This window comes from Dolichospermum circinale AWQC310F (assembly GCF_000426925.1).
GTDB lineage: Bacteria > Cyanobacteriota > Cyanobacteriia > Cyanobacteriales > Nostocaceae > Dolichospermum > Dolichospermum circinale.
In genome coordinates, this window is record NZ_KE384713.1 from 1 (window position 1) to 57,671 (window position 57,671).

Below are 57,671 nucleotides of genomic sequence, written 5' to 3' on the forward strand. Positions count from 1 at the left end.
AAGATATCAAGGACAATTTGGGGAGTTTACAATTACTCACGGCGATCTCCAAAGTGTGATAATCTATCGTACAGGATTAATGATCGCAGCATTGTGTTTTTCCCTGGGTAGTAGTTTAGTTTTAATTTCTCCCCAACCCGCTGTAATTCAAGCTATTACACCTATTTACACCTGTTTTAGTCTCGCACTTGGTATTAGTTTATTAACTATTCATATTTATATGAAATTTTTGCACCAAATTTTGCAAATTTTCTGGATAATTGGTAGCATTTCTGCTTTAATTTTCGCCCATAGTGATAGTCAAGCTTTTGCAATTACGATTTATAATCAACCATTGACTATATTAGGTATTGGTTTCACTTTTGCAGCTTTAACAGGAATTTATTTTAAAGAAGGTTTTTGCTTTAATCGTTTAGAAACTAAGATCTTAACTCCCATAGTTCCTATATTGTTATTGGGACATTTAACAGGAATTTTATCTACCCAAACCGAACAGATTTTATTAGCAATTTGGACAATTTGCTTTTTAATTTTTGCGGTGCGGAAAATCATTCAACCTATTCCTCCCGACATTGGAGATAAATCAGTATTTGATTATTTAAAAAAGCAACATTTAAAGACTTCCCAATAAAAAAACAGTCAACCACCCACAAAAATATCTTAGAGGATGTTTGAAAACTTTTTAGCGAATATAATACACTACTACACAAACCAAGTCACCCCGCGCGGACTCACAGAAAATCAAGCTTTTCCAACCCACGCAGGTAGGTTTTATCTGTGTAACCGCGATTTAGAATCACCCTAATTAGTATGAATTTAGACCTTTGTTTCTCCGTTTTCTCTGTGCCTCTGTGGTTCGTTTTCCGCTGCTTCAGATAATTTGTAGGAAAGTAGGTGAACGGAAAAAAACCGACATAAGTAACGAAAAGTAAAGTTGCCCAAAACTTCTTCCCTGTTCCCAGTTAAGAGTTCCCTGTTCCCTTGTCATAACGACAATTTTTAACGCCAACCTAATTAGAAAAGGTTAAATATGCAAAAATGTCAAATATAGAAGAACGTAAATACTGGTTAGCTTGGTCACAAATTTCTGGTGTTGGTCCAATACTAATACAAAGATTACAACAGCACTTTAGTAATTTAGAAACAGCTTGGAAAGCCAGTCCCGGAGAATTGCGAAAAGTCGAAGGTTTTGGAATTCAGACCTTAGAAAAAGTTATTCAACAAAAATCCCGTTTAAACCCCGAACAACTACTTACCCAACACCAACAAATAAACCCCCATTTTTGGACACCCGCAGACCCAGAATATCCCCAACTATTGCGAGAAATTCCTACTCCACCCCCGCTGTTGTATTATCGAGGTGTAATTGATTTACAGGAAAATTCAGGACAAAAACCTCTGGTAGGAATTGTGGGAACTCGTCAACCCACAGAATACGGAATTAAATGGACTCGTCAAATTAGTACCGCATTAGCCAAAAATGGTTTTACTGTTGTTTCTGGTATGGCCGAGGGAATAGACACCGAAAGTCATTCAGCAACATTGAAAGCGGGAGGAAGAACAATAGCAGTTATGGGAACTGGTGTAGATGTTATTTATCCCCATAAAAATCGAGATTTATATCAACAGATTTTGAAATCTGGGATAGTAATTAGTGAATATCCTGCGAAAACACCACCGAACCGCACCCATTTTCCCCGTCGAAATCGAATTATTGCTGGTTTGAGTCGTGCGGTATTAGTTATGGAAGCACCTCTAAAATCTGGTGCTTTAATTACAGCTACCTATGCTAATGAATTTAATCGAGATGTTTATGCTTTACCGGGAAAAATTGATGATCAACCATCACAGGGTTGTTTAAAATTAATTAGTCAAGGTGCTGGTTTAATTAATCATCAACTTAATGAATTATTAATCATGTTGGGAGCAATTCCCCAAATAGATATAGAAACAGAAACACCTTTAGTTAAATCTCCTCCTATACCTAACTTAGCACCAGAATTACAACAGATAATAAATATTTTAGCCATTGATGCTTTATCTTTTGATTTTATCATTCAAAAAACAGGAATGAATGCTGCAATAGTATCCAGTTCTTTATTGCAGTTAGAACTTATGGGTTTAGTTACCCAACTTCCGGGAATGCGATATCAAAAACTGTAAGGGAACAGGGAACAGGGAACAGGGAATAAATTACTGTGTACTTCATTAGACAGGGATTCGCTATCGCTATATCTTCTTCCTTTTGTCTATTGTTGTGGATAATATTGGGGGGTGATCATCGGGGCTTGATAAGTACCCATGGGTACATTATTAACCATTCCATTCGGTGCGTTTGGATTGATCATCGGGGCTTGAATAAAAGGCTGAACAGGTTGAACAGGTTGAATCGGTACTTGATAATTAGGAACAGGTTGATTGGGTTGATTATTAGTAAAATTACTAGGTTGTACTGTAGCTTGGCTGAAGTATTGATAAGCAGAACTGGAAATAGAACTAATTAATTTTGCAGCACGAGGATCATTATTTGGACGTTGTACCATAATAGCCGCAATATAACGCTTACCCGTCGGGACATCAATCAAACCCGCATCTGCTAACATTGTACCAATATCACCAGTTTTGTGATACGCATTTGCGCCTTTTCCTAAACCAGCAGGTAAAAGATTATCTCTTTCCGTCCGGCTCATAATATTAAGCATTGAATCACGCGATCGCATAGTCACCACATTACCTTGATTGACCATAGAGATTAAATTCCCCAATTCTCGCGGACTGGTGGTATTAGTCCCTTGTAAATCTGGGAGAGGACTACGAATCATCGTTGTTGTTAGTCCCCAACTGCGAAAACGCCCATTTAAAGCCTCTTGTCCTCCCAATTTAGCAATTAGCATATTTGTCGCGGTGTTATCGCTAATTGTAATCATTTTTGTCGCCAGATCAAGAGCCGTGTACTTGCTGCCTGGAGCTTGATATTGTATATTTCCTGAACCACCGACAATCATTTCCTTTTCCAGAGTTAATATTTCATCTAAACGGATTTTACCCGCATCTACATCCTGGAAAAAAGCCATCAAAATCGGGATTTTAATTGTACTAGCGGCCGGAAAACTCCTATTACCATTAATATCTACATAAGCACCATTATCTAAGTCTAATAAAAATACCCCCGGCGTTAAGTCAGAATTAGTAGCAGGGAGGCTTTGCAGCGTATCTTTTAAAGATGTAATTTCCTGGGATAGATATAAACCCGTTCTAGCAGAATCAGGGTCTTTTTGAGGTGATGAAGCTTGAGATAATACCGCTACTGAATTAATGCGACTAGCAGGGTCTAGAACTGACAACAAAGTACCGACAATCGCACCAATGCCTACCCCAACGATCAAAAAGCGTAAGGCATATAACATGACTTTGGCCATGGGTTTTAACCTAGTCTTGCGTGATCCTTTTCTTTCTATTTTTGACTTTTCTATGGGTACAGTCCTTAACCTCACAGTCCCACTTTGGGAAAATTGAGTATTTTTCTTGACCGGAGGTACGGGTTTAACTCCTGGATACACCATCACCTGTGATGCTGGTTTTCGCCCCCCATCCGAGATCATAGCCGGACTGATATGATTATCTAGACGTGTTACTTTTCCCGCTTCTCTTGGGCTAGAAACTGGCTGCTGACTGCTTTTTTTTTGTCCTGTCTTTGAAACCGCACGTTTACGCCGGCGACGCTGTACTGGCTGTCCCCGTGATATAAGTATCAGTTTCTCACTTGATTCTGACATAGGTACTCCTTGTCACCTTCGACCCAGATTGTTAATTGATGCACCATGATACTTAGTTTACCGTCTAAAACTAAGTATTAGTTTTGTATCTACTTTACACTATATTGATCTTTTTGGGCAATTGATAATCACCCAGGTTACAGATAAAGGTTTTTACTATCTAAAACATGACTCTATTTTGTCCTATTAATTGCCCATTGTACCTGTCGTAAAATCCCCCGCAACATTCCCACTTCCGCAGTTTGTAAGTAAGCGCGGTTATATAAATGGCGAAATTTTTCCATGCGACTAGCTGCGGTATGGGGATAAAGATAACCTATGGCCAGCAGTAATGATTCCAATTCTTGATAATATGCCTCCACTGCATCTAAGGGAGCAATTTCTACAGTGCTTTTATTATCTTCTATGAAGATACTACTACATTGTGACAATTCGTAACAACAAATGGCAACCGCAGCCGCTAAATTCAAAGATGGATATTCTGGACTAGTGGGAATGAACACTAATTTATGGGCATAATTTAATTCTTCATTGGTTAACCCCCTGTCTTCCCTCCCGAAAATCAAAGCTACGGGCTTTTCTAGTGTTTCTAATAACCAAGGTAAAGCCGTGCGCGGGTTTTCTAAAGGTATTTCTCCACTGTAGTCCCGACCAATGGTAGCAATGGCACGAACACAGCCCTGCAATGCTTGTGGTAATGTGTCTACTATGACCGCAGATCCTAAAATATCCTTACCATGAACTGCCATTTTTATAGCATCAAAACATGAGCGATCGCATTGAGGATTGACTAATATTAATTTAGATAAGCCAAAGTTTTTCATCACTCTGGCCACTGAACCTACATTCAACGGACCTGCTGGTTCTACTAATACTATAATCACATGACTGCAACTATTTTTTATACTAATATTTTCTGTGATCATTATTTATTATTTCCTGATTTAAACCATCTTTTGCGCCATTGTGAAGTTGATTCTAGAGAAGAAGCTTGTACTTCTTGTTGTCGTCTTTTTAGTATATCCTCCGCAGAATCCCTTAAAGTAGGATCTCGGTAAGGAATAGCAGCACGAGTTAGTAAATATTCTTTTTCTGCTGGGGAAAGAGCCAAAAAAGATGATTTACTTGATTTTTCTTCATGTTCATGATATCCTGCTATTGTCCCCGGCGTGCGTCTTCCTACTGGTGAGGTCGAACCTACAACCAACCCAGCAGTTAAGAACGCAGTCCGTACAGCCCCCGCACAGGAATAAGTAGCAATTAATCCATTTTTATCTAAACACTCTGATACTTTTTTGATAAATTCCACAGTCCATAATTGCGGACATTGGGGGGGTGAAAAAGGGTCAAGAAAAATTGCGTCCGCTTGAAAACCGGATTCATATACTTGTGAAATCAAGCTCCTAGCATCACCAATGAGTAAGGTAGCTTGAAGATGATCTATTTTGACTTCATGCTCAAAAGCTATTTGACTGAAAACTTTGATATGTTTTATATATTTTTCGTCCCAACCATCAAATAACTGATTGGTAATTGCTGCTATGGGGACTGCGGAATTTATTTCTAAGCCTATCACTTCTACATGACAATGAGGATTTATTTCCCAAATTGTCTGTAAAGCCGCTGCTGTGTTATATCCTAAACCATAACAAATATCTAACAATCGCACAAATCCCGTCTTTGCTAATATTGGTAATTGAGTGGGAATCACAAACTTGAGCAAACTCTCCTGTTTTGCTCCATAGTGACTGTGAAAGGCTTCGTTAAATTCTTTAGAAAAGAAAGTAAAAGAACCATCTTGTGTTTGTTGTGGTGTAAAATCTTCTAAATTTGACATTTTATCAAGAAAAAAGTCAGTTGTCAATTACTTATTAACCATTATCTATGATCATGATAAATCAATTTACTGTTTCTTCACAATGGCTATTTGATCATCTTGACAATTCTGATGTTGTAATTATTGATTGTCGGTTTTCTTTAAATGATTCACAATTAGGAAAACAGCAGTATCATACTGATCATATTCCCAATGCTCACTATTTAGATTTAAATCAAGATTTATCTAGTCCTGTAAAGGAACATGGAGGAAGACATCCTTTACCTAATATTACAGAATTAGCCGAAAAACTAGCAGCAATTGGTATAAATTCTCAAAAAACTTTAGTAATAGCTTATGATGATTCTCGTTTAGCTTTTGCTTCTCGTTTATGGTGGTTATTAAAGTATTTAGGACATGAACAAGTAGCTGTTTTAGATAGTGGTTTTTCAGGTTGGAAAAATGCAGGTTATGAAGTTACAAATGTCATTCCTATTTCTAAAAAAGGAATATTTATTCCCAAAGTACAAAAAGATCAAGTCGTAGATTTTGCTTATGTAAAAAATTGTCAAAATAATCCAGATGTAATTTTAATAGATTCTAGAGAAAAAGAACGTTATCTTGGAGAAAAAGAACCAATTGATAAAATCGCTGGACATATTCCTGGCGCTATTAATTATCCTTGGCAAGAAGTAACTGATTCTTCTGGTAAAATACTTTCTCAATTACAACAATCTCAACGTTGGGAAAATATAGATACAACTAAAGAAATTTTAGTTTATTGTGGTTCTGGTATTACAGCTTGTGTAAATCTACTTTCTTTAGCAATAGCTGGAATTTCTACCGCTAAACTGTACGCTGGTAGTTGGAGTGATTGGATTAGTTATTAGTCAATAGTCAGTAGTTCATGATCATTAATCAGTAATTATTAATAGTATTCAATTGTCAACTGTTTGCAATACAATGTCAAGTGCTAACAATACATTGTCAATAAGATATGATACATTATTAATAATTTACGATACATTGTTAATTGTTTGGCTAAAAGAGGTAGAGAATTATGAGCTTTAATTATGATCTGTTTGTCATTGGTGCTGGTTCAGGTGGTTTAGCTGCTTCTAAACGCGCAGCTAGTTATGGTGCAAAAGTAGCAATTGCTGAATATGATCTAGTTGGTGGTACTTGTGTAATTCGCGGTTGTGTACCTAAAAAACTTATGGTGTATGGTTCTCATTTTCCTGCTCAATTTCAAGAAGCAGCAGGTTATGGTTGGACAGTAGGAGATGTAAAATTTGATTGGGAACATTTTATTACATCTATAGATAATGAAGTTAACAGACTTTCAAAACTACATATCAGTTTTTTAGAAAAAGCTGGTGTAAAATTAATTTCTGGTCGTGCTACCTTTATAGACCCTCATACAGTTGAAGTTAATGGTAACAAATATACAGCAGATAAAATTTTAATTGCTGTCGGTGGTCGTCCTATAAAACCAGAAATACCAGGTATAGAACACGCTATTACCTCTAATGAGATTTTTCACTTGAAAACTCAACCGAAACATATCGCTATTATTGGCGCCGGTTACATTGGGAGTGAATTTGCTTGTATTATGCGCGGTTTAGGTTCAGAAGTTACACAAATTATTCGTAAGGAACAAATTTTAAATGGTTTTGACCAAGATATCCGCACTAGTATTCAAGAAGGAATGACAAATCATGGTATTCGCATTATTCAAAATACCGAAGTTACAGCCATAGAAAAAGTAACAGAAGGGTTAAAATTAACCTTATCTAGAGAAAATCAAGAACCAATTATTGCTGATGTATTTTTAGTAGCAACCGGTCGTAGTCCCAATATTGAAGGACTAGGTTTAGAAAATGCTCAACTCGACTGTGTTCCCAGTTCAGAAGCAGAACCAGGATACAGTATTTCCAATGCTATATCCGTAAATGAGTATAGTCAAACTTGTCAACCTCATATCTTTGCTGTTGGTGATGTTACGGACAGACTAAATTTAACTCCGGTTGCTATTGGTGAAGGACGCGCTTTTGCTGATAGTGAATTTGGTGATAACCGTCGGGAATTTAGTCATGAAACCGTGGCCACAGCGGTATTTACCACTCCAGAAGCCGCTACTGTGGGTTTAACAGAGTCTCAAGCTAGGGAAAAGTATGGTGATGATATTAAAATCTATCGTACCAATTTCCGCCCAATGTATTACACTTTAGCGGGTAAGCAAGAAAAAACCATGATGAAATTGATTGTAGATAATCAAACTGATAAGATTTTAGGCGCTCACATGGTGGGAGACAATGCAGCAGAGATTATTCAAGGTGTAGCTATAGCTGTTAAAATGGGTGCAACTAAGGCTGATTTTGATGCTACTGTGGGTATTCACCCCTCCGCAGCAGAGGAATTTGTCACTATGAGATAGTATTTGTTGTCTATTTTGTAGGGTGCGTTAGCGACAGCGTAACGCACCGTTTAATTAAGTACATACTTTATATGATGTGTTAGCAACAGCCTAACGCACCGTTTAATTAAGTACCCAAAGCTTCAACCTAAATCTTCTGTAGCGTTGACAATATAGGACTAAAGTCCTGACTACAATCGCTTAATACAGCACTTCCCGATGTTATGAGGTACAATAACCCCACCCCCAACCCCCTCCAATATCAAAAGTTTATCCTTTTCTTCCCCCCGCTGCGGGGGGATTGAGGGGGGTGCGAGGAGGGGGCTTAAGATGTACCTCATAAGAGCGGAAACCCCTGTATTATTTTAATTGGGTAAGTCTTGTTTCTTTGAGTTAGTTTCATAAATATAGTAATTCTCGGTGGGTTGTGAACGGATTTTTTTTGAACGAACCACAGAGAACACAGAGGAAGCAGAGGTAGAGAAAAAGAGGTATTCACACGCTAGATCATGATAAAATTTATAGCCTTATTTAGTGGTACGGGTGCGTTTAGATTAGCACTTGACAGGATTTGTCCTAATTATAATCTTCCCTGGGAATGTGTTTTTGGTAGTGATATTGATTTAGATACTCAAAAAATCTATTTAGAAAACTTTGGAGAAATACCTACGGGAGATATTACAAAAGTTGATGAAAATGATATTCCTGACTATGATATATTATTAGCTGGTTTTCCTTAATTAACTGGTAATGCGATCGCTATTTCCTGTGTTTATACTGTGATAGATTCTGTAATTAATCCCATAAAAACTCCCTAATTATGAATTATCTCTATCTTCACGGTTTCGCTTCTGGTCCTAAGTCAAAAAAAGCCCAAGATATTCAACAAAGATTATCACAACTCCAAATATCAATGTCTATTCCTGACTTAAATAGAGGTGGATTTTCTGATTTAACTATAACTCGACAAATTCAACAAGTTACTACTAATTTTCCTCCAGATTCTCAACCTGTCACCCTGATTGGTTCTAGTTTAGGAGGTTTGATATCTGCTCACATAGCACAAGAATATTTACAAGTAAAACGACTAATTTTATTAGCACCAGCTTTCGGTTTTTTATCCCATTGGTTACCAAAATTAGGAACAGGATTAAAATTATGGGAATTAACAAAATATATGATGATTTACCATTATGGCTATCAACAATTACTCCCTCTACATTATAACTTTGTTAAGGATGCTCACCAATATTCAGAAGATTTATTACAACGTCCCCTCCCGACCTTGATTTTACATGGTAAATATGATAAAGTAATCCCTGTCCAGGCTAGTCGCTCTTTTTCTAATTCCCGTTCTTGGGTAGAATTAAAAGAGTTCAATAGTGATCACGCTTTAGGGAATGTTAGTCAAGAAATTTGGCAAGAAATTTCTCTATTTTGTCAGCTATTATGAACAATAAAAGTTAATTAAGACCTTTTTACTATTACCAATGCAAAATCTCAAATTTATTCGCTCTGATTTATCCCAACTTAACGCTTACAAACCTCACCCCGGAAGTGATAGCACTGAACCAGTTAATATCCAATTTGACAGATTAGATACTAATGAAAGTCCTTTAGATCTACCACCAGAAATCAAAGAAAAATTAGCTTTTATTTATCAACAAATTATCGAAACTAATCGTTATCCAGATGGTGGTCATGAATCTCTGAAAAATGCTATAGCTGAATATGTTAATGAATCAGCAAATCTGTCAAATTCAACTTTCACTGCTGCTAATATCTCCATTGGTAATGGTTCTGATGAATTAATTAGATCCCTATTAATTGCGACTTGTTTAGGAGGAGAAGGTTCTATTTTAGTCGCTAATCCTACTTTCTCAATGTATGCAATTTTAGCCCAAACTTTGGGAATTTCTGTGGTGACAATTGGGAGAAATGAACACAATTTTGAAACTGATTTAGAAGCCGCAAAATCTGCAATTATACAAACCCAAAATCCCCCCATTCGCGTCGTTTTTGTCGTCCACCCCAATTCCCCTACAGCTAATTGCTTAACAGCAGCGGAAATAACATGGTTGAAAAGTTTACCAGAAGAGATTTTAGTAGTCATTGACGAAGCTTACTTTGAATTTAGCCAAACTACCCTAGCAGCGGAATTATTACAACATTCTAACTGGATAATATTACGTACTTTTTCCAAAGCGTTCCGTCTTGCAGCCATGCGTGTAGGGTATTGTATCGCACATCAACAAGCGATCGCTATTTTAGAAAAAGTCCGTCTTCCTTACAATCTTCCTAGTTTTTCCATTGCTTCCGCTCTCATGGCTTTGGAAAATCGGCAACTTTTATTACAGTTAATTCCCCAAACCCTGAATGAAAGAACCAAACTAATTACAGCCTTATCAGCACACTCAATCCTAGAAATTACACTCAGCAGAGCTAACTTTATTTACTTGCGTGTTAAACCTGGCTATCAGGACGCAGAAGATCACATTTTAACGAATCTCAACCAAAAGCTTAGAAGTCAAGGTACATTAATCAGACTTCTACCCAACGGGTTAAGAATCACCATTGGTACAACCGCAGAGAACAATCGCACAATAGAACGTATACAAGCAGCTTTATCGTAGATGTAGATGTTTATGTAGCAATATCTCCCGTGAGCGATTAAGTAAAAGCGCGTTCCAAAGAGATTCGACTTTATACACCCGATATGCTAACTTACAATAAAGCTGACGAGCTTGATGATTATTTTCCAAAACATGGAGATATAAGTCTTGAAATCCCCATTCTTGGGAAATTTGCTCACAGTGAATTAGCAAGCTAGAAGCCACACCCAATCTCCGGTAATTAGGGTGAACTGCTAAATTAGACAAGTAAGGAAAACATTTGCTGATACCATACCAAGAATTACTGGTTCTCACACCCATTTCTATAGTTCCCATGATTTCATGATCTTTAGTGGTAGTATCAACAGCAACCAAACAAACATGATGATGCGTGGGAAACTGGAGACGATACCTTAAATCCTCGTAAACGCCCAAACGAAATAAAGGAAAAGCCCAACCCCATAAACCCTTTTGGGAGTGAAAACTTTCAGCGACAATTTGGGCGATACTCATCACATCATCAGGTGTAGCTACACGAATTTGAAGTAGTCCAACAGATAGATTACCAGTTTTTGAGCTTAATTGGTGGTGGGGAGGGTGAAAAAACCAGGATTTCAAAGCTAGTTAGGGATTAATTTGATTTATACTCTAAACTGTTGTCAGCTATACTCAAATGCTATTTTAATTATATCTAACTTTTAAATTAAAATGATACCAACGGTTATAGATAACTATTCAAATAAATCTGAAAATTTTAGACGACATACTGATCCAGCTTGGTTGTGGATTGTTGTATCTATTGCTTCTGTGTCTATTCATCTGTTAGTATTTTGGTTAATACGTTCTACTGATGAGTTTCCAGCTTGGTTTCCCCAGTCTCATCAAAGTTCTGTCCCTATTGACTTCCTGGAGATTTCTTCTGAACAAAAATCTATAATTAAACCAAAATCAACTACTCCAAAGGTTAAACAACAGTCTTCTTTTTCACTTTCACCAAAATCATCAGCCATTACAGACAGCAATCAGGATCATAGTGAGATAAATCCTAGTGATAATTTACCACAACAGCATAAAAATCAAAAACCGGAAGTGATAAAACCCGAAGTGATAAAACCGGAAGTGCTAAAACCGGAAGTGATAAAACCGGAAGTGCTAAAACCGGAAGTGCTAAAACTGGAAGTGCTAAAACCGGAAGTGATAAAACCCGAAGTGATAAAACCCGAAGTGATAAAACCACTAATTAGACAACAATCATATCCTACCAATGCAACACCAGAAACAACACCAATAATTCCAGAACGGGAACTGCCTTGGCATCGTCGTCAAGAAGTTATACTAGGTAAGGAAACTGTTCTACCCTCAGACATTCCCGCTGATTCCCCAACTCCCGCAGTAGAACCTCCTTTAAATTCTAACTCAGAACCCTCCCCAACAGTAAATCAAGGAGGAGCGATCGCTACTATTACTCCTATACTGAGAGAAGAAATAAATGAATTAATACAAAAAGGACAAATCAGAGCAGATGGTTTACCGGACGTTATTGCTGAATACAAAGGAAGTACAGACAAGGAAATAGAGCTTATTTCACTTCCTGGGGACGAAATCATTCAATCAGCAAATATATTGACTAGTCTAATAATTGATAGTAATGGATACTTTAAACAAGCAGAAATTATCACCATTGAACCGGAGGTACTTTCTGGGGAAAGAAGCATTTACGAGCAAGCAATTAATCAGATATTTGCACAAGAGAGGTTTATTGCTGGTTATAATCAAGATGGATCAAAACCAGACCTGAGCAATTTATATATTCGTCTCCAACTGAAAATTGAGCCAATAAATTCCCAATAAATGCTTGCGCTTTTAAAAAATCCATGTTATAGTGATAGAGTTAGAAATTTGCGGGTGTAGTTTAGTGGTAAAACTTTAGCCTTCCAAGCTAATAATGCGGGTTCGATTCCCGCCACCCGCTTTATTTATTTACAGTTTAGATTTTTTGAGTTCTTCCTTGAAAATCTTTGCGCGAAGTCAAAAATATTCATTTACAACCACTAAATTCTGCATCTGGTAAATTAGCAAATGCTTCTTTTACCGTTAAATACGGTAATAATCCAAATAATTCAAATTTAGGACTATGAGTAGGTAAGGGTAAATCAATAATACCAATATCTTTTCGACAACCAATAAAAAACAATCTCTTTCTTAATTGAGGAGTCCCAAAATCAGCCGCTAAAAGAACACCAGACGAAACATTATAACCTAAATTAATCATATTTATCCAAATTTCTTGGTATAGCTTTCCACCTCCTAAACCCTTCAAATTAGAAACATTTTCCATTACGAAAAAAGCAGGGTGTAAACATTCAATAAACCTGAAAAACTCATAAATCATCCCACCCCTTTTATCTTGCAAACCTCTTTGTTTACCAGCTTGACTAAACGTCTGACAAGGTGGTCCACCAAATATAATATCAGGTTTATTAATTTCACCAGAAACATTTTGCCAGAAGCTTAACGGGTCTTGAATAGTAGAAATATCTTTTTCTATCACTTGAATGTGTTCGCCAAAATAACCCTTTAAAGTTGCACAAGCATCACCCCAATTATCAACGGCTACTTTAGTTTCTATACCCTGTGTTAAATCAGCACCAATATCCATACCTCCAGCACCACTAAATAAACTCAGTGCTTTCAGAGAACGATTTTCAAATCCTAATAAATTAGCTTGTTTAACTAATTGTTGAAATACAGCTTTAGCAAGTGGAACTGGAACAGCATTACCAACCTGAAGCTGACTACTTGTTAAAGTTCCCTGCAACTGTAAATCATCAGGTAATCCTTGTAAACGAGCCGCTTCACGTACAGTAATAAATCTATCTTCATAGGGATGAACAAACTTATTAAAAATATAACCTGTAACCGTTAATGAAGGGTTTTCAGGATCAAGACGAATCATCCTTAAATTTGGTCCACCTTGTCGGTTAGGATCATGTTTTACATAGAATTTAAAACTTTCGTGCCAAAGTTCTTCAGGTAAATCTTGCATTTTTTGCCCTATTTTCAGAGCATTAATTCTTTTTTGGACATCCTCCCCTACTCGCCTAGCAATATGATTTGAAATCACTTGTAAGGAAATATTAAAATCTAAATTTTTGCTTAATACATTCATCTCTTATATGACTTTCTGTAAAGGTTATTATACCATCAAAGAGATTAAAAATTTCTTTTTCTGGTGGTAAATCAGCGACTATTTTTGCTTGTCTTGTTTCATCTATTGTCCATACAATATCTTGAAGTTCAAGCAAATAATCATTATAGTGACGTACAGCATGAATATTAGAGAGCAGAGTAGTTTTCACTGTTATTTTACTATGCTTTGGCTTTTCCGAAGCAGCAATTTTTAAAACTTGATAAATTCCTTTTTTAATATCATCAGTTCTATCCATCCCCACACTAGATTTAGTATCAGAAATAGATTCGTACCCTTCACCACTTTTTCTTTGAGGCCAATTTACAGGTCTAGGAATAGGTTGTCCGCAAGCATTAGTTAACCAATAGACAGATTCGGGTAAATTTCCCTTACCCCTAGCAGCTTTATTATATGCAGAATAAGCAATACTCCAAAACTGGAAATAACGAGAGAACAGTTGATTATCTTTATTAAAAGCTGCTCCCATTTGCTCATAGATCCATACTGAGGAATTATTATTTCCTCTAATTCCTAAATTTATAAGTTCATATTTATATACCTGATCTTCCAAATTAGGAAGAATAATATGTAAATTGGACGAAGTAAGAAAAGAATTATCTGTAGATGAATGTGAACGATATAATAATTCACCGTCCTCTCCCAATTCAGTTTGTATTTCAACGGGTACTGCTAACGGTAAAGTAGTAAGTGGAGCAGCCTTAACTTCAGAAAGTAAAACTATATTCTCCTTTTCATCATAAATGATGACATCAATAGGTTCAATACCATGATAAATTTGTAAATCTTGAGAATTGATTTTAAATAAGTGCTTTAAAAATACACACAATAACCGACTTGTTGTTTTGCCAATTGTTCCAGATGGAGGCTTATTTGCATGATGAAAAGAAAACCTGCCCTGTAAAATACATCTTGGACAAGCATTAGTGTATGGATAAATCAAAAGAGAAGAATTATCATTTGGACAGTAAAGCCATCCTTTATTAGCGAGTTTTCCATAGTATTCAGCAGCGACAATTAAATCAAATGCAGCCGCTAGTGATAGTCCAGGTGCAGTAGAAGTTAGTTTTGCATTATCGAAAGCTTGCTGAATAAGAATTGTTGCTAATACTTCTTCGTGGGGATAGACTTCTAGGGGTTTAACTCTTGCTAAAAGTTTGGCTATTTCATCAACCTTAACAGAGTCATCCTGATTATGTTCCATTGGTCTTCAAATAAATAATTTACTAATTATATAATGAATATTCATGTTTTTTTACCTATTCTTTTCTGACTTCATCAGTCAACTTAAACTTCCTTCGCTTCTTCGTGGTTCATTAACTCCGTGTCCTTCGTGCGTAGAGTGGTTCGTAAAAAAATAATCCAGAGGACGACAAACCGCCCCCATTTATTAGTCCACGTAGGTGGACTTTACTTGTGTAGTAGTGTTCGCTTTTGGCCTTGCGAAACCATATTATATTCGCCCAAAACCTTTAAAACATCCTCTAATATCTAATTCTCGGATCTACATAAGCATTGAGAATATCAATTAAAATACTCGCAGTGACAACAATTGCACCAAAAAATACTAACACACCTTGAACTGTGGGATAATCCCGATCAGAAATAGCTTGATATAAACGATTGGCTAAACCAGGCCAGGAAAAGGTTACTTCTGTTAAAATTGCCCCACCCAATAAGGAAGCAAATGTTAATCCTAAAACGGTAATTACAGGAATTAAGGCATTCTTTAAGGCGTGGGAGACTAAAATCTTATTTTCAGAGATTCCCCGCGCTCTAGCCGCTTCTACATAATCAGCTTTTAATGTTTGTTTTAAATTAACTCTGACAATGCGCTCAAAAATTCCACTGAGTAAAATTCCCAAAGTTAAACTTGGTAAAGCTAAATGATGTAAAGATATGAAAAATTGACTTAAATTCCCACTTAATAAACTATCAATTGTATATAAACCAGTGATATTTGTGGGTGCGGGAAGATTAGGGGGAAAGCGATTAGAATTGGGAAACCAACCGAGTTGAACTGAGAAAATTAATTGTAATAACATACCTGCCCAAAACATCGGTAATGCGTAGGTAATAATCCCAAATAAACGCCCACCAATATCAAAACCAGTTCCCGGACGAGAAGCGGAAATAGTTCCCACTAAAACGCCGACAATCAGCGCCACAGCCATACTTGCAAATGCTAATTCTACTGTGGCTGGAAAATATTGACCAATTATTTCTCTAACATTTTGTCCCCGACTGATTCCAGAAGTTCCTAAATCAAAGTGAAGTAAACCACCTAGATATTTGAGATATTGTAACCAAATTGGTGAGTCTAAACCCTGCTCTCTTCTATATTCTTCTTTCGCGCTTTCTGGCGCTCTTCCTCCCAGAACTGAATCTGCGATATCTCCTGGCAAAACTCTGATTAAAAGAAAAACAATGGTGATGACAGTTAATAGTTGCAGTGGCGCAAAAAGTAACCGGGAAACAATGTAATACTGTAATGCTTTAGAACGGGACATATTTTTTATAGGAGTTAGGAGTCAGGAGTCAGGAGTTCAGGAGTCAGGAGTCAGGAGTCAGGAGTCAGGAGTCAGGAGTTCAGGAGTTCAGGAGTTCAGGAGTCAGGATGAATAATGAAGAATGAAAGAAATAAGAAGGAAGAAAACTTCTCTCTATCTCCTATTAACTGTCACCTGTCACCTGTCACCTGTCACCTGTCACCTGTCACCTGTCACCTGTCACCTATTTCCTACTTTTTAATTGTTTTGTAAATTAGGTTTTGGGTGGGATCAAGATTGACATTGACTACGCCTTTTTGAGCAAATACAAAATCTTTGCTTTGCCATAAAGGAATGTAGGGAACATCAGTTAATACTTGGGTTTGAATGTCGGCAAATATTTTCTTCCGAGTTTCAGGATTTTGTTCTTTACGTTGTTGATCTATGAGTTTGTTCATAGCTTCACTATAATAGAATGACCCCTGAGTTTGACTACCGCCGGTTTCACAACCTTTAGCAACTGAACCTTTTTCACAGGCTAAAAATGGCTGTACGTAGTTATCTGGATCTAAAAAGTCTGGATACCAATTAGTTAAGGTACTGGGATATAAACCTTTGGAAATTTCTTTATAGAAAGTTGCACCTTCGACGGTTTTAACTTCAAATTGCAAAATACCATCCATTTTAGTATCAGCGAGGGATTTTAAGGTTTGGGCGACTAAACTGCGAGTCATTGAACTTGCAGGATACCAAATTTGCACTTTTGCCGGATTTTCTTTGGAAAAACCAGCAGCAACTAAGGATTTTTTGGCTTCTTCAAATTTACCATCACCATATTTATCTTGAAACAATGGTTGGGAAACGTTGAAGGTGGTGGGAATCATGCTGTAAAGAGGATCAGCCTGTGATAATAATACCCGATCATTTAATAATTTACGATCAATTAATGATGCGATCGCTTGTCTCACCTCTGCTTTATCTAAAGGTTTTTGATTGCGATTTAAGGTCATATAAGTAACTACACTACCTTGAGCAGATATAGCTTGCCAATCTCCCTTTTTGGCACTGGCTTCTAAACTCTGAATTTGATCCGATTGTAAGGATAGATAAGCTACATCTAGCGTACCAGTTTTAAAGGCATTAAATAAGTTGACTGCACTGGTTTGAATTTGGACATTTACACCTTTGTTTTCGGGTTTTGTTCCCCAATATTTATCAAATACATCAAACTTTAAGGAATCAGTTCCATATTTGGCTAATTTGTAAGCACCAGTTCCTACAAAAATATTCGGTTTAAATTTTCCCGCCCCAATTTGATATGATTTTGGTGAAACCGCACAGACTCCAGAAAATGCTAACAAGGAAGGAAAAGCTGCAAAGGGTTTTTTCAGTTTAATTGTTAATTCATACTCTCCTGTGGCTTTAACTGAAGCTACGGTATCGGAAAGTAGGAAAGATGGTTTACCTTTGTTTTCGATAAAGCGTTGCAGGCTAAACTCCATTGCTTTGGCATTGAAGGGAGTATCATCATGAAATAGGACTCCTTGGCGAATAGGAATAGTATAGGTTAAACCATCTGCACTCACTTTTGGTAATGCTGTTGCCAATTGTGGTTTAATTTCTGTACTACCTGGTTCATAAGTGTACAGGCGATCGCTCATATTAAATACTAAACTCAAAGACCCCAATTCATACGCATCAGCAGGATCAAGAGTTCTTGGTTTTGCCGTTGTTCCTATGGTGATTCGACCATCACCTCCAGGAGTATTAACAATACTAGATGATGGTGTATTTGTTTGTTGTCTAGGAGTACAACTAATCACCAATAGTAGACATAAACAGAATAAGGATAGAAACTTTGTCATCCTACCCCACCGTTGTATTAATAGAGAACACCAAGTTATCATGGTCAAAATCTTTTCAATTAGCAGTCAGCTATTGTACCATATAAAGGAATTTTGCTTTCTGCAATTGGAGAGAAAAATTCAAGGGAAACATAATTCCCATAATTCAATTATGCAACGCCGACAATAGTTACCAAAAGACGGTAAGATCCTAAATTGAAAGCCTATAGTGACAATTAATCAAGTTACTGTTTAGCTTTTATATCTATTTTAAAGCCATTATATACTGATGTCGGCTGTTGTGATTACTTTAGAAACTCAAGCAAACTCTTCTGATCACTTAATTATTCAGCCACCCTTAGCTGGCCTATCTCTCCAGGGAAGTATCCGTGTTCCCGGAGATAAATCTATTTCCCATCGAGCTTTAATGTTAGGTGCGATCGCTGAGGGTGAAACTCAAATTCAAGGGCTACTTTTAGGGGAAGATCCCCGCAGCACAGCCGCCTGTTTTCGGGCTTTGGGTGCGGAAATTTCGGAATTAAATACAGAATTAGTCACAGTTAAAGGCATCGGTTTGGGCAATTTCCAAGAACCTATAGATGTCTTAGATGCTGGTAACTCTGGAACAACCATGAGGTTGATGTTAGGGTTATTAGCATCCCATCCAGGACGATTTTTTACAGTCACAGGCGACAGTTCTTTGCGATCGCGTCCCATGTCCCGTGTCGTCAAACCGCTACAGCAAATGGGAGCGCAAATCTGGGGACGTAAAGGAAATACTCTAGCACCCCTAGCCATTCAAGGACAAGCCCTAAAACCGATTCATTATCATTCTCCCATTGCTTCGGCTCAAGTGAAATCCTGTATCCTCCTGGCTGGTTTAAATACTGAGGGAAAAACCACTGTCACAGAGCCGGCTTTATCAAGAGATCACAGTGAACGGATGTTAAGAGCTTATGGAGCGGAATTGAGTATAGATACAGACAGCAATAGCGTTACTATCACTGGTGGGGCGAAACTCTACGGACAAACGGTAATTGTACCCGGTGATATAAGTTCAGCGGCTTTTTGGTTAGTTGCTGGTGCGATAGTTCCTGGTTCAAATCTGGTAGTGGAAAATGTGGGTGTGAATCCCACCCGCACTGGTATTTTAGAAGCTTTGGAACTCATGGGAGCAGATATTCAACTAGAAAATCAGCGGGAAGTCGCGGGAGAACCGGTAGCTGATATCCGCGTCCGTTCCAGTGGTTTAAAAAGCTGTACCATCGCTGGTGATATTATTCCCAAATTAATTGATGAAATTCCGATTTTAGCAGTGGCAGCGGTTTTTGCCCAAGGAACAACAATTATTAGAGATGCGGAGGAGTTACGAGTTAAAGAGAGCGATCGCATTACTGTGATGGCACAACAACTCAATAAAATGGGTGCAAAAGTTACTGAGTTACCTGATGGTATGGAAATTACTGGTGGTACTCCCTTAATAGGTGCTGAATTAGATAGCCATACAGATCATCGTATTGCCATGAGTTTGAGTATAGCTGCTCTCAATGCTACTGGTACAACTACTATTCACCGTGCTGAAGCAGCGGCTATATCTTATCCCAACTTTACCAACACACTTAGGGAAATTTGTCAATAACTTTTTAGAGACAGGGTAAAGGGAAAAGGATGTTGACAAAGCAAAATATTCAATGTTTCGTGAAAATTATGATTAATGTATAATTTCTTTCAGTTTTGGTTGAAACTAATTAGGTGGGAGTTTAGCAAATAAATGCTCTCCAAAAAATAATCCAGAAAATAATCCAAAAGATCAAATACTGTCAAATTTACGATAGTATCAAATAAGAAGACGCTGGAGAATAGTCTAGTGTTTAAATTATTTGTGTTGTGACATTGAGAGTGAATTTATCAGTAAGATTGGTGACGGTTAAAGGGAATAAATAAGCTTTTTACTGTTCAATTAAGCATCAAAATCTTTAATAGAAATTACAGGTAAGGTATTCTATCTAATTATAGTGTAAATAATATGACATTTTGGTTTTTCGTTGTTCTGGGGTTATTAACTTATTTACTAATGCAGTACAGTGTCGCACGGGCTACAAGAACCCCTGTGTGGTTATTGTGGCTAGTTTTAATGACACCGGCATTTATATCTACTGCTTGGACTCTGATATATGGTGTCAAACAAGTACCCCCCTCAGCACTAATTATTTCGGTTTCAGTGATTTGTTTATTATTGTATTGGGTATTGTTTAATTCTGGCAGACAATTACCTGTAAATCGAGAAAATCAATCTCAAGAAAATCAATCTCAACCAAATAATAATTCTCCTAATAATTCCCGTAATTCTACAGTAGAAACACCACCAGTTCGTCCTATTGACTTAGCAGAAGAAGCACAACTGCGAACTTGTTTTCCCTGGTCTGTATATTTTATCCAAAAAATCGAATATCGTCCCCAAGCGATTATTTGTCGAGGACATTTGCGAACTATGGCTAGTGCAGCTTACGAAGAAATTAAAGCTAATATTGAAAAGGAATTTGGCGATCGCTTTTTAGTTATATTTCAAGAAGGAGTAAATGATAAACCATTTTTTGTTTTAGTTCCTAATTCTCAAGCAGCTAAACAAAATAACCAACAAGATGCAGAAAAAATTACTCAACCGGGGTTAGCATTGGTATTGTTAATAGCAACCTTAGTTAGTACCACCTTTGTCGGGCTGAAAATTGCGGGTTTTCAAGTCGCACAACTAGAATCTGATTTCACATTATTTTTTCAAGGTTTACCTTATGCTTTAGGTTTAATGACTATTTTAGCTACTCATGAATTAGGACATTATTTAACAGCGAGATTCTATAAAATTCGCGCTACATTACCTTATTTTATTCCTGTACCTTTTTTCTTGGGAACATTCGGCGCTTTTATCACAATGCGAAGTCCCATACCTCACCGTAAGGCTTTATTTGATGTGAGTATTGCTGGACCTTTGGCAGGATTTATTGTAACTATACCTTTATTAATCTGGGGTTTAGCTAATTCAGAAATAGTAGCTTTACCGGAAAAAACCGGAATGTTAAACCCCAATGCACTTGATCCTAAATATTCGATTTTATTAGCTTTACTCTCTAAATTAGCTTTAGGAAGTGAATTAACTGTAAAATCAGCTATTGATTTACATCCAGTTGCAGTAGCAGGTTTTTTAGGATTAATTGTCACGGCTTTAAATTTAATGCCGGTCGGACAATTAGATGGGGGTCACATTGTTCATGCTATGTTTGGACAACGTACTGCTGTTATTATTGGTCAAGTTGCCAGATTATCATTACTAATACTTTCGCTGCTTAGAGAGGAATTTTTATTGTGGGCTATTATTTTAATATTCATTCCTTTAAGTGATGAACCTGCGTTAAATGATGTTACTGAATTAGATAATAAACGGGATTTTATGGGATTAATGTCAATGGTTTTATTGTTGTTGATTGTGTTACCATTACCCCAATTTCTCGCTAATTTATTGCAGATTTAACAAAAATCAAACTTAAAGTATCAAAAGGCAAAAAGCAAAAGGCAAAAGGCAATTACCAATTACCAATTACCCATTACCCATTACCCATTACCCATTACCAATTACCCGCCTCAATCCTCAATATTGTATTTTAGGATTTTGGCGAATTAGCGGCTTCTGTAGCCTTTTTAGAAGCATCCGTACTACCCATACGGATTTCAGATGTAAAGGAAGCCATACTAAAACCACCAAACCGCTTTAATACACTTACTCGCATCCGCAAATTAGGACTAGCAAACCATAGTCTCTCTTCAGACCACATAGTTTCATACTCAGTAATCAGTGTCAAAGCACCATCATCACCGATTTTATAGCTACCAGCAACGGGGGCTTTTTCCGCATAACCCATTTCTCGCAGTAATTTACCTTCATTTGGGTTATCTGCATTGGGAACTGTAGCTAAAACCGTCGAACCCTCATGTTTTTCCTCGTCCCATTCCATTGTCCCATTCCAGGTGACACGGGCCCCACAAGTGGCTGTATGCGGCTCAATTTCATACTGTTGACAGAGTTTAATCACTTCAGGATGATCAGGGGCTAACATCTCAATCACGATGTCTGATTTACCATCTTCTGACTGCTTAAACGCTAAATGGTGACTGGTGCGGTGAGAAAACCATTTTCCAGCACTTAATTCAAAAAATTCTTCAACCTTCATAAATAAAACTACCCTGCATCATAATTTTAACAATCTCTTTTATTATTAAAAACTAGGAAGAGACTTTAATTTCAACTCAGGTTGTTGGTTTTCTCAAGTTGTTGCAGAGAAATTCTGGCCGCTTGAGCAACGTTGTGATGACTATCTTTTGCTAGATATTTTAAAGCAGAGACACTTTGGGGTGTGGGTAAATTACCTAAAGCTTCAGCGAGACGTTGACGCACTAACCAATCTTCTGATTGAGCAAAACGGAGAATATGTGTTACCGAATCTATATCCCGGATTTCTCCCAAAGCAGAAATAGCAGCTTGTTGAATTACTATTTCTTGACTGTTTAAGGCTTGAATGAGAATATCATGGGCGCGGGGGTCTTTAATATTACCTAAAGCTACAGCCGCACTAAACCTCACCAACCAATCTGTATCTTCATAAAATGCCCGTGATAAGGCTTCTACTGCTCTATTATCTTCAAGATATCCTAAAGCTCCAGCCGCATCAGCACGGATACCATAATCGGGATCTGTTTCTAGAATTTTTACTAGGATAGAATAACACTCTGGTGTTTTTTTGATACCTAGAGCAAAAATGGCCATGGAACGCATTTGCAAGGAATCATCATCTAAAACCTTTTTAATTAAAGGTACAGCATCATCAGCGGATACATGACGTAAACTAGCAAGAGCTATCATGCGATCGCGCAAATTGGGACTTTCTAACTGAGTCGAAATTAATTCTAAACTGAGAGCAGCCATTTTTTTGACAGCATTTTCTTAATTTATCTTTACTTTAACGCAATTGGGGAAGTCTAAACCGTGATTTTCGTGATTTTTGTGATTACACTGAGTTTTGGCACTCTATTTCGTATTTTATAATACGGTAATATGGGCAAAACTTGATTAATAATAGTGAAATTAATCACAGAAATTATAGTCCTATTCCCCAAGTCTGATCTGATCATTTAAATAACAAATGATATTTCAGACCTAATACTGTGTCTTTAGTCAGAAGAGAATAAATGAAAGTAGAAGTAAAGTTAATCAAACGGCTACTAAATGCAGTTTCATCTCATTAGGAGAATAATCATGGTTCAACTTAGCGAGCGTCCAATTACAAATAAAATTACCAATTTGCAACAGAAGTTTATCTATGAGATAAACACCATGTTTGATGCAGAAAATCGCTTTTTAGAAGCCCAGCAAATGATGTGGCAATGTTGTCAAAATAATAAGTTGAAAACGGTAATTGAGCCACATATTCAAGAAACTGAACAGCACATTAAAAACTTAGAACAGGTGTTAAATATTTTAGGAGAAAAACCACAACGAATTACCTGTGATGTTGCGTCTGGTTTAATTAGTGAATGTCAGAAATTTACACTTTTATCAGCTGATAATCCCAAAATTGTAGACTTAGGACTGGCAGAATGGCATAGTAAGATCGAACAAATGGAAATGTCTTGTTATCGTTGTTTGATTAAAGTGGCAGAACAAATGGGACAAAACCAAGTTGTTGAATTGTTAGAGCAAAACCTACACCAAGAGGAACAGGTAGCGCAAAAGCTTGATCAATTGATCATGCAGTTACTTCAAGAAGTAAAAACACCGGAAGTCAAGTCTACCGCTAAAGCTCGTTAGTCTGATCACTAGGTTTTAAAAAACTCAGTTTAAATATTAAATCTTTATATATTTAAACTGGGTTTTGCTGTTAAGTAACATCTTCTTTTTTGAAAATCAATGGGCAATTTTAACCTTGATATTTTCACAAATTAAATACTAAAAATCTGGCGTTGCTAAAACCAAGTATGAATTTAAGTGTAGAGATGTTCCAGGGAACGTCTCTGTAATGGTTTAGATGTGATCAGAAATTATTTTCATACACCAAATCAGCAACGCCAAAAATCCAAAAATCTAGATACTGGGAGGGAGAATCAAATTATCAATTTGATGAATAACGCCGTTGCTACCTTGAATATCTGCTTTAGTTATCTTTGCGTCATTTACTTCTACTCCATTACTATTAACTTTAATAGAAATAGGATCTCCTTGTAAGCTCTTCAATTCTCCAGATTTCAAATCACTGGAGAGTACCTTACCGGATACTACGTGATAGGTTAAAACCTGTCGCAATATTTGTTTATTTTCTGGCTTTAACAAATCTCGTACTGCATCTTGTGGTAGTTTCGCAAATGCTGCATCTGTAGGAGCAAAAATAGTAAAAGGACCATCTCCTTGTAAAGTGTCAATGAGTCCCGCTGCTGTTAAGGCTTTAATAAGGGTTTTAAATGAGCCATTGGCGTTCGCTAATACTATTAAGTTCCTGGTTTCTTTGATTTCTGTTATGGGTGTTGTTGGGGTGGGTTTAACAGGGGGAATTTCCGTTGCTGGCTGGGTGGGTTTAACAGGGGGAATTTCCGTTGCTGGCTGGGTGGGTTTTGTGATAGGTGTGGTAACATTTGGTTTTTTACCACGATTATAAAGCGGTTCGTTGAAAATACTTGGTTTGGTATTACGCACTTCTTTTGCTTGAGATTCTATAGTCATCAAAAGACTAGCGCCAGTTAATCCCATGATACCGATGATTTTCGCTAATGCTAATAATTTGAATTTACCGGATTTACCGAATTTGCCGTAATTACTCTTCATAAATTTTTTTTGTCTTGACTGCTTACAAGTTATATCAAGACTTATAATATTTTGCCAACTAGAAAATATAAAATCATATTGTTTAGGACTTACGCAGGTGTCACAAAAAATTATAATATTTTGTTTGTAGTCAGGGCTTTAGCCCTGGTCTATATTCCCCATAGCATGAGAAAGAGAGGACTAAAGTTCTCACTAATATCTGATGTATTATGCCAGTTGCGTAATTCCTGTATTTGTAATTGAAGGATTTGCAATTGCAGGGTATTTTCCAGAAAAGTATCTCATTAATCAAGAAGATATGCTATAATCAGCAGTAGTTATTAACAGAAGAATATGATCACAGAAAAATATGAATATTTTTCAACTTTAGTGACAGCAGATTAAGCAAAAAAAGATTAATTAATAGGAAAAATTCTCAAAACTCCAGATATAATTATCAAGTTGATAACCAAACGAGTTGGAAAATATACGCTATGCTAGAACTATATCAGTGGGAACTATCTCAATTTTCCGAAAAAGTCCGTCTCATCCTTGATTATAAGGGCTTAGAGTACCGCAAAATCGAAGTTGCACCGGGAATTGGACAACTGGAATTATTTAGACTGACTGGACAAAAACAAGTACCAGTGTTAAAAGATGGCAATAGATATATTTTCGATTCTACGGAAATCGCTAAGTATTTAGACTCAACATACCCAGATAGTCCGCTCATACCAACAGAACCCAAAAAACGGGCTTTGACTTTATTATTGGAGGATTGGGCAGATGAGTCAATGGGTGTGAAGGGCAGAAAGGCACTTTTTGCAGCTATTAGTCAAGACCAAAATTTCCGTAAGGCCTTGTTACCAGTTTCAACCCCAGATATTCTCAGAAATTTTGTGGAAGGTGTTCCTGGAGATTTTCTGTCTGTACTAGGTTTTGGGGTGGGTTTGACAACGGATGCGGTAAATGCGGCTATTATTAGCTTAAAACAAGATTTGGAAATTATTACCCAATTATTGGCAGATAGTCCCTATTTAACAGGTGATGAGCCAACTTTAGCAGATTTAGCAGTAGCTAGTTTGTCAATGCTTTTAAAGTTTCCTGAAGGTGCTTACTTAGATCTACCAGTCTCTCTCAGGGGGAAAGGATTGTCTAGTATAGCTGATAATCCCGATTATGAAGCATTTTTCGCCTGGCGCGATCGCATTTACTCACAATTTAGAAAACCATTACCAGGAATTACACCACCGGTGGGAAATGCACCTACAAACATTAACATTGATTAAGGAATTGGTAATTGGTAATCATCTTTTCCCCTATTCCCTGTTCCCTGACAACAAACAAGTCACAACTAACAACGGATAAGTAATAAAATTAACATGAATTGGGGACAGCCATTAGGTTCAGTTATTCAAGGTTCTCTGACCGGAGGGTTAGAAGTCAGATTACACCCAGATATCTCCGTAGAAGATATGCGGGTAGGTAAATTTCTCGTGGTAGAAGGGGTACGCTCTCGTTTTTTCTGTCTGCTCACAGATGTATCTTTAGGAACTGCAAATGACCGCATTGTTGCTAGTCCTCCCAATTGGGAAGATAGTTTTTTGCGCGAGGTATTAGCCGGTAGTGGTACTTATGGAATGATTAACCTCGCGCCAATGTTGATGTTTACCCCGGAATCTCAAGAACCTTTTTTTTCCACCAATGGTAAATCCCCTAATTCTTTTATACCATCTTCTACGAGTTTAGCATCCTTTCAACCTCAAACCAGTACGACGATGGAATTATTACCTGTTAAAACTATTCCTAGTCACTTTAGCCAAGTTTACGAAGCAACCGAAGACGACTTTCGTAAGGTGTTTGGTTGGGAAGATGATCCTCAACGTAAAAACTTTTCTATCGGTAAACCATTAGATATGGATGTGCCGATTTGTATTGATTTGAATCGCTTTGTGGAACGGAGTAATGGTATTTTTGGTAAATCTGGTACTGGTAAATCTTTTCTCACCCGTTTAATTTTAGCTGGAGTGATTCGGAAAAATGCGGCTGTTAATTTGATTTTTGATATGCACTCGGAATATGGTTGGGAAGCAGTCGCAGAAGGGAAAACCGTTAACACTGTGAAGGGTTTAAAACAGCTATTTCCTGGAAAAGTGGAAGTTTACACCCTTGATCCAGACTCGACTAAACGCCGAGGTGTTAGGGACGCTCAGGAACTCTACCTTAGTTATGAACAGGTAGAAGTTGAAGACATTAAATTATGTAATCGTGAGTTAGGACTTTCAGAAGCGGCATTGGATAATGCTAATATTCTATTTAGCGAGTTGGGTAAATCTTGGATTATTCAATTGCTGAATATGAGTAATGAAGATATTGAGATGTTTTGTGCAGAAAAAAGAGGACACAAAGGCTCAATTATGGCATTACAGCGTAAACTATTACGTTTAGATAGCTTAAAGTATATGCGTAGTGCTTGTCCACAAAATTATGTTAAAAATATAGTTCAATCTTTAGAAGCGGGAAAAAACGTAGTTATTGAATTTGGTTCCCAGTCAAATATGCTTTCATATATGTTAGTGACAAATATGATCACTAGACGGATACATGAGCATTATGTCAGAAAAGCTGATAAATTTCTCCAAAGTAAAAATCCTTTAGATCGGCCGACACCATTAATGATTACAATAGAGGAAGCACACCGCTTTCTTGACCCAGGAGTTGTCCAAAGCACGATTTTTGGAACTATTGCTAGAGAACTGCGGAAGTATTTTGTCACACTTTTGGTAGTTGATCAACGTCCATCAGGGATAGATAATGAAGTTATGTCCCAGATAGGTACTCGCATTACGGCTTTGCTCAATGATGAGAAAGATATTGATGCTATTTTTACGGGTGTATCCGGTGGGGGGGGTTTACGTTCAGTCTTAGCTAAGTTAGACTCTAAACAACAGGCTTTGATTTTAGGTCACGCTGTTCCTATGCCAGTGGTTGTGCGTACCCGTCCTTATGATACCACATTTTACGCTGAAATTGGGGATGTGGCTTGGGAAGAAAAGTCAGATGAAGAAGTATTCACCGCTGCTGAATTAGCTAAAGCGGACTTAGGCTTTTAGTTTTAAATTAACAACAGACCACGGACAACGCATAATTTCATAAAATTCCTCCATAATCTAAATAAATCAAGTTCGGTTATCCGGCCACTTGAAAGCAACTTGAGGGGAAGTTTTTGCGTCACCATGGATAGACCACACAATTTTGGAAAGTTAAGGTAAAGTTATCATCAACATTTTGACTGAAAATAAGTGCAAAATTGACTATTTGGGAACTTTATCATTGACGCTCTTGGTAGAAATATGATACAAAAGTAGACACATACTGATTCTGTTTTTTCAGACAAATACTAGATAAAAAAAGAAGAATTTTTGAAACCGGTCAAATGTGTTGTTAAGAGTCCAAAATTCAAGGGAGGTGGGTTAATCAACAGTAAACTAAAAGCTAAAAATTATTAACGATTACTCAGATTGTAGTGAATAATGGTAACTTGCCATAAGCAGTCACATATATTGTCAAATTGTCTGCTTAGAAATTAATTGATTATGTTTAAAAAGTAGAGGATAAAAGCAACAATGTCCACCGTTAAAAATAGTACAGAAAATATCAATGCTAAATTTACGGCTGATATGGTGCGGACCTATCTGCGGGAAATTGGCCGTGTACCTTTGTTAAGTCGTGAACAGGAAATTGTTTATGGTAAGCAAGTACAGCAAATGATGGTAATACTAGAGGCTAAGGAAGCTTTACGCAAAGAAATTGATCATGAACCCAGTTTAGCAGAATGGGCTGCCCATGTTAACCATTCAGAAACAGAATTAAATCATCTCATGGTACAAGGTAGACGAGCCAAGCAAAAAATGATTGAAGCCAATTTGCGCTTGGTTGTAGCTATTGCGAAAAAATATCAAAAGCGAAATATGGAATTTCTGGATTTAATTCAGGAAGGAACTTTGGGGTTAGAAAGAGGTGTAGAAAAATTTGATCCTACCCGAGGTTATAAGTTCTCAACCTATGCTTATTGGTGGATTCGTCAAGCAATTACCAGGGCGATCGCCCAACAAGGTCGGACTATCCGCTTACCAATCCATATTACTGAGAAATTGAACAAAATTAAAAAAGTTCAGCGGGAATTGGCGCAAAAGCTAGGAAGGTCGCCCACACCAGTCGAAATTGCTCAAGAATTGGAGTTAGAACCTGCTCAAATTCGTGAATATCTGAACATGGCGCGTCAACCAGTCTCTTTAGACGTGCGTGTTGGTGATAACCAAGATACTGAGTTACAAGAAATGTTAGAAGATGATAGTCCTTCCCCTGAGCATTATACCACCCAGGAATTTCTCCGTCAGGACTTGAATAACCTGCTGGCTGAACTCACACCCCAACAGCGTCAAGTTGTAGCCTTACGCTTTGGTTTAGAAGACGGAAATGAAATGTCCTTAGCGAAAGTTGGAGAACGATTAAACCTGAGTCGGGAACGAGTGCGTCAATTGGAGCATCAAGCCCTCGCACATTTACGTCGTCGCCGCGCTAATGTTAAAGAGTACGTTGCTAGTTAGAAATATAAACGCGCACGAGGGTGTTTTAAATGATCTCAAGTGGATATACGCCTCCTGAACCCAGGGGGTAATTTTTTTGTATTGAGTTTTTATTGTGGGAAATTTGGGAATTAGTCCTTGTCTGTATCGAGAAGTTCAGGAATGAAGAAGGTTTGATAACAAGATGTTTGGATAATTTGTTCTCAAATGCTCATAAAAAAATAAAGTGTATTATTGATCACTGAAAAACAAACAATAACAATGACAAAGTAAAAAAGTCTCAAATCTCAATTTTACATCCCCCCAGTGGATGAATTAATGAAGATAAGCGTAAATTCATTAAATAATGATTATCTTTTGATTATTCCCGAAAATTCTATAAATAGGGATTTTTTGATGATTTAAAGTCAAAATATATAGATGAAACTTTCGAGGGAATCTTTAATCATTAGTATTTAGTTATTATTTCAAGAAGCGAAAAAACAACGGTTAAGTTTGTTACAGGAGAAATTGTATGCTTAATTATATTTCCAAACTCATTACTTCCAGCCAATTAAAATTTCCCCTGACTGGCTTGATCATTTCCGTTGGTGTTTTAGGTATTGTTTATTCTAGTCAACAACATCAAAAACTACTATCACCAGCAACTTTGTCTAGCAATAATTATATATCACATAATCATAAAAATGAAAGTAATTCTGGATATTCGGTTAGATCACAACTTGGAGAAATAAAACGGGAGAAAGTCGAACAACCTCAAATTTCTAATTCTGCTAATTCCTATCAACTATCTCCTGATAAACTGACGAAAAATACGACAAAATCATCCACAAATACAATAAAATCAGGAACAAAACAAAAACTCCAATTTCCAGAACAAGATGGTATTTATCTGTATGGAAAATCAGAAGAGGGTTACATTGTTTTTCAAAAACGCCAAAATCAAATCATTGGTGCTTTGTATTTTCCCCAATCTGAATTTACTTGTTTTCAGGGTAGTTTGGCTAAGTCAGGAAAATTAGCTATGATGGTAAGAACTTTACCTGGGGAAGTCGGGACAATAGAGGTAGCGACAACAAGTACAATCCCTAAAATTAATGAAAATGAGTTCACAACTTATCCTTATTCAGTAAATTTAGAAGACTATCATCGCTTGAGTTCTGTAAGTTCTAATGATAGAAAAATTTTACAGATATGTCAACAAGGAAGCGATGGTTTTAGGTAATTAATAACTTGGTAATATAGATAGGTGATAGATAGGATTTATCGTCATCAAATATCTATCACCAATACAAATTACCGTATTAATTCTTAATACTCAATTCCTGCTTGCGCCTTCACACCTTGATCACGGAAAGGATGTTTAATTAAGGTCATTTCAGTGACTAAATCAGCCTTTTCAATTAATGCTGGTGGTGCGCCTCTTCCGGTGAGAATTACGTGCTTTTCTGGTGGTTTTTCAGCTAAACCTGCTAATACTTGTTCAACTTGTAAATAACCCATTTTCAAAGCAATATTAATTTCATCTAAAAGCACTAATTTAAAATCGGGATTTTTGATAAATTCTAGGGATTTTTCCCAAGCAGCAGCGGCTTTATCCAAATCTCGATCACGATCTTGAGTTTCCCATGTAAAGCCTTCTCCCATAGCATGAAATTCCAATTGGTTTTCCCAATGACTAAAAGCGCGTTTTTCTGCTGGTTCCCACGAGCCTTTAATGAATTGAACTATGGCTACTTTATGTCCATGACCAAGGGATCTTAAAACCATTCCCAAAGCCGCAGTAGTTTTACCTTTTCCATGACCAGTATTGACGATAATTAAGCCTTTTTCGGGTATGGCTTTAGCTATTCTTTGGTCTTGAATTTCTTTCCGTCGCTGCATTTTTTGACGGTATTTTTCATCAGTTTGCGATGATGATATTACCTCATCAATTAAACGGGAAATTTCTTGATCTGGATTTAATTCTTCTGGTGTGTCGCTTTTCATAAACCCTGTTGATAAATAACTGTTAAGACTAAGAGCATGAAGTATAATTTTCGTGTTTTGACAAATTCATTAGTTATGATAGACCAGAAATTACATAAATTCTGTTACCTGCGATCTGAATAATTTGTTTTATATTCTGCTTCGAGTCGTTGACATTCTTCTTGATATCGAGCAAATTCAATATCTAGTGATTTCTTATTAGCATAATAATAAGCCAACGCAGTGTAAATACCTGCAATTGTCAAATAAGGCTTATCTTCAATAATTTCTTCTGGGGTCATACCAGATTTAATTTCATTGACAATATACTGAACAGTAATACGAGTATCAGCAATTCGCGGACGACCACCACAAGTATCTGGTGTGCTAACAATTAAAGTAGAAATATCAATATTTGGGTTACGTCGCAACAATCCCCTGACAATAGTATTATCAAAATTCTCATCAGCCAGCAGTTTCAACATACTTCCCGTTCTGCTTTCCGCGCCAGCAGTCTATCACGCAACCCTTGGGGGTCAAATCTGGCCTCATTTATTTTACGAATTTCCTGTGCTTGTTGCTGTCTTTGCTGTAAATACACTTCCACTTCTTGTTGATGATTGAGATAGAAGGCAATGGTAGCATAAATATCAGCAAGTTTAAGGGATGGATAACGATAAGCAATTTCTTCTGCTGTTGTTCCTTGTTTAAAAACAGCAATTACCGTATCGAGTGTTACACGAGTTTTACCTATCCTAATGACACCATCAGTGGTAAATTCCAATGGCGCTGGTTCAGATACAATTCCTTCAGAGAGACTCACTAAAGCTTGTGCCATAATTAATAACAAGTTAGTTGTCTTTAATCATAGCAAATAATAGAAATAAAACTCAATACAAAACTGCATTAATCCTTCAGTATACCATTAAGGATTGTCCCTAACTCATATCGCTAAATAACATTTTAGGAACTTCCGTACAAATACGATAACATTATATTCGGCATATTTAGTATTCAGGATTCCCCAAAAATGTCACAAAAACAAGGTAAGAAAATTGCACCTACTCCCATATCTAACAATGTTAGCGTGGTTGATTTGATTGATACCTATTTTACCGCCTACAACTCAGCCCGGTTGCGGGAAGCCTGTCAACTGCTGACTAAGGAAGTGTTTCAAGAGGGTGTCACCGTAGGCGTTAGCCTGTCTGGGGCTATGACACCCGCAGGTTTTGGGGTTTCCGCCCTTGCGCCCCTAATTCGCAATGGTTTTATTGACTGGATGATTTGCACAGGTGCGAATCTTTACCATGATATGCATTATGGTTTGGGCTTTGAACTATTTGCTGGTAGTCCGTTTTTAGATGATGTCAAATTGCGGGAAGAAGGAACAATCAGAATTTATGACATTATTTTCGGTTACGATGTACTGCTAGAAACCGACGCTTTTATCCGTAAAGTTCTTCAAGCTGAACCTTTTCAAAAGCGTATGGGAACGGCGGAATTTCATTATTTACTCGGTAAGTGTGTGTGGGAAATAGAACAGCAATTGGGGGTGAAAAATTCCTGTTTGTTGGCGACGGCTTATGAATATGGCATACCTATTTATACTTCTTCTCCCGGTGATAGTTCTATCGGTATGAATGTCGCCGCTTTGGCTTTAGAAGGTTCAAAATTGGTATTAGATCCGGCTATTGATGTCAATGAAACCGCAGCAATTGTTTATGGGGCGCGAGAAAATGAAGGCACAAGTGCGGCGGTAATTATTGGTGGTGGTAGTCCTAAAAACTTTTTACTACAAACACAACCGCAAATACACGAGGTTTTAGGATTGGAAGAACGGGGACATGATTTCTTTGTTCAGTTTACTGATGCACGTCCTGATACTGGTGGTTTATCTGGGGCGACTCCCGCTGAAGCTGTGAGTTGGGGTAAAATTGATCCCGATGAATTACCTAGTGCTATTGTTTGTTATACTGATAGTACAATTGCTTTACCTTTAGTGACGGCTTATGTACTGAATCAATGTCCACCTCGTTCCCTGAAGCGGTTGTATGATCAACGTCTAACTTTATTAGATACATTGCAAAAAGATTATTTAGCGGCTAAGGATCAGCCTGTGAGTGAGATTAGTCAGGAAAAAACGGCTACTTATCCCTGCGGTAAACTAATTAAAGGTTAAAGTGGCATTGCTGATTTTTGGGATCAAAAACAATTTCGCATATATTTAAAACCCTTGTAGAGACGTTCCATGGAACGTCTCTACACCCAAAAAACATCCCGCATTTATGCAGCGCCGTTCAAGTATATTAGACATCTGGTGAAAATTAAATGTCCAAAACATCAAAATCTGTCCGAGGAAATATTCCCAGATGTCTATGTGGTGGGTTCAATATGCTGATTTTAATTATTTAACTACTTTTATGAGAGTAATGTCAAATTTGTGTAACATTAATTAAAAGATGATAACAAGGAATAACTTTATGCCCTATACAACGGAAGAAGGCGGCCGTCTGAATAACTTCCCCAAAGAACCCAAGGTTTATCAAGCCGAACCGCCAACAAACGCTCAAAAGCGTAATTATATTATTTTAGGGATTGCAGCGGCGCTTTTGGTTGGGGGAGTAATCTTTGTGGCCTTCACTGTTTCTAATGTCGGTTGATTGTAGAATTTTATAAAATTTAACTTTTCCTGATCTCAGGTTCTTGCTTTCACAAAGAGCCTGATTTTTTGTTAGCATGGGGCAAAGCATAGTAACTATAATGATTATATTTTTTTAACTTCGATCTAGCCGGAAAACCTTAATTAATCCTGAAAGAGAAAACATCTCAGTTATGAACTCTAGACCTGAAGATGGATTCATATTACCCGTATCTGATTAGTTGACTACATTTAAGACGAGAGTTAAAGACTGAGATCGTTATATGTGACATCAATATTAAATAAATTTATTCAGTCGGAATGTATACAGAAAACAGGGCTAAAAGCCAAATACATAGAAGTGTGAATGAAACTCTACACACAAAAAACGTTAAGAATCAGCAAGTCTATCAACGCTTAAAACTGTCCCTGAGTTTGGGTTTGCGTAGACAAATTCTATTTGCTATATGTGACGATTTAAAGTTAAGAAATCGCATAGCAGCGCGTTTACATTCACTCCTAGCTTATCCAGTGGGAAATATCCTCTATCAGCAAGAGAATAGAGAAGAGTTGAGCACTCAAGCTTATCCAAGATTAGTCACTTGGCGATTAAATGTCAGTGATCCCAATCCCATAGCCCAAATCAATCAATGGTTAGTTAATTATCCACCCCCCATTGTCGGAGGTTCAAAAAATAATCCTGGCCGTCCCTTACCAATCCCAGGATTTCAGATTGTGGGGGTAGAAATGCTGACTAAAGAACCAGTAGCAGTACAACGGTTATTCTTGAATTATCTCAAACTCAGTGAAGCATATCTATCGGGTGAGGAATCGAGTAGTTTTTTAGAATCCAGTTTATTATTTTGGGTTTCTCGTCCTTGGTTATTAGCAATTCAGCAATCAGCACCCAAATTTTGGCATTGTCGAACTGGTGTATTTGTATTTGCAGGAGAACCGACACCAACTGTAGATAATAGAGTTTATGCAGAGGATTTTGCAGATTCTTTACCTTTAGATCAGGAAAATTCGCAGGATTTATTTGTGGATGAAGAGGAAATTTCTAGAGATATCAGACAAACAAATCAACTAGATTTATCTGGAAATAAAAACGACGATTTACTAATACAAATACCTGAAAAATATCCTGTTCAAGCTTCTGAAATAACCATTGCTCAAAGTTTCCCTTCTTTATCTGATATTAACCAGGAATTACATGAATTAATTAAAGGCACACTAAATACTGATGATAGCGGACAAACACAAGAAATATTATGGCAAATTGAGCAGTTACATATTGAAAACGCCAAGGGAAATGAGTTAGCAATTCCTAGGGAGCGCTTTGCTATCGCTTATCAAAATCTGGGTAATTTATATCGCTTGCGTATTGAACAAGGACAAGCAACTCTCCAAAACTTAATGATAGCAATTCTCGCTTATCAGGAAGCGGTTACCTATGATGAAAGTTCTCCACAAATTCTAGATATTTTGAATGATTTGGGGACACTTTATTGGATGTTACACCGCATCCGTGATAATTCAGAAGAAGCGAAAATTTATATTCAGCAAGGTATAGATTTTTATAAATTAGCACTCAGGCTAATTACGAGTGATACTCAACCAGAAACTTATGCTCGTATCCAAAATAACTTGGGAGCGGCTTATGGTGATTTAGCCAGGTTTTCTGAACCGCTGGAAAACTGGAATTTGGCAGTTATGGCTTATCATGAAGCACTTCGTTACCCAGGTTGGGAAATAGAACCTTTAAGATATGCTGCTTGTCAGAATAACTTAGGTACAGCCTACTGGCATTTAGGGCAGTATAATCGACCTGTAGAACATATCAAAAAAGCGATCGCTGCTTATAAGTTAGCACTTGTTCACTATCAACCGACAGATGAACCCCTAAAATATGGGATGATTCAAAATAACATTGGTACGGCTTATTGGAATCTTTCTCAATATGAACAACCCACGGAAAATCTTCAATTAGCAATTCAGATCTACACTGAAGTGCTAAAATATCGAACATTAACCAATTCACCCCAGGGCTATGCTGCTACTCAAAATAATCTCGGTATCGCTTACTGGCATCTAGCAAATCAGCAGACAACAACAAAGGAAGATCAACAAAAATTTATTAAGTTATGTATTAATTCTTATCAAGAAGCTGTGAATACTGCTCACTCATTAACTAATATAAACTTAAGTTTTGATTTGTGGTTGACACATAATACTTTGGGAATAGCTAATTATTATTTAGTTACCAATGTGGGTTTTAATGGAGATAAAAAAATGCTTTCTCGACATTTAGAAGCTGCTTTAGAAAATCATTTACAAGCCCTAAATGGATTTAGTAAACAAACAGAAAACTATCAAATAACCATCAACCACATTATTAAAATAATTCGCACTTTCCATAATGAGTTAGGCATTCAAGGACAAAATTTAGCTTTGTCTAAACTTCCGGGATATTTATTATCCGATATTTTAACGAAATTGTAAATTGTTTGGTAATTGATAATATGAAAGAAATAGTGCTAGAGGTTCGTAATCTACAAGTTGAATTTATTAGTGATAGCAGGAAAGTGAAAGCCGTAGATGGTATTAGCTTTCAATTACATCAGGGTGAGACTCTAGGTATAGTGGGAGAGTCGGGAAGTGGAAAGTCAGTGACAGCTTTAGCAATTATGGGTTTATTGTCACATCCTGGTAAAGTCAGTGGGGGGGAAATTTGGTTTTGTCCCACCCATGGCCAACCGCTGGATTTATTAGCTTTACCACCTCAAGAAATGCAGCTTTATCGAGGTGGTGATATTGCTATGATTTTTCAAGAACCAATGAGTTCTTTAAATCCAGTTTATACGATTGGGTTTCAATTGCAAGAAGCAATTAGGCGTCATCAAAATGTGAATGCAGTTCAAGCCAAAGCAATTGCGATCGCTGGTTTACAAGAGGTTAAACTCTTACCTAGTGATGAACAAATTCAACAACAGTATCTTAATTATGATTTATCAGCACTGGACAGTTTTAAATTAGCACAATTAATAAAGAGAGATAAAGAAGCGATGCTAGATCGCTACCCTCATCAATTATCAGGGGGTCAGCTACAACGGGTTATGATTGCTATGGCAATTTCTTGTAACCCTTCTGTGTTAGTTGCGGATGAACCAACTACAGCTTTAGATGTGACTGTACAAGCAACAATTTTAGAATTGTTGTCTGAATTACAAAAAAGTCGCAATATGGCTATGATTTTTATTAGTCATGACTTGGGATTAATTTCGGAAATTACTGACCAAGTAGCGGTAATGTATCAAGGTAAAATAGTCGAATATGAACCTGCTGCACAAATTTTTAATCACCCCCAACATCCTTATACTAAAGGACTTGTAGCCTGTCGTCCCACCCTTAACCATCGTCCCCGCAAACTCTTAACTGTTTCTGACTACATGAGTGTAGTCAAAAATGAATTAGGAGATATTGTAATTAAGGCTGAAGAACCAGTTAAACCAGCGGAAATTACTGAGAAAGAATTTCAAGAAAGACTGGCAACTATTAGTGCCAAACAACCGCTATTAACAGTGCGAAACTTAGAGGTAGGTTTCCCTGTGCGGGGAGTATTTGGAGAAACAAAACGCTACCATAAGGCTGTAAATGGGGTTTCCTTTGATGTTTTTCCTGGAGAAACCTTGGGATTGGTGGGAGAATCGGGTTGTGGTAAAACTACCTTGGGTAGAACCTTGCTGCGACTAATCGAACCCATGAGTGGTAAAATATTCTTTAATGGACAAGATATTACCCAGTCAACGGGGAAAACTTTGCAGCACTTACGACGGGAAATGCAAATTATTTTCCAAAATCCCTTTAGTTCCCTCAACCCCCGGATCAAAATTGGGGAAACGATTATAGAACCCCTGTTAATTCATGGTGTGGGTAAGTCAAAACGACAGCAACAAGCTAGGGTAGTGGAACTATTAGAAAGGGTGGGTTTAAGTGCGGATGATATGAAAAAATATCCTCATCAATTTTCCGGTGGTCAACGTCAACGGGTTTGTATTGCCCGCGCTTTAGCTTTGAATCCTAAGTTTATTATTTGTGATGAGTCAGTTTCAGCTTTAGACGTTTCTGTACAAGCGCAGGTTTTAAACTTATTGAAAGAATTGCAAGCAGATTTTCAACTCACTTATATCTTTATTTCCCATGATTTAAGTGTAGTGAAATTTTTGAGCGATCGCATTTTAGTCATGAATCAAGGGAAAATTGTAGAATCAGGTACATCTGAAAGTATTTATCTTGAACCAAAAGAAGAATACACGCAAAAATTAATTGCTGCAATTCCTACAGGTAGTCCCGCACGGGTAAGAAATCGGCATAATTAAATAGGCCTTGCTGAAAAAGTTGTCTGTGAGGGGAGGGAACTCTTAACTGGGAACAGGGAATAGTTTTAACTGTCTGGATATCCTCAATTTTCCAAATCCAACAAAGAAAAATGCACTTATTTTGAGACACCATTAGCCAAAACCTTGCACTTTTTTGTGGTAAAAATCCACGAAACCCTTTGTTAATAAATGGTTTTAGGTTTATATGGCTAAGGCCACGCTACGCTATCAGCAAGCCCTAAATAGAAATTATAAAAATAATATAAATTTCTAGAAAATAGCTTTTTATTACCAGATCTATCTATAATACGGTTACTGTATCGGAGAAAAGTAATATAGATACTGATGTCATTATACACAAATATAGCGCAAACATCTACTCACAATACCCAACAACATTTTACCAGGCGATCTTTATTGCCAAGTAAAAAGAATACTTTATGGCAAATAGAAGCAGGATTTGTCATGACTTCTACTTATTTAGAAGATGGAACGACAGTAGCTTTAGGATTATGGGGTCCGGGGGATCTAGTTGGGGAACTGCTATCAACAATGAAACCTTATCAGATAGAGTGTTTAAGCAAAGTAGAAGCGAAAATTGTACCTGTAGATGATTGGAATCAACTGACAAATACTTTGCTTGATCACATTCAAAAAGCGGAAGAATTAATGGTAATTCGCAGTCACAAAAAAGTAGAAACCATGTTGATACGATTATTAGCATGGTTATCAAAAAAATTTGGTTCAGAAGTACAAACAGGAAGATTAATTGATATGCGTTTAACTCATGAAGACTTAGCAATACTGATCAATTCTACTCGTGTAACCATCACTCGTATATTGGGACAGTTAGAACAGGAAGGACTAATTAATAGACTTTCTCAGCACCGGATTATCTTAAAACAAGAAGATATTTGGTATTATGAAATATAAAATGATCAATCTACCCAAATCCTAAAGATTATAATTTAATTTTATGCTAAAATGGCACAATTATAGGTCCTGTTACAACTTACAAGTCTCAACGCGAGAGAAGATCAACATATATACCAATATATACATATACTTTTTATTATACATACGAGGAAAGTTTCCGAACTGCACCTTTTGTGTCTTGTTATCAAAAGTAATATCTTGGTAGTAGAACCATTGTCCTCCCCTTCTCCAACCTACCTTGTCCCCAAAAGCTTCCCAAATTTTCTTGTCGTAGTTTCTCGTTCCACCCAAACCTTGATAAATCTTTCTTTGAACAGAAAACCCAAATTTACCATTACTGTATTTTACCCATAACTGGTCAATAATGCGAAGGTCTTCACAGGAAAAATTATCAATACTACTAGTGTTCAGCCAACCTTGCTGTTCCCGCTGCGCAACTGCTAATATTACTCGTAAAGTTTCCTTGTCTGCTTCCTTCCACTTCCTGGCCGCGAGTAAGTCACGCAGTTTTCTGTAGTCCATTCCAGAGGATGATTTTAATTTTAGCTCTTTATTTACAGATTGAGGAGTAGAATTTTGACGAGTGAAAATTTGTCTCACCTTAGATAGGAAAGAAGAATAACTTTTCCCTTTAGGTCTGGAGATACTTTGCTGCTGTCTTTGCTGTACCGGAACGGGAGGATAATAAACCGGTGGTGGTGTGGGAATATCCGCAACAGGTTCAACCCAACGTGGTGTGGGAATATCCGCAACAGGTTCAACCAAAACTGGTGTGGGAATATTCGCAACAGGTTCAACCGACAAACCTAACAACTCCCGAAACTCCCGCACAGTTTGAGGACGGTTTATGGATTCTAACTCCATTCCCTTAATAATAGCAGCATTTACCCGATCGCTAATCTGTTGATTATATTTTTTCGGCGGTGGTAAAAGTACATCATATTCAGCGCGATAATTAGAAGGAATAGGAACTCTGGTAGTTAGCAAGGTATACAAAGTTGCAGCTAGAGCATAAACATCTGTATAATAACCAAAATGTCCGTGACGTTGATATTGTTCTATAGGTGCATAACCTTCCGTTTTCACCTCTGTCATGCTTCTGATCTTACCAGGTTTAAATTCCCGCGCTAACCCAAAATCAATTAAAACTGCTTCATTGCTTTTGGGTCGCAACAAAATATTACTCGGTTTAATATCCCTGTGTAAAAGTCCCCGTTCATGAATACATTCTAAAGCTTGTCCAATTTGGTCAATATAGCGCAAAGCTTCCGTTTCTGACAACCACCCATTTTCACTGAGATAAGCTCGTAAATTGTACCCATTAATATGTTCCATGACAATAGCCCAAAGTCCATCTTCGACAAAATTGTCGTAAACTCTGACAACATGGGGATGATAGCATTTTGATAGGTCTAATGCTTCCTTGCGGAACTTCTTTTGTCTTTTTGCAAAATCTGGTTTTTCCTGTTGTTGACGGTTGAGAGTTTTAATTACAACCAACCTGTTTTCCTCCGTGTCTAGTGCTAAATAGGTTTCACCAAAGCCACCAGCGCCGATGACCTTTTTAATGATATACTGTCCATTCTGTAGTGGTGTGTTAGGTATCCAAGCTTGCATAATATCAGAATCAGGATGTCTAGGACTAAAGTATCTGTAAGATTTAAGAGAGTGTTTGCAAAGTCTAAATTTATACTTTTAAAGCAGATAAGAAAGATGCTTTCAATAGGCTAGGTTATGCAAAGGAATACACAGACTCAACTTATCTATTTAGATTAGAAAGCCTTGATTTTACCTTATCCCACGTAGGTAGATGGAGTTAGTTTATACAGTAGCTTTCACCCACGGACATAGACAAGTATGATGATATTCACCAATAGCCTGCATGGCCTAGCCATCAATTTTTAAAACATCCTCATCAGGTGTATATAATGAATTTGTATCATCCTCATCTTAACTTCTCTCTGTGTTCCTTAAACACCCCTGGGTGAGAAAAACCTATTCCTCCTTGAGAAACTCCAAATATCCCTGACTCAGTTCCTCCACAGATAAATCATAAAATAGTTTACCATGTTCAGTCGTTGCTAAATCTGGATTTGAACCCATACGACCATCTGAATAACGAGAACGAAAATCAATAGCACCATAAATGTTATGTCCACCAGCAACTTCTGGAGAAAGAAATGCTTTTTTAATTACTTCTGGATAAACATATTTAGTAACAGCTACTTCACTAGGAGTAGCATGAGAACCTTCTTGATCACCATACAATTCTTTGGCGAGTTTGTAAACCGAACCAGCCATAAACCAATTAGCAATTTGACATTTAACTTTGGCAAAATTGGGAATTTGTAGGTCTTCTAAATGAGCATAAGTTTCAGAAAAAGCAGCTTTGAGAGTCGCAATATTTCCCCCATGTCCATTAATAAAATAAAACTTGGTAAAACCAGCTTTGACTAAACAGGTTAAATAATCTTTAACTACTAAGATTAAAGTGCTGGAACGTAAACTAATTGTTCCCGGAAAAGCTGTATGATGTAAAGCCATTCCCACATTAATTGTCGGCCCAACCATTGCTTGAGTTGCTTCCCCTACACCCTTTGATATAGATTCTGCACAAATTGCGTCTGTACCAATTAGTCCTGTTGGTCCATGTTGTTCTGTTGAACCAATGGGTAAAATAATCCCTGAAGACTTTTGTAAATAAGTTTCAACTTCCGGCCAAGTGCTTAAATGTAAGAGCATTTTTTATTAAAAATTAAGCAGTTTACAACTAAATCATTGAAATCATTATCATTCCCAGAATCCCCACTTCTGAAATATATTCATATTATAATTATCTTTACTAATTAATTATAATATCAAACATAATCTAAAAAAAGAAGTCGGGGATCTCATTTGTAAATTAACCAACAATTTCCCACCAGCCAAAACCAGGTCCAATAAATCTGATTGTGATCCAGACAACAACCATAGTACCAATACCTATCCATGCACCACGAGTAGTGATAGCTACAAATTGTGAAGCTTGAGTTTTAGTAATGGGAACCCAAGGTAATATTCTTGCAGTATTTTGTCCGTATTCTTCCCCTAGTGAATTTTTACGGCGTTTTGCTTCACCCATAATTTTATCCTTGACTTTCTTGACAAGTTCAATTTAGATTTTAATAGAAATCAGTTATTAGTTGATGATTGTCGCCATTAATTAACTAGAATCATCTTCATTATTGGTGGAAAATAAACTAGGATCAAGGTAGTTTAAACGTGCTAGGGGACTCAGAGAAGAGAGAATTTGCGCTCCATAACTGCGGTTAACAACACGAGTATCTAATAAAGCCACAATACCTTGATTTTCGCGTACAGGTGCGATCGCTCTTTGTAATTCATTCATGGCTTTTGGTAACAGATATAAACGAAACCAGTCTTGATGCGATCGCTTGTAATGAGCTACCCTACCGGCTACCAAGGGATTTTCTAAAGATGGTAAGGGTAAAGTGGCAATAATTAATAATCTGGGCGCTGGTAAAACACTTTGATTTTCACGCCAAAATTCCCAACCGCTAATCAAAATCCCATTTTCATCTAAACAAGTCTTTTCCACCAGCACCCGTGAACCAAATTCCGAGGCCAAAATTGCTCCTACCCTAGCCTTTAGTGGCACGTCCCCTATCAATATTACCGTCATTCCTGGCGCTGTGGCACTCAAACATACTAAAGTACGAACTTGATGAATTAAAGCTCCTTGAAATTCTGGTGTATTTGGTAAAGGCAACTTATAAGGAACATAAAGTTGAATTGCTTCTCCTTGACTATCAGCAGCAAACTTTAGACAGGTAACATCTTTTAAACCCAAACGTTGACGAAAAAGAGGTGCTTCCGTTTCTGGTTCTAAAGCACTACCAATTAATACTACAGGTTGACGCTGCCAAATTGGTGCGATGATTTTACTTAATTCTATAGGAGCATAATATAAAGAAAATAACCCTTGACGACGAGCAATAGTCGCCCAGAACAGGGGAAAGTCAGAGGTATAACCGAGGCAAGAACCTTGTAAATTAGGGATTTTTTGCCAAAAATTCCGCCAAGGTTCGGGAAGATGATTTGGCTCTAAAGACAAGTATAAACGTTGTAAAATTTCTATTTCTGACTGAGAAATCAGATAACAGTGATAGGGATTTTCCGGGTGCTGAAATAATTGATGTGTCAGTTGTACCTTAGCTTCCCGAATTAACTCAACTTGATATGGATAAGCAAGCATCAACTGATCCCAATCCTGGGGTTGAATAGCTTCAGTTAACTGAAAACGCACCCAATCTTCTAAATCGTCAACACCATCAATAATTGTGGGAATATGAGCAGGAAAGGGATTGTCATGAGCCAATTGTCCCTTCAACCAAGCAGCGGGGGAAATCAATAGCAAACCCTGAAAATCAGGACTTGGCCAAATATCACCAGTTCTAATGGATTTATTCGCCGGTAGCCACTGCTGGAGTCGAGGAATTTCTACCTTTAACAACCGTTGCTGTACGGTTTCCGAGGTGACAATAATTACAGAACCATGCCACATTAAAGCAGAGGCGATAAAACTGGTGCGATATCGGCCTTGGTGTCCACAACCCGCCCCAACTTGAATTAAAGCGCTGCGTCCCAAACGCAAAGCGCGTGCTACCAACCTAGCCATGGTTAAATGATGAGGCCAAGAAGGGAAACCCGCCTGCGATCGCAGGAAGTTATGTAATGATAAATGAACTTCTGCTTCAATCACGCGCTTTATATTCCATAACAAGTGTTTTTTTGAAACTACCTCATGAACATGATCAAGAGTCAAGAGGGAATAGAAATTCCGAACCACGGACAACGGACAACCGACAACTCACAACCAACTTATTATCTAAATTATGCCAACTTATACGGGAATTTCCAGTGCAGCCTTCAGACATCCATTAGATACCCAAGCAGAACAAGCTTTACGCAGTTTACCGGGCTTTGACTTAATCGCTCGTAAATTTGTAGAATTTGTCTATGAACGCCCTCAACTTGTTTATTTAATGGGTAACTCCATACAAGTCGGACCCCGGCAATATTCTACTATTTACCAAATTTTCCGGGAATGTGTCCGGGATTTGGATATTAGCAGTGAACCGACATTATTTATTGCCCAAGATGCTCAAGTCAATAGTTACGCACTAGGACAAGACAACCCATACATAGTCGTTAACACTGGGTTATTAGAGTTACTCAATGAGTCGGAACTGCGGACGGTGTTGGCTCATGAACTAGGCCATATTAAATGCGGTCATACTATTTTAATCCAAATGGCGATGTGGGCGATGAATGCCGCTTCTGTCCTGGGTGAATTAACCTTGGGTTTAGGTAATTTTGTCAGTCAAGCCTTGATTTATGCTTTTTTTGAGTGGCGACGCAAAGCTGAGTTATCGGCTGATAGAGCGGCTTTATTGGTCATGGATGATTTAAATCCAGTCATGTCATCTATGATGAAACTTTCTGGAGGTAGTAATAAATATGCCCATGAATGTAGTTTACAGGAATTTATTCAGCAGTCAGAAAAATATCAAGCACTAGATGATGACGGGCTGAATCAAGTATATAAGTTTTTAATATACAATGGCGCACAGGGAATGATGTTAAGTCATCCTTTTCCTGTGGAACGGTTGCAGTATTTACGCAGTTGGGCGGTATCAGAAGAATACCAGGAAATCAGAAAAGGTAACTATGAATATTCTGCTGCTGGCTCAGTCAATGTTACACCAAAAACACCTGAGAATGAAGCGGAAAGATTACGCAAGCAAATTGAAGAACTACAACAAGAAATCAACAAAATGAGAAAATAAACCACAAGATCCAAAGTCTCATATCCCGGACTTCTTGAATAAGTCCGGGATCGGAATTAAATTAACTTTCAGTTTCGCAATCAGGAACACCTTCTCTAAACACTCGACTAGCGAGAATATCTGCTGCTTCGATGGTAATTAAATCCTGTTTTTCTAACAGTTTACCACTACTTAATAAACGATTTGCTTGCCGTAAACGCGCTCTATCTATAGCATTACGGACACTTCTAGCATTAGCAAAATGGGGCATGGTCTTCCGTTTAATTAAATATTCGCGGAAGGCTTTTTCAGCATCAGGACTAAAGCAATAGTTTTGTGCTTTGACTATGGATTGGGCAATTACCATTAAATTATCCACGCCATAATCGTTAAATTCAATGTGTAGTCCAATGCGAGAATTCATCCCCGGATTACTATGAAAAAACCTTTCCATGTGGTCTTTATAACCGGCAAGAATGACGACCAAATCATCACGTTGGTTTTCCATTACTTGCATGAGAATTTCTATGGCTTCTAAACCAAAATCTCCCGGATAATCTGGACGGTATAAAGTATAGGCTTCATCAACTAACAAAACGCCACCCATGGCATTATTTAATACTTCTCTAGTTTTCGGTGCAGTTTGCCCCATACCTTGTCCAACTAGATCATCTCGCGTCACTAACATGACATTTTCCTTGCGGATATATTCCAGACGGTAGAGAATTTCTGCCATACGCATTGCTACAGTAGTCTTACCCATACCCGGATTGCCTAGAAATGTCATGTGTAGACTGGGCGCACCTGCATTTAATCCTAAGCCTTTACGAATACGGTCAACCAATAACAAGGCCGCCATCTCTCTAATCTTATTTTTGACGGACTTTAACCCGACTAACTCCTGGTCTAACTTATCGAGAATCTCCTGAATATGAGATTCTTGAAAAGCTGCTTCTAAATCTATTCCCTCATTTTGACCTATTTGTTTTTCTAATAGCTGTTCTGTCATGACTATCACCTTTGCTAATGAATTTTATGATAGCCTGGGGTCGGGAAATATAAAAGAACATAATATTTATATGTCTGATATGTTTTTCTTTATTATCAATTTCTGAATTTAGTCATAGAGAAAACATTATCCATTTTAGCCCACCCCCAATATAGAAATAGCCTAATTTTCTTGTCTGTGTCTTGAAATTAGGATTTATGCTGTTCTCTATTAGTAAATATGTTCTGTAAAAAATCAATACTTTTCCATCTCTAGCACGTAGTCACCAAAAATAGAAAAATTATCTAATGCTATTCCTGTAGCTAGAATTGGATTTAAGCTGTTATTAACATTAAAATCAACATGATTAGTAAATTGACACAACGGTTATTGACTTTGGTACTTGTCTTTATTTCCGCATTTTTCCTATGGGAAATTCCTTTGGCTTCAGCAAATCACTATTTTACTAACTCTGGGGAAATTAAGGATAATATCGAATTATCTGAAAATGATTTTACTCCCCAAGAAAATCAAGCATTACAAGCTATCCGTCAGCGACGAAATAAAGAAATTGCCAGAATTTTAAATTTATCTCAACGTCAGTTACTTGTCTATAAATTACACAATGGCAATAATATTGATCAAGCTTTGGATTCATTAAATCTAAGTTCTGAACAACGAGAATTAGTAAATTCTATAAATGTATTCACTAATTTGAAATTGAAAGGAATTTTTTCCCGTCACGCTTTACTTGACAGTCACAAATAAAGTTAGAATTGGAAAATTGTAAATTATGCCAGTTGTGAGAAATTTCATATTTCTGCAACTGGTAATTAAGTAAATATAAATCTTTGATAATATTGGATCAAATTTCAGGATCTCAAGTCTTAGTTAAATAATTAATCCTTAATTTAGAGTTAATTCTCCTCGCATAACTGTTACAGCTTGTCCAGAGATAAAAACGCGGTTTTTTCCTGGATAATATACTTTTACCACTCCACCTCGACGAGAAGCTTGATAGGCTAAAAACCGATCTTTTCCCAATTTATTCCGCCAAAATGGTGCTAAACAACAATGTGCTGCACCTGTTACCGGGTCTTCATTAATCCCTAAACCGGGAGCAAAAAAGCGGGAGACAAAATCATATTCTGAGTCGGAATTAGCGATGCTAGTGACGATAATATCAGCTTTAGGTAAAGTTCTCATCTGTTGGAAATTCGGCTGCATTTCTCTAACTAATTGTTCAGATTCCACTTCAACTAAATAACCGAGATAATTTTCAAAAACAGATTTATAAGTCACTCCTAAAACTTGACTTAATTCTGGAGGTGCTGTTACAGTTTGAGAGAGATTTACCGGAAAATCCAACTGAATCCAATCATGTTCAAGTTGAGCTATTAATATACCACTTTTTGTATAGAAATGAGCCTCTTGATTTAATAATAAATGTCCTTGAGACCATAATACATGAGCGCTGGCTAAAGTGGCGTGTCCACAGAGAGGAACTTCTACCGTTGGTGTAAACCAGCGCAAATTAAAACCGTCATTTTGTTTCACCAAAAAAGCGGTTTCTGATAAGTTCATTTCTTGAGCGATATTCTGCATCCATAACTCAGATTTGGGACTATCTAAAACACAGACAGCCGCAGGATTTCCCGTGAATGGAATATTAGTAAAAGCGTCAACTTGAGTAATAATTTGGGTCATTTTGGGCTAGGAGTTATAAATCTCTAACAGGATGTTGTAAAAGTAGCATCCCGCAATTTTTACCCGCTGCTATAAGCAGCAGAGAGTTTTCAAAGTCAAAGATAAAAAAGAACAGCTTATGGACTAGCCGTAGGAGATGATGATGATGTAGAATTAGGCTCAGAAACTGCTGCTACCTGATTAATTTCGTCCTTATACTCAGACGGAGCTAAGGCTCTAGCTTTATCAAATAAAGGTTTCGCTTCAGCAAGCTTCCCTTGTTGTTTAAATAGCATCGCCTTTGCTAAAACGGGACGAAAATCTTGAGGATCTTGATTAATTGCTTGATCATACACAGAAATAGCCTGAAGCTCATTCTTCTGAAAAGCGTAGACATTACCTAAAAGGATTTGAATAGCAATTACATCCCCACTGCCAGGCTGAATAGTATTAGCACTCTTCGCAGCCGTTAAGCTTTGTTCTAATAAGCCAATAGCTGCTTCTGGACGCTTTTGATTTAATTGCAAACTGACCATACCCTGTAAAGCCTTCAAATCTGTCGGTTTTGCAGTTAAAATAGTACGATAAGTTTGGGCTGCTCCTTCCTGATCACCAATTTGTTGTTTAGCTTGAGCCAGTAAAACCCCATACTCTGACTTTTGGGGATTAAGTCTAGCAAGTTTTTCCAAAGGTTCAATCACAACTTGAATATCCGTCGGTTTAACTTCCCCTGGGCTTTTTTGACTCAACAACTGTAACCGGGCTTGCAAAAGCCCCTTGAGTGCAGTTTGATTTTCTGGCTCTTTCTGTAAAACTAATTCATAGCCCCGGGCTTGATCTTCTAATTTTGAATTTTGCTGTAATGAAGATCCTTGGTTGTGAGTATTGGCCTGATTCTGTGGTAATAATTGGGGTTTGTTAAATGTTGTAATTATGGGTATAACAGAAACCCCCACAAAAGCAACAACAGCGAAAGCCAAGACTACTCGAACCATCCAGCGATTACGCGATTCAGACACAATATTATTCTACTCCTAAATGTTAACAAAATGTAAGTGTATAGAACCAAAGCCATGCTACACTATCAGCAGATTTTAAATTGTGGATTTATTCTTGATCTAAATCTTAACAATGAAATTAATTACAAATTGCAAAGTTAAAAATTTCCAAAACTTTGCGGAATACGGTCATTTATCTGTGAATTTTATAACAAATAAATATCTATCCTGCTAAAGTAAGTGATGACTTTAGGAAGATCCGTCAGAATTATAGCTATGCTATGCTGCCGATAACCTAGCGTGGCCTTAGCCTCAATGGTTATGAAGAGGCTAAATTACACATTTAGTGTATAAATGTGAGATTTTGCGTAATTCTGTTCATATAAAGCATCAAGCGAAAGGCTAGATTAAAAGGAAATATACTTTGATCAACCACACGCTTGCTCTTTTCTACCTGTCTTTGTCAAATCCTACCAAGGGATAAGTCTTGTGCCGCAAGGAGTTTTTATGAATTCCGACCTGATGCCGTCTTCTCAATCCTCAAATTCCACAGCCTCTAAACAAGGCAGAAAAGAGATTTCACCCCCTGTTAATGCTCATACATTAGCAGACCAACCCTCTCAACTGGAAAATTCTGTCATTGACCTGAGTAAACCCGATGCTAACGGGCATTTAGTTAATCGAGAACAACCAATTCCACCTCCGAGTGAACCAACCCAGTACCGAGCTATTGGCCTAGTTCGCGGGTGCTATCATGCCAGCAGTGAACAGTTTACCCAAGGAACACTGCTGACCAGCGATGGGGTTGAACTTAATGCCGTCCTATTAGGTCGGATTATGAGTTTAGTCAAAAATCACTTAGACCTAGAAAAAGAACATCTATGGGTAGTTTATCCCCGCACCAGACAAGAAAATGACGCATTACACCTGCAAATTGTTGGCGTTTGGGAACCAGAAAATCTGGCGAAAAATGCACTAGATGAACATACCCCAGATGGGATTACTCAAAAGTTAGACAACTCGACAGTAGTTTCTGATCATCTCAAACCCTCGTCAGCTGTTCCTGATGGCGGTTTTTCCGTGCGCGGTGAGGTAGTTTACCAGTCTTTTGATGAAAAGAGTTTGGTTGTGAAAATCAAGCAATCTCCCCGGAAAACTACTGATAAAGCTAAATATTTTAAGTTGAAACTCAAGGGCATATTAACCACCAAAGCCGTCGGTAAGTTCTGGGACTTCAATGTTAAACGGGAATCGGATGTTTTAGTAGTAATTAATGCCGAAGCGATCGCTGATTTACCCAAAAAACGTAGACCGCCATTCAAAGCCGCGTCCCGTGGTGTTGCTAACAGCGGTACTAGAAAACCATTCCCCCCCCGACGCAATGGTGAAGCCCCACGTCCCATTAGAAAGACAGCAGGTGATCCCACGGTTATTACTAAACCTATACCCAAAACCCCCACTCCTATGCCAATTAAGAGGCCTAAGCCGACCGGGGAATAGGTAATTGGTCCGTTGTCCGTTGTCCGTTGTGAAATGATGATTAATGGGTACAGAAACACGGAATTTGCTGAAGAATTTCCCTCTTTGTCTTTCTTCTTGCTTGTTTTTTCTTCTTTCTCATTCGTGACTCTGTGACTTCTGACTCCTTCTAAAACTCTGTCCAACGATCTTGAGGTAAAAAAGAACGCTCCATTGGTATCGAGGCTACTGGTTCAGTTAGGGTAAATATCCCCTCTTTGATCCATTGTTTCAACTCTTGGGCTACTTTTCGGGAAAGAAATAAGCTCGCTAAAGATGCTACTCGTACCGTTCTCCCTTCAATAGTGATGCGTCCAGATTTAAGTTGGGCGTAACTCACTAAACCGAAGGTAGGACGGACACGACGAGGAATGGAAAAATCTACAATTGGTGCTACTAAGTCTCTGTCTTGGACAGCACACCGTTCTATCACTCCCACATTTAAAACTGGTAACGGCACGCCTACACCCATCATCATGGACGGTCCATAGCTTTTAAAGTAACAACCTCGTATCCATCGGGCATCCATCTGTTTGGCATCGCCAATTAACGCTAAAGTGGCTGAAGGCCCAATCGGTGTCCGATTTTCTAACCGCTTTTGCAAGGGGAAATGTTGTGTCCCCTCCCAAGCTACATAACCAATACCCCCAGCTAAAAAAATCTTTGTCCCAATACCAACGATTTGTAAATCGGGGTCATTCAGCAACGGTGACAGCGAACCAGGGTTAGAATAAACTGCATTCCCTAAACGTGGCTGTAACGGTCCTAAATACGTATGCAGTGGGCGATCGCCACCATTTACACCAACAATAAAATTTTGATAAAGATTACGCGGATTAAATAAGTAAAACTGATTGATGGTGTCACGGGTGATAGTGGTTTCAAACGTAGCCCTGGGATAACAATCGGTAACTTGTCCAATAGCACGTACTTGGATAGATTTACCCGCAATTAAATCCTCAATCACATGACCCCCTCCACGTTCTCGCACTTCTTCCCCATCTATGGTGTCAACTGGACAACTAGCACCTAAGTATAAATCCACAGCCCCAAAACCAGAGTATGCTGGTACTCCATCTAACCAGCAACGCCGAATTTTTACGGGTGGATCAGTATGTCCTAAGTTAATAATTGCACCACTTGACTCCATTGGTTCAAATGTACCAGTGGTAATTACATCTACTTCCTTAGCAGCTTTATTAACACCAACTTCTCCAACTCGTGCTTTCAATTCTTCAGCAGTCCAGACTATTGCCCGTTTTTGGCTGATTTTCTCATTAATTTCCGCAATTGTTCGCATTTTTAATTCAGTTGTAGGTTGGGTTTAAAAAAACCCAACATTTCCGTGTTGGGTTACACCTTCGGCACGCTACGTGAACACTCCGTTTTACCCAATCTACAATCTAACAGTATACCCGTGTTGTACCACCTATCACCTCTCATCTACCCTGAATTTAACAGAATCAGCATGGGAAGGTAAACCCTCTGTAGTTGCTAATATGTCAATGGCCAATGCCACCTTTTCTAGTGCGGTTTGCGAGTATTGGATAATACTTGAGTGTTTTAAAAATGTTTCTACCCCTAAAGCCGAAGCATAACGGGCGGCACCAGAAGTAGGTAGGGTATGATTTGGACCTGCCAAATAGTCTCCCACTGCTTCAGGTGTAGAACTACCCATAAAAATTGCCCCTGCATGGCGAATATGGTTAATTAAAGCCCAAGGATCAGCAACTTCTAATTCTAAATGTTCCGGTGCAAACTCGTTAGAAAGTTCCGCTGCGGCAGACAGGGATTCCACCACCACAATTAAACCATAATGGGCGATCGCTTTTTCCGTATCTAGCCGGCGCGGGTGATTTACCAATTGTCTTTCTACCTCGATTTGCACTTTTTTAGCCAAAATAGCATCTGTTGTCAGCAAAATCGCGGCGGCCATAGGATCATGCTCTGCTTGCGCTAACAAGTCCGCAGCTACATACACAGGATTAGCCGTTTCATCAGCAATTATTAGCACTTCGCTAGGACCTGCTAAAGAATCAATACCCACAGTTCCGTAAACTAATTTTTTCGCCAAAGTGACATAAATATTACCCGGTCCTGTAATTACATTTACTTTGGGAATAGTTTCTGTCCCATAAGCCAAAGCCCCAATAGCTTGAGCGCCACCAATTCGGTAAATTTCCTGAACTCCTGCTTCTTGAGCCGCTACCAAAACCGCAGGATTAACCATTTTACCTCCTCTCACCGGTGTCACCATCACCACCCGTGGCACACCCGCTACTTTTGCCGGAATAGCATTCATTAACACTGTACTCGGATAACAAGCCCGACCACCTGGTATATATAAACCCGCACAGTCTACGGGCGTGTAGCGCTTACCTAATACTACCTCATCATCGCCAAATTGTACCCAGCTTTTGGGAACTCGCTGACGGTGAAAAGTCTCTATTTTTTCGCAAGCTAGGCGAATAGAGCGCAGCAAATCCTTAGATACCTGTTGATATGCTGCATCTAATTCTGAGCCTGTTACCTTTAGTTCTTCTGGTTTTAGGGTTTGCTGATCAAATTCCGCTGTATAGTGTAGTACAGCCTTGTCCCCTTGGCGCTTCACCGCTTGCAACACTTCGCGTACTGTTGCTTCTTTGTGAATTACCTGTTCATCCTGGGTGCGTCCACAGATCCTTTGCAGTTCTGCTCTAACGTCAGCTTGCTCAGTAATAATTCGCAGCATGGAGTAATGACAATGCAAAATTTTACAATCTTCTCAAACCAGAACCAGGTTTAGGCTTTTTACTCGCCACTACAGCATGACATCAATAGCAAGTTATTCAAAAATAGCTTAAAAGCTAATTATGTAAGCTTTTTGACCTTTCCTTTGATTCTTCACTTTTGACTCCGCCCTGCCTGACTAGGTTATCAACCTGGATCTGATTCTCTTCTCTAGCTTAACCTGGATTTTTTTTGATACTACTTTATAAAACTCAACCAACTCAGGAAATTTCACACTTCTCCCACAATTAATTCCCGCAATTGCAACCTTTTTTCCTCAATTACTCATTTTACCTTATTTCCCCACTTCTCAATTTCTAGCCCTTCTAGCCAAATAAAAATTTTTTTCTGGAAATTATAACATTGGCGAAAATAATGCTATATTAATTAAATCTAGTAGTGTGTGTACATAATTAATAGTCTTTTTTGGAATTACTGTGGCGAATACAAAGTCTGCTCTTAAACGCGCCCAAATCGCAGAACGTAACCGACTGCGTAATAAAGCATATAAATCAGCCGTAAAGACGCTGATGAAGAAATACTTTAGTTCTGTAGAAGCTTATGCAGCTAATCCGACAACAGAACTCAAGCAGGAAGTAGAAGTAAAAATGTCCGAAGCTTACAGCAAAATTGATAAAGCTGTGAAGAAAGGCGTGCTTCATCCCAACAATGGGGCCAGGAAAAAGTCAAGACTGGCTCACAAACACAAAACCCTCACAGCTTAGTAGGGGCAATCCCCCCGTGGTTGCCCTTAGTAGGGGCAATCCCCCCGTGGTTGCCCTTAGTAGGGGCAATCCCCCCGTGGTTGCCGTGGTTTGTAGGACGAGTGCCAAAATATAACAGAAACCTTATTCTTAGGGGTAACTCGTCAATTACCCCGTGTTCTATTTAGCCAAAGTCCTGGTCGGTTTATCCCTGACCATTGAACATTGACAACTAACAAGCCATGCAACTCGTAGATACCCACGTACACATTAACTTTGACATTTTTCAGCCAGATTTAGCAGCAGTCCGCGCTAGGTGGCAAGCAGCAGGAGTAGTTCGATTGATCCACTCCTGTGTTCACCCGCAAGAATTTGTCAGCATTAGCCAAATAGCAGCCCAGTTCCCCGAACTCAGCTTTGCTGTAGGGCTACATCCTCTAGATGCTGATAAATGGGATCAACAAACAGCTATCCTAATCAAATCTTTGGCCAGTTCTCATTCCCAAGTGGTAGCCATTGGGGAAATGGGCTTGGATTTCTACAAAGCAGATAACTATCAGCATCAACAAGAGGTATTTACATCACAATTGGCCATCGCCTGTGAACTGAATTTACCGGTGATCATCCATTGTCGTGATGCTGCACCAGCAGTGAGGGATATATTGCAAAAATGGCGAGATTTGTATGGGGAAAGGTTACGGGGTGTCATGCACTGTTGGGGAGGGACACCAGAAGAAACTCAATGGTTTCTAGACTTAGGTTTTTATATCAGCTTTAGTGGAACTGTAACATTTAAAAATGCTTTAACTATTAAAGATAGCGCGGCTATGGTGAGTAGTGATAAATTACTCATAGAAACAGATTGCCCCTTTTTGTCACCCGTACCTAAACGCGGTGAAAAACGCAATGAACCCGCTCATGTTTATTATGTAGCGGCGGCCTTAGCCGAACTACGAGGCGAAACAATCGAGGAAATTGCCCAGAAAACCACCGAAAACGCTTGTAAATTATTCGGTCTAGCACTATAGATGACAATCACATTCCCAAGATGAATATTGATTTGACTCATCATACATCTAAAAAATAAAAATGTGCTAAAATTATTTACTCTCAAATATTGAGGTTAAGTCATAATGTATAGAGAAAGGACAACAATTATTAACAAATTCTGTAAATGTAATCGTATTAACTGTAAAATGCCCGTGAATTATTGGTTTTAAGCCCCTGAATCAATCTCAACAATCATGGTTACTTGACAACCAAATCTAAAATCCAAAATTGTCTGTCCATCCACTTAAATCTTCACAAACGGATGCTCTCAATCGCCATTACCCCGTGGTAATAAGTATAGTGGCTAAAAGGGAAAGAACAATTTAGACCCGGTTATGCCGAATACGGTATATCAAACCTATAGAAAATCCTTAAAAGTAATTGTCTGATGCAGACAATCATAGCAATATCAAATCCATAATGCTATGCCCAGTACCACGCTCTACAATCCCACCCTCGCCAAAATCCTCAGTTTTGGGAGATTACAGTCACAGAATACAGTACAAACCATGAAGTGTGAAGTAGAAAAAACTCCCCAACCCAAAGACTAACAGCAGGCTTTTGCCCGCAATTTATAGACTTCATCATTCCCGATTTACATTTTAGCACAAAGCCTAAGTTCAGGCTACACCAACCCAGCTATCAGCAAGTTTAACCAGGTTGACAAAGGTAAAGGCATGACTAACGACAAATATATGGAATCCGCCTTTCTATTACCCGACTTAATTGAAATTCAGCGCTCTAGTTTTCGCTGGTTTCTAGAAGAAGGGCTAATAGAAGAACTGAACTCCTTTAGTCCAATTACAGACTACACTGGCAAACTAGAACTGCACTTTTTAGGAAATAATTACAAACTCAAAGAGCCTAAGTACAGCGTTGAAGAATCTAAGCGTAGAGATAGCACTTATGCAGTACAGATGTATGTTCCTACCCGTCTGCTGAACAAAGAAACAGGAGACATTAAAGAACAGGAAGTATTTATTGGCGATTTGCCCTTGATGACAGATAGAGGCACATTTATTATCAACGGAGCAGAGCGGGTTATAGTCAATCAAATTGTGCGATCGCCTGGAGTTTACTATAAATCAGAAATAGATAAAAACGGACGGCGGACTTATTCTGCCAGCTTAATACCTAACCGGGGCGCGTGGCTCAAATTTGAAACAGATCGTAACGACCTAGTTTGGGTACGGATAGACAAAACCCGGAAACTATCAGCCCAGGTACTTCTGAAAGCACTAGGACTATCAGATAATGAAATATTTGATGCCTTGCGTCATCCAGAATACTTTCAAAAAACCATAGAAAAAGAAGGGCAATTTTCCGAAGAAGAAGCCCTAATGGAATTATATCGGAAACTTCGCCCCGGTGAACCACCCACAGTTTTAGGTGGACAACAACTTTTAGACTCCCGCTTCTTTGATCCTAAACGCTATGATCTGGGAAAAGTTGGTCGTTATAAACTTAACAAAAAACTCCGTCTTTCTGCCCCCGACACCATGCGCGTCCTCACCTCTGGGGACATCCTAGCGGCCATTGATTACCTGATTAACCTAGAATTTGATATTGGTAGCATAGATGACATTGATCACCTCGGAAATCGTCGAGTTAGAAGCGTAGGTGAATTACTGCAAAACCAAGTCAGAGTAGGTTTAAACCGCTTAGAAAGAATTATTCGAGAACGGATGACAGTATCCGACGCCGAAGTTCTCACCCCCGCATCCTTGGTTAACCCCAAACCATTAGTAGCAGCCATTAAAGAGTTCTTTGGTTCAAGCCAACTCAGTCAGTTCATGGACCAAACCAACCCCCTAGCGGAATTGACCCATAAACGCCGCCTGAGTGCCTTGGGACCTGGAGGTTTAACTAGAGAAAGAGCCGGGTTTGCGGTGCGAGACATCCATCCCAGTCACTACGGGCGGATTTGTCCCATTGAAACACCAGAAGGACCAAACGCTGGACTGATTGGTTCATTGGCTACCCATGCCCGCGTTAACCAGTATGGGTTTCTGGAAACACCCTTTAGACCAGTAGAAAACGGTAAGGTTCTTTTTGATGTTCCTCCGGTGTACATGACGGCAGATGAAGAGGACGATCTTCGCACTGCTACTGGCGATGTTCCCTTGGATGAAAACGGTTACATCAAGGGACCTCAAGTACCCGTTCGCTATCGCCAAGACTGGACAACCACAGGACCGGAACAAGTAGATTATGTAGCCGTTTCTCCCGTGCAAATTGTCTCAGTTGCTACTAGCATGATTCCCTTCTTGGAACATGACGATGCTAACCGGGCGCTAATGGGTTCTAATATGCAGCGCCAAGCCGTACCGTTGTTGAAACCAGAACGCCCTTTAGTAGGAACAGGTTTAGAAGCACAAGCGGCGAGAGATTCTGGGATGGTAATAGTTTCCCGCACGGATGGGGAAGTGGTGTATGTGGATGCTACGGAAATTCGTGTCCGGGTGAGTAGTCAATGGTCGGTAATTAGTGGTCAGTCATCATTGGCGGAAAAACGAACAACAGATAATGAACAATTGACGACTGATAAACCTCAAGAAATTAGATACAACCTTTCTAAATATCAACGTTCTAACCAAGACACTTGTTTAAACCAA

The 57,671-nt window shown here is 38.1% G+C and carries 50 protein-coding genes and 1 tRNA gene (1 of these 51 running past the window's edge); 28 read left to right on the plus strand and 23 right to left on the minus strand.

The annotated features are described in order from the left end of the window. Both ACIR310F_RS0118930 and dprA read left to right on the plus strand, forming a co-directional pair. Positions 1 to 631, plus strand: a 631-nt coding sequence (locus ACIR310F_RS0118930) for a DUF2301 domain-containing membrane protein (protein WP_028085168.1), incomplete at its 5' end; no start/stop codon positions are given. 407 nt (positions 632 to 1,038) lie between these two features. Further along, positions 1,039 to 2,163, plus strand: coding sequence for a DNA-processing protein DprA (gene dprA / locus ACIR310F_RS0118935; RefSeq protein WP_028085169.1), 1,125 nt, complete (start codon positions 1,039 to 1,041; stop codon positions 2,161 to 2,163). Between the two features lie 86 nt (positions 2,164 to 2,249). Here the strand turns inward: dprA and ACIR310F_RS0118940 are convergent, their stop codons facing one another. From ACIR310F_RS0118940 to ACIR310F_RS0118950, 3 genes are all read right to left on the minus strand, one after another. Then, the gene (locus ACIR310F_RS0118940; RefSeq protein ID WP_028085170.1) at positions 2,250 to 3,776 is read right to left on the minus strand and encodes a serine hydrolase; all 1,527 of its coding nucleotides are present in this window, start codon (positions 3,774 to 3,776) and stop codon (positions 2,250 to 2,252) included. A gap of 173 nt (positions 3,777 to 3,949) precedes the next feature. Next, on the minus strand, positions 3,950 to 4,702 hold the full coding sequence (locus ACIR310F_RS0118945) for an RNA methyltransferase (RefSeq protein ID WP_035368516.1): 753 nt from the start codon (positions 4,700 to 4,702) through the stop codon (positions 3,950 to 3,952). Then, entirely contained in the window at positions 4,702 to 5,613 is a 912-nt protein-coding gene (locus tag ACIR310F_RS0118950; protein WP_028085172.1) for a tRNA (5-methylaminomethyl-2-thiouridine)(34)-methyltransferase MnmD, read from the minus strand. Before ACIR310F_RS0118950 ends, ACIR310F_RS0118945 begins: the two co-directional genes overlap by 1 nt. A 53-nt stretch (positions 5,614 to 5,666) precedes the next feature. Here ACIR310F_RS0118950 and ACIR310F_RS0118955 point away from each other — a divergent pair, with 53 nt between their 5' ends. The 5 genes from ACIR310F_RS0118955 to ACIR310F_RS0118975 all read left to right on the plus strand — a co-directional run bounded on the left by ACIR310F_RS0118955 (position 5,667) and on the right by ACIR310F_RS0118975 (position 10,641). Next, positions 5,667 to 6,482, plus strand: a complete 816-nt coding sequence (locus ACIR310F_RS0118955; RefSeq protein WP_028085173.1) for a sulfurtransferase — start codon at positions 5,667 to 5,669, stop codon at positions 6,480 to 6,482. Between the two features lie 170 nt (positions 6,483 to 6,652). Further along, positions 6,653 to 8,029 carry a glutathione-disulfide reductase gene (gene gor, locus ACIR310F_RS0118960; protein WP_028085174.1) on the plus strand — a complete coding sequence of 459 codons (1,377 nt, stop codon included), beginning with the start codon at positions 6,653 to 6,655 and terminating at the stop codon, positions 8,027 to 8,029. A 488-nt stretch (positions 8,030 to 8,517) separates the two neighbouring features. Continuing rightward, positions 8,518 to 8,748 (plus strand): DNA cytosine methyltransferase, encoded by a 231-nt coding sequence (locus ACIR310F_RS0118965; protein ID WP_028085175.1) that lies wholly within the window; start codon positions 8,518 to 8,520, stop codon positions 8,746 to 8,748. Positions 8,749 to 8,828: 80 nt separating this feature from the next. Next, the gene (locus ACIR310F_RS0118970) at positions 8,829 to 9,461 is read left to right on the plus strand and encodes a YqiA/YcfP family alpha/beta fold hydrolase (RefSeq protein WP_028085176.1); all 633 of its coding nucleotides are present in this window, start codon (positions 8,829 to 8,831) and stop codon (positions 9,459 to 9,461) included. A gap of 37 nt (positions 9,462 to 9,498) precedes the next feature. Then, a complete protein-coding gene (locus ACIR310F_RS0118975) occupies positions 9,499 to 10,641 on the plus strand; it encodes a histidinol-phosphate transaminase (protein WP_035368518.1) in 1,143 nt (380 codons plus the stop codon). On the opposite strand, the gene ACIR310F_RS0118980 is transcribed toward ACIR310F_RS0118975, so the two are convergent. Continuing rightward, on the minus strand, positions 10,633 to 11,238 hold the full coding sequence (locus ACIR310F_RS0118980) for a GNAT family N-acetyltransferase (RefSeq protein ID WP_028085178.1): 606 nt from the start codon (positions 11,236 to 11,238) through the stop codon (positions 10,633 to 10,635). The two genes, ACIR310F_RS0118975 and ACIR310F_RS0118980, sit on opposite strands and share 9 nt — an antisense overlap. 90 nt (positions 11,239 to 11,328) lie before the next feature. On the opposite strand from ACIR310F_RS0118980, the gene ACIR310F_RS0118985 reads away from it, so the two are divergent. Continuing rightward, positions 11,329 to 12,471, plus strand: coding sequence for a hypothetical protein (locus ACIR310F_RS0118985; protein ID WP_028085179.1), 1,143 nt, complete (start codon positions 11,329 to 11,331; stop codon positions 12,469 to 12,471). A 50-nt stretch (positions 12,472 to 12,521) separates the two neighbouring features. Further along, a tRNA-Gly gene (locus ACIR310F_RS0118990) sits at positions 12,522 to 12,592 on the plus strand. 66 nt (positions 12,593 to 12,658) lie between these two features. On the opposite strand, the gene dcm is transcribed toward ACIR310F_RS0118990, so the two are convergent. From dcm to ACIR310F_RS0119010, 4 genes are all read right to left on the minus strand, one after another. Beyond that, positions 12,659 to 13,789, minus strand: coding sequence for a DNA (cytosine-5-)-methyltransferase (dcm, locus tag ACIR310F_RS0118995; protein WP_028085180.1), 1,131 nt, complete (start codon positions 13,787 to 13,789; stop codon positions 12,659 to 12,661). After that, complete coding sequence (locus ACIR310F_RS0119000) at positions 13,758 to 15,032, minus strand: hypothetical protein (RefSeq protein ID WP_028085181.1); 1,275 nt, start codon at positions 15,030 to 15,032, stop codon at positions 13,758 to 13,760. Before ACIR310F_RS0119000 ends, dcm begins: the two co-directional genes overlap by 32 nt. Positions 15,033 to 15,312: 280 nt before the next feature. Beyond that, a complete protein-coding gene (locus tag ACIR310F_RS0119005) occupies positions 15,313 to 16,338 on the minus strand; it encodes an ABC transporter permease (RefSeq protein WP_028085182.1) in 1,026 nt (341 codons plus the stop codon). Between the two features lie 230 nt (positions 16,339 to 16,568). Further along, entirely contained in the window at positions 16,569 to 18,182 is a 1,614-nt protein-coding gene (locus ACIR310F_RS0119010) for an ABC transporter substrate-binding protein (RefSeq protein ID WP_051289753.1), read from the minus strand. 268 nt (positions 18,183 to 18,450) lie between these two features. On the opposite strand from ACIR310F_RS0119010, the gene aroA reads away from it, so the two are divergent. Beyond that, positions 18,451 to 19,800 (plus strand): 3-phosphoshikimate 1-carboxyvinyltransferase, encoded by a 1,350-nt coding sequence (gene aroA / locus ACIR310F_RS0119015; protein ID WP_028085184.1) that lies wholly within the window; start codon positions 18,451 to 18,453, stop codon positions 19,798 to 19,800. A 387-nt stretch (positions 19,801 to 20,187) separates the two neighbouring features. Then, positions 20,188 to 21,687, plus strand: a complete 1,500-nt coding sequence (locus ACIR310F_RS0119020; protein ID WP_028085185.1) for a site-2 protease family protein — start codon at positions 20,188 to 20,190, stop codon at positions 21,685 to 21,687. A 130-nt stretch (positions 21,688 to 21,817) separates the two neighbouring features. On the opposite strand, the gene ACIR310F_RS0119025 is transcribed toward ACIR310F_RS0119020, so the two are convergent. Together ACIR310F_RS0119025 and ACIR310F_RS0119030 are read right to left on the minus strand one after the other, a co-directional pair. Beyond that, positions 21,818 to 22,384: a phycobiliprotein lyase gene (locus ACIR310F_RS0119025; protein ID WP_028085186.1), complete on the minus strand. Its 567-nt coding sequence runs from the start codon at positions 22,382 to 22,384 to the stop codon at positions 21,818 to 21,820. A gap of 71 nt (positions 22,385 to 22,455) precedes the next feature. Continuing rightward, positions 22,456 to 23,136: a HEAT repeat domain-containing protein gene (locus ACIR310F_RS0119030; RefSeq protein ID WP_028085187.1), complete on the minus strand. Its 681-nt coding sequence runs from the start codon at positions 23,134 to 23,136 to the stop codon at positions 22,456 to 22,458. A gap of 330 nt (positions 23,137 to 23,466) precedes the next feature. Between ACIR310F_RS0119030 and ACIR310F_RS0119035 the strand changes: the two genes are divergently transcribed. Continuing rightward, positions 23,467 to 24,018 (plus strand): YciE/YciF ferroxidase family protein, encoded by a 552-nt coding sequence (locus tag ACIR310F_RS0119035; RefSeq protein WP_028085188.1) that lies wholly within the window; start codon positions 23,467 to 23,469, stop codon positions 24,016 to 24,018. A 273-nt stretch (positions 24,019 to 24,291) separates the two neighbouring features. Here ACIR310F_RS0119035 and ACIR310F_RS0119040 read toward each other — a convergent pair whose 3' ends face one another. After that, the gene (locus ACIR310F_RS0119040) at positions 24,292 to 25,026 is read right to left on the minus strand and encodes a fasciclin domain-containing protein (protein WP_028085189.1); all 735 of its coding nucleotides are present in this window, start codon (positions 25,024 to 25,026) and stop codon (positions 24,292 to 24,294) included. Between the two features lie 473 nt (positions 25,027 to 25,499). Between ACIR310F_RS0119040 and ACIR310F_RS0119050 the strand changes: the two genes are divergently transcribed. The 4 genes from ACIR310F_RS0119050 (at position 25,500) to ACIR310F_RS0119065 (ending at position 30,819) form a co-directional block, all read left to right on the plus strand. Then, positions 25,500 to 26,294 carry a glutathione S-transferase family protein gene (locus ACIR310F_RS0119050; protein ID WP_028085190.1) on the plus strand — a complete coding sequence of 265 codons (795 nt, stop codon included), beginning with the start codon at positions 25,500 to 25,502 and terminating at the stop codon, positions 26,292 to 26,294. Positions 26,295 to 26,387: 93 nt separating this feature from the next. Further along, complete coding sequence (locus ACIR310F_RS0119055) at positions 26,388 to 28,118, plus strand: helicase HerA domain-containing protein (protein ID WP_028085191.1); 1,731 nt, start codon at positions 26,388 to 26,390, stop codon at positions 28,116 to 28,118. A gap of 513 nt (positions 28,119 to 28,631) precedes the next feature. Beyond that, positions 28,632 to 29,615 (plus strand): RNA polymerase sigma factor, RpoD/SigA family, encoded by a 984-nt coding sequence (locus ACIR310F_RS0119060; RefSeq protein ID WP_028085192.1) that lies wholly within the window; start codon positions 28,632 to 28,634, stop codon positions 29,613 to 29,615. A 493-nt stretch (positions 29,616 to 30,108) separates the two neighbouring features. After that, positions 30,109 to 30,819 carry a hypothetical protein gene (locus ACIR310F_RS0119065; protein WP_028085193.1) on the plus strand — a complete coding sequence of 237 codons (711 nt, stop codon included), beginning with the start codon at positions 30,109 to 30,111 and terminating at the stop codon, positions 30,817 to 30,819. An 86-nt stretch (positions 30,820 to 30,905) separates the two neighbouring features. Here ACIR310F_RS0119065 and cobO read toward each other — a convergent pair whose 3' ends face one another. The 3 genes from cobO to ACIR310F_RS0119080 all read right to left on the minus strand — a co-directional run bounded on the left by cobO (position 30,906) and on the right by ACIR310F_RS0119080 (position 32,400). After that, the gene (cobO, locus tag ACIR310F_RS0119070; protein ID WP_028085194.1) at positions 30,906 to 31,583 is read right to left on the minus strand and encodes a cob(I)yrinic acid a,c-diamide adenosyltransferase; all 678 of its coding nucleotides are present in this window, start codon (positions 31,581 to 31,583) and stop codon (positions 30,906 to 30,908) included. A gap of 104 nt (positions 31,584 to 31,687) precedes the next feature. After that, the gene (locus ACIR310F_RS0119075; RefSeq protein ID WP_231387610.1) at positions 31,688 to 32,047 is read right to left on the minus strand and encodes a DUF433 domain-containing protein; all 360 of its coding nucleotides are present in this window, start codon (positions 32,045 to 32,047) and stop codon (positions 31,688 to 31,690) included. Continuing rightward, positions 32,041 to 32,400, minus strand: a complete 360-nt coding sequence (locus ACIR310F_RS0119080; RefSeq protein WP_028085196.1) for a DUF433 domain-containing protein — start codon at positions 32,398 to 32,400, stop codon at positions 32,041 to 32,043. The genes ACIR310F_RS0119075 and ACIR310F_RS0119080 overlap by 7 nt, the downstream gene beginning before the upstream one ends. A 192-nt stretch (positions 32,401 to 32,592) precedes the next feature. Between ACIR310F_RS0119080 and ACIR310F_RS0119085 the strand changes: the two genes are divergently transcribed. From ACIR310F_RS0119085 to ACIR310F_RS0119105, 5 genes are all read left to right on the plus strand, one after another. Then, a complete protein-coding gene (locus ACIR310F_RS0119085; RefSeq protein ID WP_028085197.1) occupies positions 32,593 to 33,741 on the plus strand; it encodes a homospermidine biosynthesis protein in 1,149 nt (382 codons plus the stop codon). A gap of 301 nt (positions 33,742 to 34,042) precedes the next feature. Continuing rightward, on the plus strand, positions 34,043 to 34,222 hold the full coding sequence (psb34, locus tag ACIR310F_RS0119090) for a photosystem II assembly protein Psb34 (RefSeq protein ID WP_028085198.1): 180 nt from the start codon (positions 34,043 to 34,045) through the stop codon (positions 34,220 to 34,222). Positions 34,223 to 34,521: 299 nt separating this feature from the next. Further along, the gene (locus ACIR310F_RS0119095; protein ID WP_051289755.1) at positions 34,522 to 36,702 is read left to right on the plus strand and encodes a tetratricopeptide repeat protein; all 2,181 of its coding nucleotides are present in this window, start codon (positions 34,522 to 34,524) and stop codon (positions 36,700 to 36,702) included. Between the two features lie 20 nt (positions 36,703 to 36,722). Continuing rightward, positions 36,723 to 38,579 carry an ABC transporter ATP-binding protein gene (locus ACIR310F_RS0119100; RefSeq protein ID WP_028085200.1) on the plus strand — a complete coding sequence of 619 codons (1,857 nt, stop codon included), beginning with the start codon at positions 36,723 to 36,725 and terminating at the stop codon, positions 38,577 to 38,579. Positions 38,580 to 38,924: 345 nt separating this feature from the next. Further along, the gene (locus ACIR310F_RS0119105; RefSeq protein WP_028085201.1) at positions 38,925 to 39,512 is read left to right on the plus strand and encodes a Crp/Fnr family transcriptional regulator; all 588 of its coding nucleotides are present in this window, start codon (positions 38,925 to 38,927) and stop codon (positions 39,510 to 39,512) included. A gap of 72 nt (positions 39,513 to 39,584) precedes the next feature. Here the strand turns inward: ACIR310F_RS0119105 and ACIR310F_RS27120 are convergent, their stop codons facing one another. From ACIR310F_RS27120 to ACIR310F_RS0119125, 4 genes are all read right to left on the minus strand, one after another. After that, complete coding sequence (locus ACIR310F_RS27120; protein ID WP_028085202.1) at positions 39,585 to 41,132, minus strand: serine/threonine-protein kinase; 1,548 nt, start codon at positions 41,130 to 41,132, stop codon at positions 39,585 to 39,587. Positions 41,133 to 41,510: 378 nt separating this feature from the next. Next, positions 41,511 to 42,257, minus strand: coding sequence for a creatininase family protein (locus ACIR310F_RS0119115; RefSeq protein WP_028085203.1), 747 nt, complete (start codon positions 42,255 to 42,257; stop codon positions 41,511 to 41,513). A gap of 160 nt (positions 42,258 to 42,417) precedes the next feature. Next, positions 42,418 to 42,636, minus strand: coding sequence for a DUF2839 domain-containing protein (locus ACIR310F_RS0119120; RefSeq protein ID WP_028085204.1), 219 nt, complete (start codon positions 42,634 to 42,636; stop codon positions 42,418 to 42,420). A gap of 81 nt (positions 42,637 to 42,717) precedes the next feature. Beyond that, entirely contained in the window at positions 42,718 to 44,277 is a 1,560-nt protein-coding gene (locus tag ACIR310F_RS0119125) for a helicase C-terminal domain-containing protein (RefSeq protein WP_028085205.1), read from the minus strand. 133 nt (positions 44,278 to 44,410) lie between these two features. Between ACIR310F_RS0119125 and ACIR310F_RS0119130 the strand changes: the two genes are divergently transcribed. Continuing rightward, complete coding sequence (locus ACIR310F_RS0119130; protein ID WP_028085206.1) at positions 44,411 to 45,364, plus strand: M48 family metallopeptidase; 954 nt, start codon at positions 44,411 to 44,413, stop codon at positions 45,362 to 45,364. A 61-nt stretch (positions 45,365 to 45,425) separates the two neighbouring features. Here the strand turns inward: ACIR310F_RS0119130 and ACIR310F_RS0119135 are convergent, their stop codons facing one another. Then, positions 45,426 to 46,352 (minus strand): AAA family ATPase, encoded by a 927-nt coding sequence (locus tag ACIR310F_RS0119135; protein WP_028085207.1) that lies wholly within the window; start codon positions 46,350 to 46,352, stop codon positions 45,426 to 45,428. Positions 46,353 to 46,694: 342 nt separating this feature from the next. On the opposite strand from ACIR310F_RS0119135, the gene ACIR310F_RS0119140 reads away from it, so the two are divergent. Then, entirely contained in the window at positions 46,695 to 47,099 is a 405-nt protein-coding gene (locus ACIR310F_RS0119140) for a helix-turn-helix domain-containing protein (protein ID WP_028085208.1), read from the plus strand. 138 nt (positions 47,100 to 47,237) lie between these two features. On the opposite strand, the gene ACIR310F_RS0119145 is transcribed toward ACIR310F_RS0119140, so the two are convergent. Both ACIR310F_RS0119145 and ACIR310F_RS0119150 read right to left on the minus strand, forming a co-directional pair. Continuing rightward, positions 47,238 to 48,038: a PhzF family phenazine biosynthesis protein gene (locus ACIR310F_RS0119145; RefSeq protein ID WP_028085209.1), complete on the minus strand. Its 801-nt coding sequence runs from the start codon at positions 48,036 to 48,038 to the stop codon at positions 47,238 to 47,240. 116 nt (positions 48,039 to 48,154) lie between these two features. Further along, positions 48,155 to 49,036: a tetratricopeptide repeat protein gene (locus tag ACIR310F_RS0119150; protein WP_028085210.1), complete on the minus strand. Its 882-nt coding sequence runs from the start codon at positions 49,034 to 49,036 to the stop codon at positions 48,155 to 48,157. 486 nt (positions 49,037 to 49,522) lie between these two features. Between ACIR310F_RS0119150 and ACIR310F_RS0119155 the strand changes: the two genes are divergently transcribed. Beyond that, positions 49,523 to 50,515: a hypothetical protein gene (locus ACIR310F_RS0119155; RefSeq protein WP_028085211.1), complete on the plus strand. Its 993-nt coding sequence runs from the start codon at positions 49,523 to 49,525 to the stop codon at positions 50,513 to 50,515. A gap of 148 nt (positions 50,516 to 50,663) precedes the next feature. Here the strand turns inward: ACIR310F_RS0119155 and ACIR310F_RS0119160 are convergent, their stop codons facing one another. Both ACIR310F_RS0119160 and hisD read right to left on the minus strand, forming a co-directional pair. Continuing rightward, the gene (locus tag ACIR310F_RS0119160) at positions 50,664 to 51,833 is read right to left on the minus strand and encodes a homocysteine biosynthesis protein (RefSeq protein ID WP_028085212.1); all 1,170 of its coding nucleotides are present in this window, start codon (positions 51,831 to 51,833) and stop codon (positions 50,664 to 50,666) included. Positions 51,834 to 51,965: 132 nt separating this feature from the next. Further along, entirely contained in the window at positions 51,966 to 53,264 is a 1,299-nt protein-coding gene (gene hisD, locus ACIR310F_RS0119165) for a histidinol dehydrogenase (protein WP_028085213.1), read from the minus strand. A gap of 475 nt (positions 53,265 to 53,739) precedes the next feature. On the opposite strand from hisD, the gene rpsT reads away from it, so the two are divergent. The 4 genes from rpsT to rpoB form a co-directional block, all read left to right on the plus strand. Then, positions 53,740 to 54,027, plus strand: a complete 288-nt coding sequence (gene rpsT, locus ACIR310F_RS0119170) for a 30S ribosomal protein S20 (protein WP_028085214.1) — start codon at positions 53,740 to 53,742, stop codon at positions 54,025 to 54,027. Between the two features lie 221 nt (positions 54,028 to 54,248). After that, positions 54,249 to 55,034, plus strand: coding sequence for a TatD family hydrolase (locus tag ACIR310F_RS0119175; RefSeq protein WP_028085215.1), 786 nt, complete (start codon positions 54,249 to 54,251; stop codon positions 55,032 to 55,034). 447 nt (positions 55,035 to 55,481) lie between these two features. Continuing rightward, positions 55,482 to 55,607 carry a hypothetical protein gene (locus ACIR310F_RS27430; protein WP_269208390.1) on the plus strand — a complete coding sequence of 42 codons (126 nt, stop codon included), beginning with the start codon at positions 55,482 to 55,484 and terminating at the stop codon, positions 55,605 to 55,607. A 126-nt stretch (positions 55,608 to 55,733) separates the two neighbouring features. Next, positions 55,734 to 57,671, plus strand: partial view of a DNA-directed RNA polymerase subunit beta gene (gene rpoB, locus ACIR310F_RS0119180; protein WP_028085216.1) — the 5' portion only. It continues 1,437 nt past the right edge of the window; the window shows 1,938 of its 3,375 coding nt (coding positions 1-1,938); it begins with the start codon at positions 55,734 to 55,736; its stop codon lies beyond the right edge, outside the window.

Excerpts from the sequence above, each read along its gene's own strand:
- ACIR310F_RS0118965 (WP_028085175.1), top strand. The coding sequence starts at position 8,518 with ATGATAAAATTTATAGCCTTATTTAGTGGTACGGGTGCGTTTAGATTA.
- ACIR310F_RS0118985 (WP_028085179.1), top strand. The coding sequence starts at position 11,329 with ATGATACCAACGGTTATAGATAACTATTCAAATAAATCTGAAAATTTT.
- aroA (WP_028085184.1), top strand. The coding sequence starts at position 18,451 with ATGTCGGCTGTTGTGATTACTTTAGAAACTCAAGCAAACTCTTCTGAT.
- dprA (WP_028085169.1), top strand. The coding sequence starts at position 1,039 with ATGTCAAATATAGAAGAACGTAAATACTGGTTAGCTTGGTCACAAATT.
- ACIR310F_RS0119060 (WP_028085192.1), top strand. The coding sequence starts at position 28,632 with ATGTCCACCGTTAAAAATAGTACAGAAAATATCAATGCTAAATTTACG.
- ACIR310F_RS0119050 (WP_028085190.1), top strand. The coding sequence starts at position 25,500 with ATGCTAGAACTATATCAGTGGGAACTATCTCAATTTTCCGAAAAAGTC.
- ACIR310F_RS0119030 (WP_028085187.1), bottom strand. The coding sequence starts at position 23,136 with ATGGCTGCTCTCAGTTTAGAATTAATTTCGACTCAGTTAGAAAGTCCC.
- cobO (WP_028085194.1), bottom strand. The coding sequence starts at position 31,583 with ATGAAAAGCGACACACCAGAAGAATTAAATCCAGATCAAGAAATTTCC.
- gor (WP_028085174.1), top strand. The coding sequence starts at position 6,653 with ATGAGCTTTAATTATGATCTGTTTGTCATTGGTGCTGGTTCAGGTGGT.
- ACIR310F_RS0119035 (WP_028085188.1), top strand. The coding sequence starts at position 23,467 with ATGGTTCAACTTAGCGAGCGTCCAATTACAAATAAAATTACCAATTTG.
- ACIR310F_RS0119095 (WP_051289755.1), top strand. The coding sequence starts at position 34,522 with ATGTATACAGAAAACAGGGCTAAAAGCCAAATACATAGAAGTGTGAAT.
- ACIR310F_RS0119145 (WP_028085209.1), bottom strand. The coding sequence starts at position 48,038 with ATGACCCAAATTATTACTCAAGTTGACGCTTTTACTAATATTCCATTC.
- ACIR310F_RS0119135 (WP_028085207.1), bottom strand. The coding sequence starts at position 46,352 with ATGACAGAACAGCTATTAGAAAAACAAATAGGTCAAAATGAGGGAATA.
- ACIR310F_RS0119160 (WP_028085212.1), bottom strand. The coding sequence starts at position 51,833 with ATGCGAACAATTGCGGAAATTAATGAGAAAATCAGCCAAAAACGGGCA.
- ACIR310F_RS0119105 (WP_028085201.1), top strand. The coding sequence starts at position 38,925 with ATGTCATTATACACAAATATAGCGCAAACATCTACTCACAATACCCAA.
- ACIR310F_RS0119020 (WP_028085185.1), top strand. The coding sequence starts at position 20,188 with ATGACATTTTGGTTTTTCGTTGTTCTGGGGTTATTAACTTATTTACTA.
- ACIR310F_RS0119130 (WP_028085206.1), top strand. The coding sequence starts at position 44,411 with ATGCCAACTTATACGGGAATTTCCAGTGCAGCCTTCAGACATCCATTA.
- ACIR310F_RS0119100 (WP_028085200.1), top strand. The coding sequence starts at position 36,723 with ATGAAAGAAATAGTGCTAGAGGTTCGTAATCTACAAGTTGAATTTATT.
- ACIR310F_RS0119005 (WP_028085182.1), bottom strand. The coding sequence starts at position 16,338 with ATGTCCCGTTCTAAAGCATTACAGTATTACATTGTTTCCCGGTTACTT.
- ACIR310F_RS0119000 (WP_028085181.1), bottom strand. The coding sequence starts at position 15,032 with ATGGAACATAATCAGGATGACTCTGTTAAGGTTGATGAAATAGCCAAA.
- ACIR310F_RS0118970 (WP_028085176.1), top strand. The coding sequence starts at position 8,829 with ATGAATTATCTCTATCTTCACGGTTTCGCTTCTGGTCCTAAGTCAAAA.
- hisD (WP_028085213.1), bottom strand. The coding sequence starts at position 53,264 with ATGCTGCGAATTATTACTGAGCAAGCTGACGTTAGAGCAGAACTGCAA.
- ACIR310F_RS0118975 (WP_035368518.1), top strand. The coding sequence starts at position 9,499 with ATGCAAAATCTCAAATTTATTCGCTCTGATTTATCCCAACTTAACGCT.
- ACIR310F_RS0119080 (WP_028085196.1), bottom strand. The coding sequence starts at position 32,400 with ATGGCACAAGCTTTAGTGAGTCTCTCTGAAGGAATTGTATCTGAACCA.
- ACIR310F_RS27430 (WP_269208390.1), top strand. The coding sequence starts at position 55,482 with ATGCCCAGTACCACGCTCTACAATCCCACCCTCGCCAAAATCCTCAGT.
- ACIR310F_RS0119140 (WP_028085208.1), top strand. The coding sequence starts at position 46,695 with ATGATTAGTAAATTGACACAACGGTTATTGACTTTGGTACTTGTCTTT.
- ACIR310F_RS0119065 (WP_028085193.1), top strand. The coding sequence starts at position 30,109 with ATGCTTAATTATATTTCCAAACTCATTACTTCCAGCCAATTAAAATTT.
- ACIR310F_RS0119010 (WP_051289753.1), bottom strand. The coding sequence starts at position 18,182 with ATGACAAAGTTTCTATCCTTATTCTGTTTATGTCTACTATTGGTGATT.
- ACIR310F_RS0119025 (WP_028085186.1), bottom strand. The coding sequence starts at position 22,384 with ATGAAGGTTGAAGAATTTTTTGAATTAAGTGCTGGAAAATGGTTTTCT.
- ACIR310F_RS27120 (WP_028085202.1), bottom strand. The coding sequence starts at position 41,132 with ATGCAAGCTTGGATACCTAACACACCACTACAGAATGGACAGTATATC.
- ACIR310F_RS0119155 (WP_028085211.1), top strand. The coding sequence starts at position 49,523 with ATGAATTCCGACCTGATGCCGTCTTCTCAATCCTCAAATTCCACAGCC.
- ACIR310F_RS0118950 (WP_028085172.1), bottom strand. The coding sequence starts at position 5,613 with ATGTCAAATTTAGAAGATTTTACACCACAACAAACACAAGATGGTTCT.
- dcm (WP_028085180.1), bottom strand. The coding sequence starts at position 13,789 with ATGAATGTATTAAGCAAAAATTTAGATTTTAATATTTCCTTACAAGTG.
- ACIR310F_RS0119055 (WP_028085191.1), top strand. The coding sequence starts at position 26,388 with ATGAATTGGGGACAGCCATTAGGTTCAGTTATTCAAGGTTCTCTGACC.
- ACIR310F_RS0119040 (WP_028085189.1), bottom strand. The coding sequence starts at position 25,026 with ATGAAGAGTAATTACGGCAAATTCGGTAAATCCGGTAAATTCAAATTA.
- ACIR310F_RS0118945 (WP_035368516.1), bottom strand. The coding sequence starts at position 4,702 with ATGATCACAGAAAATATTAGTATAAAAAATAGTTGCAGTCATGTGATT.
- psb34 (WP_028085198.1), top strand. The coding sequence starts at position 34,043 with ATGCCCTATACAACGGAAGAAGGCGGCCGTCTGAATAACTTCCCCAAA.
- ACIR310F_RS0118955 (WP_028085173.1), top strand. The coding sequence starts at position 5,667 with ATGATAAATCAATTTACTGTTTCTTCACAATGGCTATTTGATCATCTT.
- ACIR310F_RS0119085 (WP_028085197.1), top strand. The coding sequence starts at position 32,593 with ATGTCACAAAAACAAGGTAAGAAAATTGCACCTACTCCCATATCTAAC.
- ACIR310F_RS0119175 (WP_028085215.1), top strand. The coding sequence starts at position 54,249 with ATGCAACTCGTAGATACCCACGTACACATTAACTTTGACATTTTTCAG.
- ACIR310F_RS0118940 (WP_028085170.1), bottom strand. The coding sequence starts at position 3,776 with ATGTCAGAATCAAGTGAGAAACTGATACTTATATCACGGGGACAGCCA.
- ACIR310F_RS0119115 (WP_028085203.1), bottom strand. The coding sequence starts at position 42,257 with ATGCTCTTACATTTAAGCACTTGGCCGGAAGTTGAAACTTATTTACAA.
- ACIR310F_RS0119075 (WP_231387610.1), bottom strand. The coding sequence starts at position 32,047 with ATGTTGAAACTGCTGGCTGATGAGAATTTTGATAATACTATTGTCAGG.
- ACIR310F_RS0119120 (WP_028085204.1), bottom strand. The coding sequence starts at position 42,636 with ATGGGTGAAGCAAAACGCCGTAAAAATTCACTAGGGGAAGAATACGGA.